The sequence below is a fragment of the Candidatus Glassbacteria bacterium genome, assembly GCA_019456185.1.
GTDB lineage: Bacteria > Gemmatimonadota > Glassbacteria > GWA2-58-10 > GWA2-58-10 > JAJRTS01.
Map to the genome: position 1 here is coordinate 49,531 of VRUH01000008.1, position 57,671 is coordinate 107,201.

The window sequence follows — 57,671 nt, forward strand, 5'->3', positions numbered from 1 at the left end:
ACGCCCCGGACCCGGGCGCGGCAGTCCGAACTCTGGCGGCCGAATTCAACACACCGACTCTCTGAAACGGGGATAGAGATATGATTACGGTTACTGTCAACGGAGAACAGCGGCAGGTGCAGGACGGAGCCCTGGTGGCCGACCTTCTGCGGGAACTCGGTATCGGCGAGCGCAGGGTGGCGGTGGAGTGCAACAAGCAGATCGTTAAACAGGAACAGTACGAGGAGACGAAACTGGGCGAGGGCGACGTGCTGGAGATAATCGAGTTTGTCGGCGGGGGCTGCTGAGGGGGGGGGGCGTGTTTTTGCGGATTTATTATCCACAGGAAGGACTTCACGATGGAGCAGGACAAGGGACTTCAAATCGCCGGACGCACGTTCCGCAGCCGGCTGCTGGTCGGTACCGGCAAGTACAAGGACAACCAGACGATGGTGGCCGCCCACGAGGCCAGCGGGGCGGAGGTGATCACGGTCGCCGTGCGCAGGGTAGATCTGAAGCGCAGCACGGAGGACGCCCTGCTGAATTTTATCGACCCGGACAAGTATTTCATCCTGCCCAACACCGCCGGCTGTTATTCGGTGGATGACGCGGTCCGCACGGCCCGCCTGGGCCGCGAGGCCGGGATGAGCGAGTGGGTCAAGCTGGAGGTTATCGGCGATGAGAAAACCCTGCTGCCGGACGTGGAGGGCCTGCTGGAGGCCACTCGAATTCTGGTCAAGGAGGGGTTCAAGGTGCTACCCTACACCAGCGACGATCTGATTATCGCCCGCCGTCTGGAGCAAGCCGGGGCGGTGGCGGTCATGCCGCTGGCCAGCCCGATCGGCAGCGGCATGGGGATTCTCAACCCGATCAATATCCGCTTTATCAAGGATGCGGTGAGCGTGCCGGTGATAGTGGACGCGGGCGTGGGCACGGCCAGTGACGCCGCTGTGGCGATGGAGCTGGGAGTCGATGGGATCCTGATGAACACCGGGATCGCGGCGGCCCGGGACCCGGTGGCGATGGCCCGGGCGATGAGGCTGGCCCTGGAAAGCGGCCGTCTGGCCTACCTGGCCGGCCGGATGGAGCGCAAGCAGTACGCAGACCCCAGCAGCCCCACCGGCGGCATGATCGAGTAGTTTCTCCGCACTTCCGACCGGGAACCTGGTCGGGGTTCCAGATTTTTTATCGACAATATGATTAATTCTTATATATTCGGTTTGGAATAAAACTTACCCTTAAGTCCTATCATGCCGGAGGAGCAATGCGAAAAGTTCTGACCGCCGCTGTGCTGTTTCTGCTGGTTTCTTCCGGCAGTGTGCTCGCCGAAAAATCAGTGCTGTGGGAGAATGGTATCGCGCTGATCCCGCATCCGCAGAGCGTGGAAGTGACCGGCGACAGTCTGGCGCTGGGCCGCAGGATCACGGTCGCGCTGGAGGGTAACGTCACCGCGGCCGACAGGTTCGCCGCCGATGACCTCGTGCAGCGGCTGGTTGCAGAGTATGGAGCGCGGGCTCAGGTGGGCGAGCGGGGGCGGGGGCCGGCGATCGTGCTGGAACGCGTGAAAGACGCTGCTCTGGGAGAGCAGGCGTACAGGCTGACAGTGGACAGCGATGGGATTACCGTGCAGGCCGCCGGCGAGGCCGGGCTGTTCTACGGTACCCGCACCCTGCTGCAACTGCTCAAACGCCACGGCAGCAGCCTGTATGTCAACCACCTCAAAATATCAGACAAGCCGGATATCCGCAAGCGCGCCGCCCATTACGACACCAAGCACCATCAGGACAAGTATGAGTATGTCCAGAGCTTTATCCGCGACCTGGCCGATTACAAGATCAACATGCTGCTCTGGGAGTGGGAAGACAAGTTCGAGTACCCGAGCCACCCCGTGATCGGCGCGCCCGGAGCGTTTACGAAAGAAGAGATGCAGGCCCTGACAGCTTACGCCCGCAAGTATCATGTGCAGATCGTCCCGCTGGTGCAGGGCCTGGGCCATGTCAGTTTCACGCTCAAATGGCCCGAGTTCGCCCACCTTCGCGAAATCCCGGCCTCCAACTGGGAATATTGTCCGCTCAAGGAGGGCAGCTACGAGCTGCTGTTCGAGCTGTGGAAAGACGCGGCGGAGGCCACTCCCGGCTCGAAATATCTCCATATCGGCTGTGATGAAACCTACGAGCTGGGCCTGGGTGTGGAGTGCGGCTGCCAGGCCGAGATGGAGAAGCTGGGGAAGGACGGGCTGTTCCAGAAATTTATCAACCGCTGCAGCGAATACGTGCTGAAAATGGGGCGTACCCCCTTAAGCTGGGGCGGCGGGTTCAACCCTGAATCAGGGCTGAAGCCTCCCAGGGGACATGTTGTCGGCGGTCGGAACCCCGGGCATGCCGCCGCCGCCAGGGCGGCCGGTTACGAAACCTACGTTTACGACCCCAACCCCGGGATAGAACACCTGTTCCTGCCCTATTTTCACAGCGAGAGTCCGTACTACGAGGGCAGCTGCCTGGAGCGCTCACGCGAACCGGTGGCGGCGGCCGCCCGGTCGGGCGGCTACGACGTGATGATCAATACTTCGTGGGACGACAGCGGGCTGCATAACCAGGTCTGGATGATGAGCTGGATCAACAGCGCGGAATGGTCGTGGAACGGCGGTGGGCCGGGCCTGGAAGAGTTTATCGACAAGTTTTTTGTCAGCTATTACGGCAAGGGTTCCCTGGAAATGCGCGAGCTGTGGACACTGCTTAACTACGGCGCCTTTTTCTACATGGATGCGTTCGAGCGTAAGGTGTGGCACTGGGGCGACGTGGGCAAGACCCACTTGCCCGATCTGCCACGCTGGGACGCTATCGAGTACGACCCGTTCTGGACACGGGAATACGCCCAGATGATCGGTCGCTCCCGTCACCAGTACGGACAGATGCAGAAGGCGGTCGCAATCTGCAAGGCGAACATGGTGCAGGAAAACGTACGCCACCTCTACGATTTCGAGGTGTTCCTCTCGATCGCCGAACTGATCGCCCACACGGCCAAAGTCTATATCGATCTGGCGGCGCTGGAGGATGCGGTCACCGAGGCCCACCGGGCCCGCTTTGTCAGCCACGAGGCGGCGCTGGACGGGCTGGAGAAAGCCGGTGGGATCGTGAAGGGCATTCTGGCCGAACGCGGGGAAGTTTATGGAAACCTGGTGGCTGTCTGGGAGAAAACCCGGCTGCCCAAAGGGATGGATACGCCGGAGAAGAAATTTTTCTTCCAACAGGACCGCGCCCGTCATTTCGGCTTCCGCCGGCCGGACATGAGCTACCTGATCTGCGACGAGCAGATGCTGGGCCTGGAGGACTACCTGGCGAAGCTCACGGAATACACGGCCTGGTACCGGGAGACGTATCTGTAAAAGGTGGGAATTCAGGAATCAGAATAAAGCAGAGAATTCAGGAGTCAGGAGACAGGAGATAGAATAATGGCAGTAATAAAGGAGCCGGGAGACAAAGGGGCTATGTCCTTCAGCAGTCTTAAAGCATCCTGCTATTTGCCCAATCCATTAATTTTTAACAATGCCCAGTCAATAAACGCATATAAGACATATCCAATGGCTAAAGTACAAGAATGGTGAGTAGCCGTTGTGTCAAAGCCGCAAAAGGCTATACTGGCTTCTATCTCCTGACTTCTGCCTCCTGCCTTTTGTCTTTTTGCTGTTCGTCTGACTTCTGACTCCTGTCTCCTGTCTCCTGCCTTGCTAGTACTCCAGCGCCGGCAGCTCGATATCGGCCCGTCGCTCGCGGATAAACCGGTGGCGCATGTCGCCGAGCCAGGGATCGGGGAACGTTTCGTTGAGGTCCAGGTCGGTCCAGACCACGCCGGGTTTCTCTGTTACCTCGGCCAGCAGTTCACCCCAGTGGCCGTAGATCGCTGTCGGCAGGTCGCTGTAGGCCGAGGTGACCAGGAAAGTCTGGTTTTCGATCGCACGGGCCTTGGCCAGCGTGGCGTTGCCGCCCCAGATCGGGCAGAAGATAATCTCCGCGCCCTGCACGGCCAGCGCACGGGCGGGGTCCGAGTACTGCACGTCCCAGCAGATCATCATCCCGATCCTGCCGAAATCCGTGTCGAACACCGGGAATGCGTCGCCGGGCGTGCAGCCGGCCTCGATCTCCTCGCGCGGCAGGTAGACCTTACGGTACTTGCCGGCCACCCGCCCCTCGCGGTCGATCAGCACGGCCGTGTTGTAGATCGCGTGGCCCTCCCGCTCACCCATCGCCCCCACGATATACATGCCGTACTTTTTCGCCACCTCGCCGAGCAGCCTGGTGGCCGCGCCGGGTATCGGCTCTGCCGTTTCGGCGTACGTCCTGCCCTCGGTCACTCCGGCCAGGTTGATCCCCTCGCCGATACAGACGATATCGCAGCCGTTGCGGCCGGCTTCTTCGAGCCAGGGGATATACGCTGCCACGCTGGCCTTGCTGTCGCCCACCCTGTGCGGCTGGAAATTAACTGTCGCCACCCGTACCTTGCGCTCGCCGGGGGCTGGCGCCTCGACCAGGGATATTCTGTCCCACCAGACCGTACCCTGGGGGCAGTAGCTCAGATAAAGTTCGAGCTCCACGCTGGTCGCTCTGTCCGGGGCCCTGAACACACCGGAGTTGCGGGTCCATTCGCCCTCTGAGCCGCTTTCCAGCACGTACTCCGGCTGGCCCGCCCGTCCGCCGTCGGCCCGCCGCCAGTCCAGCCGGCTTAACACCTGCTGACGCGGGTAGGGGACCGCCCTGGCCGTGAACCAGGCCTCGAACCGGTAGTATTTGCCCGGTTCGATGCCATCCACGGTGGACACCCAGCAGCCGTGGGCGGAGGTGTTGCTGGCCCCGCCGATCCCCAGGCTGCCCGAGCCGCCGAGATTGGGCAGTTCAGCAGTGAAAAAATCCGGACTGGTCTGCTCGCGCTGGCTCCAGGAGTCCCAGTTCTCGAGCGTGGCCGGCGTTTGCCCTGGAGAGAAAGTATCCGCAGAGAACTCCACTCCGGCGGTGGTCTCGCTCCCGGCCTGTCCGAAAGAGGCGGCTGTCAGCAGCAAAACAAGAAGCGCCGTTGTCCTGAAAAGGGCGGAGCAGCATTTATCTCTGATCATTGCAGTCTCCCGTTGTCTGTGATTATCACGGCTCGATCCCATCTTTCCGGCTCATGAGTATAAACCCCTCCGGCCTCGGCGGTCAAGCAGCGGGAATCCGCCCTGATTCCGGTTGTGATTTTAGAAATAAACCAAGCGAAGGTAAGGGAAATGTCTCCGGCTGCATTCCCAACCCGGAGCACTCACTGGAGGCCATCTGCCCGACTCTCAACAAGTCCGGTTATTTTTTCTTTGTTAATTGCACTCTGACTCGTTATAATGACTAAACGATCCAGGGAGGCACACACAGAGTCAACGGGGGCATAAGTGGCTGAGGAGTATTTCCCGGTACCATTGAAAAAGATCGTGGTGGATTCTGTCCCCAATTTCGATCTGTATATCCGCCAGAAAGACCGTTACGTACTGTACCGCAAGGCCAAAATCCGATTCGAGAACAAGGCGCTGAGCAACCTGATGGACAACCGGGTCGATTCTTTGTACGTCTCCAAGCAGGACCTGGAACTCTACGAAAAATACCGCGACGAGATCCGCCAGAAGCAGGAAGAAATTTACGGCAAACAGGGTTTCTCCGGCTGTTTTGTCGATCCCGCCGAAGTGGAACGCTACCACGATATTCTCGAAAACTACCACGTGGTCAACAGCTCGATTTTCGATACCGGACAGGAAGTGGACTTTACGCTGTACTACCACGAGGAAAACGAGGTTGTCCCGGCGGAAGATTTCGAGGGAAAGATAAGGGGACCCTGGGAGCTGACACGTCCGCTGGCCGCGGATAAGGAAATCATGATCCGCAACGAAGACAGGACCGCCTACAGGGACTTTGTCAAGCGGGTGCTGGACGAGGCGATGGACGGCCCCCCGGAACGTCAGGCCACGGCCCTGCGCGAGATGAGCAAGATGGTGGTCAAGGATGTGCTCGCAGACCCCCGCAGCGGAGATGGAATCAAGCAGGCCGACGAGTCCGTAACCTCGCTGGTGGATTTCATCCTCGACAACGAAGCGTCGTTTTACTCGCTGATGAAAGTGCAGGGCCACGATTACTACACTTATGTCCATTCGATGAATGTCTGTACGTTCAGCGTGGCGCTGGGCACCGTGATCGGCCTGCCCAAGAAACCGGACCTGGAGTGGCTCGGCCTGGGGGGCATGCTTCACGACGTTGGTAAAAGCATGGTCGATTCCCGGCTGATCAACAAGCCCGGCAGGCTGACAGAGGAAGAATTCAAGTCGATGAAAGATCACGTGATCATGGGTTACAACACGCTCAAGGAAAGCCACGACCTGCCGGAGCAGGTCCTTGAGCCGGTAATCCAGCACCACGAAAAGCTGACTGGTATCGGCTACCCGCACGGAATCAAGGACGGAGAGATCGGCACTTTCGGCCGGATCAGCTCGATCGTGGACATTTACGACGCGCTGACCACGGAGCGCTCGTACAAAAAAGCGCTGAGCCCGTTCGAGGCGCTGAGTTTCCTGTCCAAAACCCGGCACGACTACGACAACGACATCCTCAACAGTTTCATCATGATGCTGGGCAAACAGATCGAGCGCGGGGCGGCGGAGAAGTGATAACAGGCTTTGAGCGGCTTGATTTTACAAGGGCGGCCGCAACGGCCGCCCTTTTTGCGTGCTTTTCAGTTTACTGTCATTGCGGTCGAACAAAGAACGGCTCCGTCAAGCGTACAAACCGCTGGATTATAAGTCCCGGAGTCAAGTCCCACGATCTCGCCGTCAACTTCACACTTCACACGTGCAGAAACGGGGCAGGCACTGAGGAGCTTCTGTCAAGCTGATAAGAAAACAAAAGCCGACGCTCCAAAAAAGAACATCGGCTTTAGGTGATAAGATCAATTTCAGATCGTCTCACGTGATCGCTCCCAGAGCAATAAAAGTTGCAATAATCCCAAAGTAAGCGAAGCAAGCTAGAGCCACCTTACAATAAAGAGCCGCAGAGCAACCATACTTATTATAAGAGTCCTTATGGGTCTTCATTTTTTCTCACCTCCTTTCCAATTTCCAGTTAAGTGAATGATATCGAGTCTGGAACGTTCTCTTTCTATTTCATAAGACACAATCAGAAGCTTACTGGTTTCAATAAATTGCGAGAATTTGCCATTGGATATCTGACCCCGGCACATGAACCACTTGAAATAAAGGCATTTAGCATGCCATGTCCTGATTAACGGAGCGCAGGCTGCAGCTTAATCCCTATTTGTTTAATTGAGATTAAGTTGGCCGTTAGGACGGGGTGGGCAGAATTTTCTAAAAGGCAGTTGAAAAAACAGTTGGAGAGAGAAAAGTATCAAATATCTGATAGCCTTTTCGATATTTCGAGAACTGCTTAAGACTCATTGCTGATTCATTGTCCTGTTTCCACCGGGTTTTCCTCCACACCCTGCCACTGACTGAACGACCCGTCGTATAACCGCGCATCATAGCCCAGATATTTCAGCACAAAATAACTCAGCGATGCGCTTCGGCCGGTACGGCAGTAGCTGACCACCGGCATATCCCCGCTGAAGCCCGCCTGGCTGTACAGTGCCCTGAGTTCATCGATTTCCAGCAATTTCGGGTTGTCCGGTCCGGCCAGGCTGCGGATCACCGGCAGGTTGAACGCTCCGGGGATATGACCACCGCGGCCGATATCCCCGCCGGGAGCTTCGCCGCTGAACTGGTCAGGCGGACGGCAATCCAGCAGGGGAGTGTCCCCGCCGCCGACTATCTGCTGAACCTCATCCATGCCCGCCACGATATTGCTGTTAACCTCGGGCTGGAAAGCGGAAAGCTGAACCTCCGGGGTGATGTCGCTCAAGGGCCGTCCCTCCGCTTTCCAGACCACCAATTGGCCGTCCAGCAAAGCCGAGTTTTCTCCCAGTCCCAGGTAGTCCAGTGTTAAGTAAGCGCGGGCGGCCATGATTCCGTTCCCCTCATCGTAAATCACCACCCTGCTGTTCCGGTCGATCCCCAGGCCGCGGACCAGCAGGGTAAGCTTTTCCACCGGAGGAAGCTCGTTGGCGATCCCGCCGTCGGATTCGGTAATCTGGTCCCAGCCGACATACCGGGCTGCGGGAATATGCTCCCTGTCGTAGCCATCGCGCCTGGCGGATACATGCAGGATAACGAGCTCATCCGCGCCGAGTCTTTCGCTCAGCCATTCAGTCGAAACAAGCATCGAATACCGCACCGCCGGTTCGTTTGCCACCACCAGCGGCCGGCTGCTGTTCTCATGCTGCTCGGATGCGCCGCAGGCGATCACGAGCAGCGCCGCAAATAGTAATTTAGTCCAGCCTGAACCGGTCACGCCTCTGGCCTCCGATTGCAGAGAGAATTGAACTGCGGGAAAAAATGAAACCGGACGGGCAGCTTCGCTGTCATAAGATACAGAAGGAGCGATTGGAAAGCAAAACAACGATAAACCAACTGGAGAAAACAATGAGCGCGATAGAGAAGATCAAGGTTGCCGGCAACACGATCCTGGGCCTGGCGATCTATTTCACGCTGCTGGCCCTGCCGCTGGTCTGAATCGAAAAGCAGCAGCAAACAACTAAAGGCCGTCCATCAGGACGGCCTTTAGTTGTTTAGTGCCGTAACTTATCAGTTGATCCCGATAACCACGATCTCGAAAGTCAGGTCCTGGCCGGCCAGGGGATGGTTCAGGTCGAGGGTCACACTGTCCCCGGCAACCGCGCTTACCACTGCGGGAAACGGGCGCCCCTGGTCGTTCTGAAGCTGAATGCGTATCCCCACCTCGGGATTCATGCCTTCCGGAAATTGCGACTTGGGGAGTTTGCGGAACCTCGCCTCGCTGCGCTGCCCGTAGGCCATCGAATCGGGGATGGTGAAAGTTTTGGATTCGTTCAGCGCCATGCCTATCACGGCCTCGTCGAAGCCGGCGATCACATCTCCCGCACCCGCGACAAACTGAAACGACTGGCCGGTCAGCGTGGAGTCGAACACCGAGCCGTCCGCGAGAGACCCCATGTAGGTCAGGCTGACGGTATCGCCCGCAGCCACAACCTTTCCGCCCCCTCCGTCCTGCCCGTCGGATGAACCTCCGCAGCCGATTACGAATACAAGCGCGATAATCGCTGTGCTGCCACGCAATAACCTGCTGTCGAACCACATTACTGTTCTCACTTTCCAGGCACGTGAGACCCGTTATCATGTTTAGCGGCTATCTCCGATGGTCCGACGGCGGCAGACACGGCGCGAAACAACTGGTCATAACAAGTTTGGTTCAAGGTACAGTTAACTAGCCAATAACTGATTAATTGTCAAGGATTTTAGCGGCTGCGGCATGTTTTCGCCGCGGGGATTGCCCCGGCGGGGTGGGATCGATTATTATTCTTGCACTGCATCTTCGAGCCGGGATCATTCATGTATCGGGAGGGATTATGGCGCAGGATAAAGTTACCGTGGTAGCGGTGATCAAAGCGAAAAGCGGCAGGGAAGACCAGGTGCGGCGGGAACTCGAAGCGCTGATCGCGCCGACCCGTGAAGAGGAGGGCTGTATCAACTACGACATGCACCGCGGCAGCGAGGACCCGTCGTTATTCATGTTCCACGAAAACTGGCGCAGCAAGGGGGACCTGGATATCCACCTGCAGCAACCCTACCTGGCGCGGTTCATGGAACTGGCCGATGATCTGCTGGCCGAACCTGTCCGGATAACTCTCTGGGAGGAGATCAGCTCCAGGTGAGCGGCAGCGCAAAAGGTGCGATCAAGATAATCAACAGCGCCGCGCCGATCCGTATCTGTGACAACGGCGGCTGGACCGACACCTGGTTCGCCGGCCACGGACGGATTTTCAATATCGGCGTCTATCCGATTGTCGAGGTGCAGCTTGAGATTTATCCTCGCACAGCGACGGCGGAGCGGATAGTAATCAACGCGGAAAATTTCGGCGAGCGTTACGCTCTCGGCAGCAGCAAAGGCGGCGACTGGGACCGTCACCCCCTGCTCGAGGCCACTATCCGGCGGATGAACGTGCCGGATGACTACGCGTTTGAAATCACGATTTACAGCGAGGCCCCCAGCGGAGCGGGTACCGGCACCAGCGCCGCGGTGACCGTGGCGCTGGTGGGAGCGCTTGACTGCCTGACTCCCGGCAGGCTGGCGCCTCACGAGATTGCTTATACCGCTCACTCGGTGGAAACAGAAATGCTGGATCTGCAGAGCGGAATCCAGGACCAGCTCTGTTCCACCTACGGCGGAGTCAATTATATCGAGATGCACGAATATCCGCACGCCACGCTGAGCCGGATCCAGGTGTCCAATTCGATCTGGTGGGAACTGGAACGTCGGCTGGCGCTGATTTACCTGGGCAGGTCGCACCACTCCTCTCAGCTGCACGATCAGGTTATCGCCGGGCTGGAAAACGAGGGGCCCGGCAGCCCGAAACTGGAGCCGCTGCGGGAGACAGCCCCGGCCAGCCGCGATGCGCTCTACCGGGGAGATTTCTCGTCGCTGGGCCGCGCGATGGCGGATAATACGGAGGCCCAGCGCAACCTGCATCCCGACCTGGTCAGCCCCGAGGCCGACCGGGTAATCGAAATCGCCAGGGATTATGGAGCGGTGGGCTGGAAAGTTAACGGCGCGGGCGGCGACGGAGGTTCGCTGACCCTGCTGTGTTCACAGCAGTCGTTTGCGCAACGGGCGATGATCCGCGAGATCGAACAGGAGAGCGCTGCTTTCGCCAATATCCCGATCTACCTCAGCCGCCACGGCTTGAGAATCTGGGAACAGTGATCGTTGAAATTGAAGAATTGTCAGACGGCGGGGAAAGGGATAAAAAAAGACCCAGCGTAGCTGGCAAGCGAAGACCATTACAGGGTTGAGGAAGCGGCCCGGATTTCGAAGTCCCCGATGAACTGCCAGGGCGTGACGTCCACTCGGATCTCGCTTTCCCTAATGAGATTTTGTCTTCGTCCAGTGCGTTGGGTCTGAAAATCGCGTTGTCGATTTTGTTCCGTCCACCTCTCCGGCGGACGTGTTTATGTAATAGCAATCGCCGTGCCAGATTGTTTGCAGGCTCCATGTGTTTTGACTGTCCTTTTGTAAGTATCACAATATAAGCTTTTAATCGGCTTCTGATTTCTCCCGCACTTTTGCTCAACAGAAAACGGCCCGGCAAATTGTGCGCAATAAAGCAACATTACCGGACACAAATATGTGCGAATCCGCTCAATTGCTTTTACTAATAGGTCTGTTTCACCCATCCGCCCCGCAGGATTAAGCGGCTGCGCCCGAAAGGATCATTTCTTCAGCTTCCCGCGCGTGTTCAGGGCACCAGTTCCGTACTGAAAATCAGCGTGCCGAAATAGTCCGGGTCATGGAACGTACGTCCGCTGACCGGACTCCACGACTGCCCCTCGCCGGGCTTGCCCGCGCCGCCGGGCAGATCGATCCGGTAGAAATTGATCCGCCATTTATCCCCGTCGTGGGGGGGATTGTTCGGCGCGGTGACAATATCGGCCAGCGGGACAGCCATCTCGACGCTCCAGCCCTGGTCGGTGTCGCTCGGATCGTTGAGAGTACCCCGCGGCCAGGCCGCCCAGCGGATATCCAGGCTGTTCCAGGCCAGGATCCCGGTCAGCTTCACCCGCTCGCCCTCGAACCCGTGGTTGAGAATGAACCCGTCCCACAGCGTGCCCAGCGGATTGACCTCGAGTTCCACGTAGTCGAACCCGTCGCTGTCGGCGTCGATAAACACCTCGACCACTTCCTCGTTGTAGAGCGGAAGGTCGCGGACAGTCATTGTCGACCAGATATGGCTGTCCACGCAGTCCCAGCTGAAATAGAGGTAGAAATCATCCCAGAGCATCCGCACAGTTGTTGCCTGGGACGGTTCGCCGCCGTTTTTCACCGACAGGCTTACCGCCTGGGCGTCGTCCCACACGCGCTCGTCCAGCTTACCGTCCACATGGATCGCCTCGGTGGTTTTCCGCGCGGTGTAGAGGTGGCTGTCCGGCCCGGCGTTCAGAACAGGGGCGGAACTGATCAGCAGGAAGACAGCAGCGCTCAAAGTGCCGATTATCGCAGACTTGTTCATCGATTATCCTCCACTTGTAGCTGTTGGTGACGGGCCGTTGACCGGCCGCCGGCTGGTTTTACTGTCTAATGTGCATCCTGCGGCCGAAAAACTCAAGTGCCTCAATAGATCGCGATTAACGTCCGCTACGGCCGGGCCTGCTGCAACTGATAATCAACTGACTGCTGCAAATCCCCTTGATTTGCAGTTTAATTATCAATGACGCGGGAATTGTTCAGCACGCAGCTTTTACCTCCAGGAATCTTTTCTTAAATTTATCCTTGAGGTCGGTCGGATAATAGTTTAAAATGAGATAACTTAATCAACTATTCTTTTCGCAAGGAAACTGCCGGAAAAGAATCTGATCGGAAACGCGCGGCCGGAACCCGCCCGCGTATACATGCTCCCAGGAGGCCGCCCATGGCAGAGATGGTACAGCAGGAAAAGGGTGACGCAAAGTATTCGACTCTCCAGACTGTCGGCTTGATGCTGCTGCGGATGGCTGTTGGCTGGCATTTTCTCTACGAGGGTCTGGTCAAGCTGCTGGACCCTGGATGGTCATCGGCCGGATACCTTGCCGGATCGCAGTGGATCCTGGGCGGCCTGTTCGACTGGATCCTGGCCCATCCGGCCGCGCTGGCGGCAGTGGACCTGCTCAATATCTGGGGACTGCTGCTGATCGGCCTGGGACTGTTCCTGGGCATGTTCACCCGCGCCGCGGCGATCAGCGGTATCACTCTGCTGTCGCTCTACTGGATAGCCAATCCGCCGCTGGTGGGCCTGGACTACGAGCTGTTCACCGAGGGCAACTACCTCGTGGTGGACAAGAACCTGGTGGAAATGCTGGCTCTGCTGGTGATGGCCGCCTTTCCGACCGGCTCGTTTTTCGGCCTCGACAGGCTGCTCGATTCGATGCGGAAAAAGATCGCCGAGAACCGCGCGGTGCCGCCGGGACCGGTGGCGCAGACAGTGGAGGAACAGCCGTCCGGCTCATTGCTCGAACGCCGCGAACTGATCAAGTCCCTGATCTCCCTGCCGGTGCTGGGCGGGTTCGCGTTCGCGTTCATGAAAAAGCGGGGCTGGGAAAGCTGGGAGGAAAAGCACCTGCTGGCCGCCGGCGGCGAGACCGAGGCGATTACCAGCGCTACCGCCAGGACCTTTCATTTCTCCGGCCTCAAGGACCTCAAGGGTACGCTGCCCAGGGCCAGGATCGGCAACCTCGAACTCAGCCGGTTGATCCTGGGCGGCAACCTGATCGGCGGCTGGGCGCACGCCCGCGACCTGATCTACGCCAGCAAGCTGGTCAAGGCCTACCACCACGACCGTAAAGTGTTCGAGACTTTCAGCCTGGCCGAACAATGCGGGGTGAACACGATCCTGACCAACCCGGCGCTCTGCCGCGTGATCAGCGAGTACTGGCGCAAGACCGGCGGCAAGATCCAGTTCATCAGCGACTGTGCCTGGAACGGCGACGTGCTCGAGGGGATCAGGGTGTCGGTCGACGGCGGCGCGCACGCCTGCTACGTCCAGGGCGGAATCACCGACCGGCTGGTGCCCGAGGGCAAGCTGGACGTGATCGGCGAGGCGCTGGAGCTGATCCGCGGCTACGGGATCCCGGCGGGTATCGGCGCCCACGACCTCAACTCGGTGATCGCCTGCGTGGAGGCCGGGCTGGTGCCCGATTACTGGGTCAAGACCCTGCACCACACCAATTACTGGTCGGCCATTCCCGAGGAAGACCACGACAATATCTGGTGCAAGAAACCAGAGGCCACGATGGAGTACATGAACAACCTGGAGCAGCCCTGGATCGCGTACAAAGTGCTGGCCGCCGGGGCGATCAAGCCCGAGGTGGGATTCCCCTATGCGTTTAACGGCGGCGCGGACTTTATCTGCGTGGGCATGTACGACTTCCAGGTGGTCGATGACGTCAACGTGGCGATCGACGTGCTGAACGGCGACCTCCAGCGCACCCGCCCCTGGCGCTCGCTGACGATTGCCTGAGCGCAAAAGTTGATTGAGATGCATGCTGAAAGCCCGGGTTGATTGTTCAGCCCGGGCTTTATTATATCCCGGCCACTTTTTGATTGACTGCGAGAGTAGGAAAACGATAGGTTATTATCCGGCGGCCCGTGTCAGAGCGGCCGCGGCAAAACTCAGCAACTCAGGTGGCCTGGATGGACAATCCTCTGCAGAAGAGCAGGCGTTGGAAACTCTGATAACGAGGCTCGATTTCTGCGCGGCCGAGGAAATCCCGTGGGTGGTTAACCTCCATCCGATCCACGTAATCCGTGGAGAGCTGGACCTGTTCGGCTTGAAGGAAAAACTGGCGGACGAGGCCAGGGCCAGGGGAATCCCTGTAATGACCCTGGGGGAACCGGCCGGCAGAATAACACGGAAGCGAGACTGACGGGCAACGTGCAGCAGTGTGCAGTTTAACCTTCAGCGACGATGGGAGCAGCAGATGAGTAAAAATGTCGTAACGTTCTTGTGCGCGGCGGTGGCCGTACTGGTTTGCGGAGCTGAAATCCGGGCCCAGGATTTCGACCCGCTGCAGATGAGCCTGGGCAACCTGTACATGCTCTCCCATGCCAAGACCCGTTCAATCAGCCCGGAGAATTTCAGCGGTGAGAAAGGTAAAGGCGGGATGGCCAAGGTGGGCGAGGGCTCGGCCAGCCGCGCCGCCCGCGATCTGGGCCAGGGCTGGAAGGTTAACCCATATGTGCGCGTGGCTCCCGGCGAGACATTCACCCTGGGCGAGATCCAGGGGTCCGGCGCGATCCAGCATATCTGGATCACCCTGGCCGGAGTTTACCGCTACACGATCCTGCGCATGTACTGGGACGGCGAGAAAGAGCCGTCGGTGGAAAGCCCGCTGGGAGACTTTTTCTGCGCCGGCTGGCGCGGGCCGTGGAACCATTTCGCCCAGGTATCGTCGCTGCCGATTCAGGTCAATCCGGGCAGCGGGATGAACTCCTACTGGGTGATGCCGTTTCGGAAAGGCGCCAAGCTGACTATCGAAAATCTCAATACGGACACCATGACGGTCTACTACCAGATCGACTATACGCTCACCGACGTTCCCGAGGACGCGGCCTATTTCCACGCCCAGTACCGCCGCACCAACCCGCTGCCCTACAAGGATGTTTATACCATAGTCGACGGGATCAAGGGCTGGGGGCACTATGTGGGCACCTACATGGCCTGGCAAGTGAACAACAACGGCTGGTGGGGCGAGGGCGAGATCAAGTTCTACCTGGACGGCGACAGCAAATTCCCGACAATCAACAGCACCGGCACCGAGGACTATTTCCTCGGCTCCTATAATTTCGGCAATTCCAGGGACGGGGACTACCAGGAGTTCACCAATATTTTCGCCGGCATGCCCCAGGTGATCCGTCCCTCGAGTCCGGATAACTCCAACCAGCGTTTCGGGCTGTACCGCTGGCACGTGATGGACCCGATCCGCTTTGAAAAAGACCTCAAAGTGACCATCCAGGCCCTGGGCTGGCGCAGCGGAGGCCGTTACCTGCCGCTGCAGGACGATATCGCCTCGGTGGCCTACTGGTACCAGCGCGAGCCGCACGCCGGATTTCCGAAGCTGCCGGACAAGGATTATCTGGAAGTACGCTGAGAGTACAGCATTGCACAGGGATAATAAACGCAGGGGCTGGTTTCAAACCAGCCCCTGCGTTGTTTTGCGCGATGAAATGAAACCGGCTGCCAGTGGAGAGATTCCCCCGTTCATCTCCTTCCCGAGGCTCGGGAGCGGATTCAAAGAGCCATTCGTTCCTCTTCTGACCAAGATTGATTTCTTCTGCCAGTTTTTTGACAGCTATCCGCGTAAATCCTCTGTCTTGGTGTGAAATTCCTTTTTGAATTCTCCGAGAATCCTTGATTTATCCACACTTTGCAAAGAATCAACCTGCTGAAAAGTTTTTGTAACGTTATCTCTTCTCATCAGACCAATTGACGGACAAGATAAAACTAACTTGAACTCAGCCTCCAGAGACAGGTCAGAAAAGAGGCGATAACGATGAAGCATTGTAAAATACAATAAATCTAAAACCGAATAATCGCTGTGGCAGTTGTACTCGAAACTGAACTTGACGGGGAGGTGCTATGTGTAGGACAAGGCACTCTGTTTCTTTAACACTGCTTGCTTTACTTATGTTGCTCGCCTGCGGCTCCGATAAAGCTGATCTCCTGGCGCCGGACGGCGGTGGTTCGCCTCAACCCGGCTCGAACGAATGGCTGATACCGCAGGACCAGATCAAGGACGGCGGCCCCGGCAAGGATGGAATTCCGTCTATCGACGCGCCCAGGTTTCAAAGCGGCTGGTCGAACATGAGCGCGGTGGGCGACAACGACCTTGTTGTCATCTACATTCCCAGCGACGGTTCGCAGGCTCGAGCTTATCCACACCCTATCCTGGATTGGCACGAGGTGGTAAACGACCGGGTGGGAGATAAGGGGGCATCAGTCACATATTGTCCGCTCACCGGTTCCACGGTCATTGTGGATCGCGCGATAGTCAGCGGCTCAGGTTTTGGAGTCAGCGGCCTTCTCTACAACAACAACTTGATCATGTACGACCGCGCAACCGACAGCAGATGGCCGCAGATGTCGCTTCTCTGCGCCAACGGACCTCTTGTCGGCACGCCTGTCGTTCCACTGCCGATGATCGAGACCACGGTGGCTACCGCTCGCCGGATGTTCCCGAACGCCGAAGTGTTGACCACACAGACCGGGCACAACCAGCCATACGGGCGGTATCCTTACGGCACCTACAAGACCAACAGCGGCACACTGTTTTCCATCTCGATAACCGACAACTCCATGCACCCGAAAGAGCGCATTCACGGGATAATTGCCGGGGGAGCGTCAAAGGCATATACGATTAAGAGTCTGAACGGCCGCGTTGCGATTAACGACCAGGTGGGTGCGGCTCCAGTGCTGATTGCGGGTTCCGGTCCGGATAACTTTGTGGTCAGCTTCGCTAGATTCAGCCACAATGGAGAACCCCTCACTTTTTCCGTGGACACTAGTGCAGTGCAAATCTATCCGTTCAATCTTCGCGATGACCAGACCGGAAGCACCTGGAATATCCTCGGCCAGGCAATCTCCGGAGAGTTGAGCGGACAGAGGCTTACGCCTACTGTAAATATGAACTCATACTGGTTCGCCTGGATCAACTTTTACCCGGACACGGAGGTGTACGTTGATTGACACAGCCAGACACCGGAGTTCGCGGCTAGTCGCTCTTGGAGGATCATTCGCTGGAATTCCACCGCTGCTGATACTTTCTCTGGCCTTTCTGCTCTGGACGACGCAACTGAGCGGCCAAACTTGCAGTTGCGCTTCCGGGTCGGCGCTGGGACCGTTCGAGACCGGGACACTGAACCGGGGAACCTGGAATATGGGGCTGAGTTACAACCGGCAGGTGATTGACGATCTCTACCAGGGAAACAGGCAACTGGTGGATGGCACCGAGCGCAGCCGGTCGGCGCAATCGCTTCAGCTCCTGATGGATTACGGAATAAGCCGCCGCCTGACCCTCAGTTCGACTTTCTCACTAGTTCGGCAGGAACGTGAGGTAAGAAACTCATCAGGAGCAGACAATTCGCTGCAGGTGGATGGGCCAGGAGACGCCCTGGTGATATTGAAGTACTCACTTGCTAAGCCCGGTATTTTTTCTGGCCGGGAGGTCGCTGTTGGGATTGGAAGCAAGATACCGCTAGGTGAATCGAACGATCGTCGGAGCGGAATTCTGACAGCCGAGGACATGCAGCCCGGCAGCGGAGCCTGGGACTGGATATTCTGGGCTTACGCCTCGCAGCAGCTTGATCCCGCTGGACAGTATTCGCTGATGTTATCGGTCTTCTACCGCTTGAACGGCGAGAATGATCGAAACTATCATTTCGGCGACGACCTGTCCGCGTCTTTCGGCGTAAACCGCTTTACGCTGCCATTTTACACTCCTGCCAGCCTGGGGCTGCTGATGTCATACCGTCATGCCGCCGCGGGATCCCGTGGAGTCACGGAAATACCGAATACCGGCGGCGACTGGCTGTATATTACACCTGGCGCAAACTTGGACTTGCCGTGGGACCTGAGCCTTGGTTTATCCTGGGAATTACCGCTTTACCGTAATGTGAAAGGAGTGCAATTCAGCACGAGCTACTCTACGCGTATCTCCCTGTTCAGGCTGATGTAACACCACTTTAAGAATAGCTGCAGTCAACCTCCCGGATGAAATCTGTAATATTCCGCGGCTCTCCCCGACTAATCCGCGGGTTCTGCAAAAGCGAGGAAGATTATCACCTCCGGCCCTAATAAATTGTGCAACTGGCTCTAAAAGTCTAGACTCTTTTTTAAATCAGAAGTTTTGAAATGGCCTCTAACTGGGTGGCGATGATTTTAATTATGTAATGTCATGGAAATCCCTTTACTTGCATATCACGCCAGTATCCGGAGGCCATTTTCAACCATGAAAAATTGTCTTGGCATTTCTAAGTTTGAAAACATATGATTCAAAGCGCTCTATGGAGGAGGAAATGATCTTGTTTTTTCAAAACCGCCATGTCGCCTGCGGCATGGGAGGATCAGTCAACGAATCGAGCCATGAAAACGGAAAGTGGTTCTGGTGTAAGAAATTCTGTCTGACCTTGGCGAACGGAATATTAATTCTAATTCTATTCTTTTTAACTGTCACTCCAGCATTGGCCCAGGAGTTTAACCATCGTCATCTGCAATATGATCGTTTGTCCGGAAATTATGTGCAGAGCGGAATGGTGGACTACTCAGGACTGAAAACCGACTCCAGGGCGCTTGATCAATATCTTGATGGTTTAGCCCAGGTCGCTGAAACCCGGTTCAATTCCTGGAGCGAATCACAACAGCTTGCCTTTCTGATCAACTTGTACAATGCCGCTACATTGGGTTTGATCTTGGAAAATTACCCGGTGAAAAGTATCAAAGACATCGGTGGCTTCTTCAAGGGGCCATGGGGTCAGCCGGTGGTCAGCCTGTTTGGCGGTACGATTACGTTGAACACGCTGGAGCATGAAATTGTACGGAAAAAATACGATGAACCAAGAATCCACTTGGCGCTGGTTTGTGCGGCCAAGGGTTGCCCTCCATTGCGTAGTGAAGCCTACACGGATCAGAAACTCAACATGCAACTGGATGACCAGGCGAAGCAGTTCTTTGGGAATCCCCTGAAGTTCAGGATCGACAGGCGGAAGAACGTGGTCTACCTCTCGCCGATTTTCAAATGGTATGGTGAGGACTTTATCGGCAAATACACACCCGAGGTCGGCTTCGGGGGGTTGGACGCGGATGATCGTGCGGTAGTCAATTTCTCAAGCCGTTATCTGGGCAAGGAAGATCGGAAATATCTTATTGGGGGTGGATATAAAGTAAAATACCTGGACTATGACTGGTCGATCAATGAGCGTGAGGGGGTGAGATGAGCGTCGAAAAAACCGCAAAACCGACATCGAACCGAGCGGGTGCTTTAATCAAGATCGTTCTGGCACTGATCGCGCTCGCTGTCTTTATTCTCGCCGCGCAGCGCTTCGATCTCCAGCAGGTTTTCCGCGCTGCGCTTGCGTGGATTTCCGGTTTAGGTCCCCTCGGCCTTTTGATTTTCATTATCCTCTATATCCTGGCTTGTGTTTTGTTGCTTCCAGGTTCCATTCTCACCCTCGGCGCTGGCGTTGTGTTCGGGGTCGTGAAGGGATCAATCGTCGTATCGATCGGGTCGACGCTTGGCGCCGCTTGCGCCTTTCTCGTTGGTCGTTACCTGGCGCGGGATTGGGTGGCGGGAAGGATTGCCGGTAATCAACGCTTCAATGCCGTTGACGAGGCGGTGGCGCGCGAGGGCTGGAAAATCGTCCTGCTGACCCGTTTATCCCCTGTTTTCCCCTTCAACATCCTCAACTACGCTTTCGGTTTAACAAAAGTCTCGCTAAAACACTACTTTTTCGCCTCGTGGCTCGGCATGATCCCGGGGACGGTGATGTACGTGTACCTCGGCTCACTGGCAGGGGACCTCGCCAGCCTGGGAGCTGACGGGCGCACGCGCACCGCGGGCGAATGGGTTCTTTACTCAGTCGGTCTGCTGGCGACAGTGGCCGTAACGGTTTTCGTCACTCGAATAGCACGAAAATCCTTGGACAATCGCATCCCATCTTGAGATGAGGGCTTTTTTATGTCTGAAAACAACATTGGCGGTATTATCAGCCCTTGGGATAGTCACAACCAGGAGTTGGTGGCGCAGGTGCACCCGCAGGACTGGGTCAATCCGGAACCCGCACCACGATACAACCTCGTCGTAATCGGGGCCGGAACCGCCGGGCTCGTGACCGCGGCAGGCGCGGCTGGGCTTGGTGCAAAGGTAGCGCTGATTGAGAAACACTTTCTCGGTGGGGATTGCCTCAATGTCGGTTGTGTGCCGTCCAAGGCTGTCATCCGCTCCGCTCGGGCGCTGGCTGACGTTCGGGAGGCTGGACGTTTTGGTGTACGCGTGCCGGATGGAGTAACCGTGGATTTTGGCGCCGTGATGGAGCGTATGCGGGGCATCCGGGCCCGGATCAGCCACCACGATTCGGTAAAGAGATTTACGGAGTTGGGTGTGGACGTATTCCTTGGCGAGGGGCAGTTCAGCGGACCGGATACCGTCACCGTTGCCGGAAAAACCCTCAGGTTTAAAAGAGCGGTCATTACGACGGGTGCTCGCGCCGTCTCGCCCGGCGTCGAGGGACTGGAATCGGCGGGTTATCTGACCAATGAGACGGTATTTTCCCTGACCGAGCGGCCCTCTCGGATGGCTGTGATCGGTGGAGGGCCAATCGGTTGTGAGTTGGCCCAGGCATTTCAGCGGCTCGGTACGCAGGTATTGCTCTTCGACATGAACGAGCACCTGCTTGAACGTGAAGACGAGGATGCCGCGGCCATCGTTCAGGAGCAGTTCAAGCGGGAGGGTATCGAACTCGTGCTAGGCTGCTCTCCAAGCCGGGTGGAAATCCGGGGTAAAGAGAAATTGATCCACTATACGTGCGCGGGGAAAGAGCATACCGTGGCTGTGGACGAAATACTGGTGGGAGCCGGCCGCGCCCCCAACGTCGACGGGCTGAACCTTGAGGTGGTCGGAATCAAATACGATAAGCGGGCGGGTGTTGTCGTAAACGATCGTCTCCAGACCACCAACCCGCGTATCTATGCGGCCGGCGACATCTGCATGAAATGGAAGTTCACGCATGCGGCGGATGCGGCGGCCCGCATCGTGATTCAGAACGCTCTGTTTTTCGGCAAGAAAAAGCTCAGCACACTGACCATGCCGTGGTGCACATTCACGGACCCCGAGATCGCCCATGTCGGTCTGTACGAAAAAGACGCAGCGACCCAGGGAATTGAACTGACTACATTTAAGCGGAGTCTCAGCGAAGTGGATCGCGCTCTGGCGGACGGCGAGGAAGACGGCTTCGTCAAGGTCCACGTCAGAAAGGGAACGGATAAGATAGTTGGAGCCACAATTGTGGCGCGGCATGCCGGTGAGATGATCAGCGAACTGACGTTGGCTATCGTGGGAGGCATCGGCTTAGGAACTGTGGCAGGAGTTATTCACCCTTACCCGTCCCAGGCCGAAGCGATCAAGCAGACAGCCGATGCCTACAGTCGCACGCGGCTCACACCGTTCGTCAAATCACTCTTCACACGCTTGATGGCCTGGCGAAGAGGCGGATGATAAAAGAGCGAGAGGCGTTCTGCCAGAGGTGACATTGTCCAACTGCGAAACCGCTTCGCTGATCAGCTCGATACCTTGGGATTGCTCCTGGGCGGCGGCGCTGATCTCGGTTGATATGGCCAATATCGGATGTAAATCACGCCGAATCAAGGAGACAGGCAAATGAAACTGAAGTCTGTTGTGACTTGTCCCGGATGCGGATTTCAGAAAGAGGAAACAATGCCGACCGATGCCTGCCAATGGTTTTACGAGTGCACCAAGTGCCATACACTCTTGAAACCGAAACAGGGCGACTGCTGTGTCTTTTGTTCATATGGAAACGTGCCCTGTCCTCCTGTTCAGGCAGGGGGAAAGTGTTGTGAGGAAGATTAACATGCTCCAGCAAGACAAAGGCGGCGTACACGGAATACCGCGCCGCCGGCCATCATGAACGATCCGGACAACTCTGGAGAAGCCGCTGTTTCCTGCGTGGATTTCAGCGAAGTATCCTGCACCTCCGGTTCAACCTTCCAGACCCCCCTCAACAATAAAATGCCGCCAGGCATAAAAATATTTGAGATAACAGTTCCTGAAGGAATTTGTTGACGCAATTAAATACGCCCCGAATCTATGGATTTTTTTCTTCAACAATGTTAATTAAAACTTTGCCAATAGTCGACAAACCGCTGGGAGCATTGTACGAGTTGATAGCGGCAGGCTTTTGGTTGGTTGCAGACACTTCATAACACATATAACTATCAGATATTTTCCGGCGAAATGATAAATAGACAGAGACGATTCAATGCGACGCAATTATATCTGCAACTCACACGCCGATAAATCAGATTCAAATGAAGCCATGTCCACTTAATAAAAAAGTATCGTTCTGTTTTACAGGTCAAAATGATTAAGGGTGTAGTTATGGAGTCAAAAGCATATAAAGTAATACTGATAATCGCTGATATCAGCGGCTATACCCGATACATGCTGTCCAATAGGACAGCATTGGTGCATGGCCAGGTGATAATAACTGAACTGACAAAAACCATTATGGAACAGATCGAAATTCCACTTGAGATATCTAAATTGGAAGGAGATGCGGTATTTGCATATGCCGTCAAAGGGGATAGCGAATCGGCTTGGGAAGAAGTCAAAAGGAGTACGGGCGCAAAATTGATCAAATTTCTCAGCGTTTTCTCTGAAAAGGTTGAAGAATTGAGTGTATCTAACATATGTGATTGTAATGCCTGTAACAATGTGGAGATGTTAAAATTAAAAGTAATTGTTCATAGTGGCGAGGCCTTGTTCTACCGGATTGGGAAGTTTAATGAACTGTCGGGAGTGGACGTAATAACCGTCCATAAACTTTTAAAAAATTCAGTAAATGCCGACCAATATGTTCTTTTGACTGAGCCGGCGTTTGCAGAATTGGAGTTTCCAGAAAAAGAACAATTGGTTATGGGGGAGGAAAGGTATGAAGATCTAGGTTCTATCAAAACATTCACTTATTTATTGCCAGGTGAAGAAAATGATCCTGACAAATGCAAGCAAAACCCCCGGCATGCATCGACTTTAATTAAAGCAAAAAATGCAGCAATAAAAATGATGAATACCTGGCAAATTAAATTTGGTCTCAAAAAGTTGCCTGAATTTAAAAATTTACCCGGGACGCAATAGTCAATATTTCATCCGGCATTCCAGGCGCCTCGGAAAAAATAGCATACCGTGGTAAATCGTATTGCCGTAAGGTCCAGCGGCGGCATGGCGAGCCGTTTCTATTGTGACTTTATAAAAAATCGACCTGGACGGCTCAATGATCCTTTGTTGCTTTGAGCTTTTTGCCCGTGAGCGGTCCTTGAGAGCTATAATGCCTGGAAGCCTGAATTCATCAAGTTGCTTCTGATTGGAAAAATATCCTCCAGCCCGACCAGACAAGAGCGATGACCGACAATACCCGAGACGCTGCACCGAATATGCTCTCTGACCCGGACGCCTGGGTGGACCGGCACGGCGATGTGCTCTACCGCTACGCACTGCTCAGGTTGCACGACGCGCAGGTGGCCGAGGACCTGGTCCAGGAGACATTCTTGGCCGCATTGCGCCAACGCGACCGCTTCGCCGGCCGCTCAGACGAGCGTACCTGGATGGTGGGCATCCTCAAGCACAAGATCATCGATCATTTCAGGCGCGTCGCTCGAGAACTCCCGCTGAACGGGATGGATCCTCCCGGAGGCGGAAACCCGACTGAGTTTCACCAGTATGGCCTGCTGGCAGGTACGTGGAAATCAGCAGCCAGGCCGGCTGAGTGGTCGATGGATTTATCCGACGGCGTGGAGCGCAGCGAGTTCCGTAAAATCCTGGACCGCTGCCTCGAGGCGCTGAAGCCTTTCCTGCGTCAGGCCTTCGTGCTCCGGGAAATGGAAGAGTTGAAGACAGAAGAAATTTGTAACATTCTGGAGGTTTCCCCGACCAATTTGCGGGTAATGCTCCACAGGGGAAGATTGCGACTCCGCTCCTGTTTGGAGCACAACTGGTTAAGCGGCTGAATAAGGATAGTGATGAAGATGAAACCCGCACTTTTCGCCAGCTTCAAAGTCCGCATGATGGCCTTCATGATGGGTAGTATCCTGCCGGACTGCGAGGAGGCCTCACGACGGGTATCGGCGGCCATGGATGCCCGGCTTTCCCTGAGTCAGCGTGCCGGAGTGCGCCTGCACTTGATGGTCTGTAAATTCTGCAGTCGCTACGAGAAGCAATTGCACCTTATCCGCAATGCCGTCCGCTCCGACTCCGCGGAGTTGGAAGACTCCTCCGTTCATCTCCTTCCCGAGACTCGGCAGCGGATTCAAAGCGCCATTCGTTCATCTTCTGATCAGGATTGATTCCCCCGGCCTGGAATCGTTCATGTTCACGCATGGACACACTTCCTTGAGATAAGAACCCCTTCTCAATATCTCAAAAATCCTTGATCTGCCTACTCCTCGCAAAGAACCCAACTTGCTGAAATTCTTTTTGTAACGTTATCACTTCCCCTCCGACCAATTGACGATCACCTTAGAGCCGGCTTTAACTCAATTTCTACTAGATTAGCCGGGAATTGGACGATGACGGTCAGGTGCAAGGTCTGGAAAAGACGCACTTCCCGCAACAGAATAGTACGCGCTGCGTCAGGCTGTAGCTGACGGCGGCTTGATTGCTTCGTTATTTTTTTCGCGCATTCCGGAGCCGGTCAGGATGCACAAATCCGACCCATGCGACTGCAAATCCGATCAACAGTAAACAGCGACAGGGAAAAATCATGATAGTCCGGACCTTTGATCAAAAAACCCTAAGAGATTACTATGGGACGATTCTGAAAGCCGGTTCCGACCTCAAAACCAGCGCCTGCTGTAGTTCCGACGAAAACCTGTCGCCCCGGATCAAGGCGGCGCTGGCCGAACTCAACGACGAAGTGCTCAGCCGGTTCTATGGCTGCGGTTCGCCGTTGCCGCCTCTGTTGGAGGATTGCACGGTGCTCGACCTGGGCTGTGGTGCGGGGCGCGACGCCTACCTGGCTGCACGGCTGGCCGGACCGTCCGGGCGGGTAATCGGCGTGGATATGACCGGGCAGCAACTCGACGTGGCACGGCGAAACCTGGATTCGCAGATGAAGCGGTTCGGTTACGCGAAAGCGAATGTAGAATTCCATCAGGGTTTCATCGAGGATCTGCGGGCAATCGGGATCGAGGATGGCTCAATTGATGTAGTGATATCAAACTGCGTACTCAACCTGTCGCCCGACAAGCGCGCCGTATTCTCCGAAATCTTCCGCGTACTGAAACCGGGAGGAGAGTTGTTTTTTGCCGATATTTTTGCGGGAAGGCGCGTTCCCGAACGATTTCATTCCGATCCCGTATTGCACGGAGAATGCCTCGCCGGCGCGATGTACCGGGAAGATTTTCGCAGGCTGGTCCGCGATCTCGGCTGCCTGGATCACCGAGTTGTCACGTCGCGGCGGATTGAGCTTAACGCTCCTGAGATTGAAGCAAAGATAGGCATGATCGACTTCCACTCAGTGACCGTTCGAGCTTTCAAACTGAACCTGGAAGACATCTGCGAGGACTACGGGCAGGTGGCGATCTACAAAGGCACGATCCCCGACTGGCCGCACTGCTTTGATCTTGACGATCATCATCGTTTCTTTACCGGCAAACCCAAGCTGGTGTGCGGGAATACGGCCGCCATGTTGCAGGAGACGCGGTTTGCGGACCATTTTACCGTGACAGGCGACAGGTCGGTCCATTATGGAGCGTTCGATTGCAACTCCGGCGCCGGGCAAGCCGCCGCCGACAGTTCTACCGGTGGAGCTTGTTGCTGAGCGAGATGCAAGTCGAGAAAAAACACGGGCACATTTCCGCCATCTGGCAACTCGAAGCTAGCGAGATGGTGAATCGGATAAAGTTCATCGACCAATGGAGGAGAGATGGAAGTCAAAACAAGGACATTTGATTTTAAGGCCAAGCTTCGCGAGCATAAACTAAAGCTCAATCCGGTTTCAATAGAAACGTTACAGGTAAACATCGGCAAGCTTTGTAACCAGTTCTGCCGTCACTGCCATGTCGACGCCTCGCCGCTGAGGACTGAGCTGATGGACCTTCGCACAGTTGATGCCTGTCTGGAGGTGCTCGGCAGGTACGGCCATATCGGAAAACTCGATATTACCGGGGGTGCTCCCGAGCTGAATCCCCATTTCGATTACCTGGTCCGCGAGGCCCGCAAGCTGGATAAACACGTCATGGTGCGGCACAATCTGACCGTGACACTGGACGGGAACCCGCAAACAGGCGAGAAGAAAGAGTACCTTCCCGACTTTTTCCACGAACAGCAGGTGGAAGTGATCAGCTCCCTGCCCTATTACAGCGAATATTTTACTGACAATCAGCGCGGCAAAGGCGTTTTTAAAAAAAGTATCGAGTCCATGCGGCGGCTGAATGCAAGGGGTTTCGGCGTGGAGGGCAGCGGCCTGCAGCTAAGCCTGGTCTACAATCCGGTAGGCACGTACCTTCCGGCCAGCCAGAAAAGCCTGGAAGCCGACTTCAAGCGGGAGCTGAAAAACAAATTTGGTCTCTCCTTCAATCGGTTGTTCACGATTACCAACATGCCGATCAACCGTTTTCGGAAGATCCTTGAAACGACTGGCAGCTACGAAGAGTACATGGAGAAGCTTTGGAGCGCCTTCAATCCGTCGGCCGCGGAGGGAGTGATGTGCCGCAGCCTGGTCAGTGTGAGCTACGATGGTAAAATTTATGACTGTGATTTTAACCAGATGCTGGAAATGCAAATGACCAACGGCGTCCCAGCCACTATTTATGATTTCGATCTGGAAAAGCTCCTCGAGCGTCAGATCCGCTTTGCGTCGCACTGTTTCGGTTGTACCGCCGGTGCGGGGAGCAGTTGCACAGGGGAAACGACCTGATCAGCTTCCGCTGCAATGACAGTTGAAGTCTGCGAATAGTATCGTTGCGGCGGATAAATTTCAGACGTGATGTCTTGCCTGGCTTGTCGTGAGGGCCCTCTGTATTTGCACCGATCTTGTGGATAGGAAAAAGGCGGAAGCGATCATGTTTGCAATCGGGTTTCTTGTCCTGGCGGTATTTTTTCTGGCTTGGAGTAATGGGGCTAATGATAACTTCAAGGGAGTAGCGACACTTTACGGGAGCGGAACCTGCAGTTTTCGCAGAGCCTTGATTCTGGCCACGGTGGCCACGGTTTTGGGAAGCTTGGTCTCGGTAATGTTCGCTCAGTATTTGATCAAGACTTTCAGCGGCCATGGATTGATTCCAAACCGGCTGATCGATTCGAGGCTGATGCTGGCGGTTGGCTTTTCCGGGGTGGTGACAATCCTCTCGGCCACCCTGCTGGGGATGCCTACCTCGACTACCCATGCCCTGACCGGCGCCCTGGTCGGCGCGGCGCTGGTCGCGGATTCCGGCAGTATCAACTGGCGAGTGCTGGCCGGGAAATTCGGCCAGCCTTTGTTGTTAAGTCCGCTGCTGGCAATCGGAATTACCGTACTGCTCTATCCTTTTCTCCGGATGATGCGAGAGACTTTGGGTGTTGAGCGTGAGCAATGTGTCTGCATTGGGAGTGCCGCCTCGCAGCCGGTTGAAGTTTGTCATAACGGGAGCGTTGCTCTCAAAGGCTCCAGTGCTGACATTCTGACCATGGAGATGGGTAGCAAAGTCAAATGCATGGAGCGTTACCGCGGCCGTATGGTTGGACTCGATGCTCAGACATTAGTAAATGCCCTGCATTACCTCAGCGGCTCAGCGGTCTGCTTTGCCCGGGCAGTAAACGATACGCCCAAAATTGCAGCGCTGCTTCTGGCTGGCGGCGCAATAACTGCAACTCGTGGTGGTGAGATCGGTTCTCTGGCGCTGATCGCCCTGGCCATGGCGGCCGGAGGCCTGATCCACGCTCGAAAAGTTGCGGAGACGATGAGCAAGAGGATTACAGAATTAAACAGCGGCCAGGGTCTCACCGCCAACCTCGTTGCCTCCGCATTAATCCTTGGTGCTTCACGTCTCGGCCTGCCTGTATCAACAACGCATGTTTCCTGCGGTTCGATATTCGCTATCGGCCTGGTGAACCGTCACCGACAATGGAGCACGATAACTCAGATCGCGGTCACCTGGATTACCACCCTTCCCCTGGGCCTCGGACTGGGGGCCGCATTTTACTGGGTGTTAGTCTGAATAAGATACTCAAGAACTAAGGCTATCGAAGTGTTTTGCTTATTGTCTAAATCAGGGAATAGGATTGGCAAAGAAAAAAAGCTTCCGAAAGCGATGCTTCGGAGGCTCAGGAACGAAGAGTTCGCCTAGGCAAGTTGTGACATTCTGCTGCGAGGTCATCTGACTTCCGGCCCCTTATATGGTACGCCCGAGAGGAATCGAACCCCCGGCCTTCTGATCCAGAGTCAGGGGGTTTTTCTCATTCTTAAACGCGTAAGTCTTTACCGGGCACTCTAACTCCAAGTTTTTTTGCATTCGGAGTTACGTTGAAAACTTATTCGTTTCCGGGGAGAATACTGCTGAGATTAACCTCAACTGCTACATGCGCCGGGCCGTCAATCCGTTTAAAAGTCCTTGCTAAGATATCGGCAGGGGAGAGCTGTGAAATATCGTTCTACACCCCTGGTGTTTCCCGGTTGATTTATGCCCTGAGGCGGGGGTCAATGGCAGCCGGAAGAGGAGGCCTTTTTCAGCCGGGGCCTGATTTTTTCCTTGTAGATCCCGTAGGCCAGCAGCAGGCAGAGGATGACCGCCGAGATGTTGGCCACCGTACCCGGCACCATCTCCACCGCCGCCCCGACACTTACCGTGGGATCGATCTCCAGCGCCGCGTACAGCCAGTCCAGGCCGAAGCAGAACGCCAGGCCGGAGAAAGTGATGCCGGCCAGGTAGATCACCAGGCCGCGGGGTCCCAGGATGCGCCAGATAACACTCAGAGCCGACAGGTTGGTGGCCGGCCCCACCAGCAGCAGCAGCAGGGCGGCCCCCGGGCTTAAGCCCTTGGCAATCAGGGCCGCGGCTAAAGGAGTGCTCGAGGTGGCGCAAATGTAAAGAGGAACCCCTATGCCGAGTATCAAAAGGATAGTGCTCCATTGTCCGCCGGGCAGGTTGTCGAAAGAACCCACCGGGATGAAATAGGCGGTCGCCCCGGCCAGGACCAGCCCGGCGGCCATGTAGACCGACAGGTCGGCCAGCAGGGTGAAAAAACTGTAGCGCAGGCCCCCGGCCAGCCGCACCGGCAATGGCTGGCTTGCGCTCTGGCTGTCCGGGGCGGCAGTATCACAGCCGCGCCCGCCGCAAGCAGCGGCCTGAGACAGAGCCGGAGTCGCATCGGAGGGCTGCTCACGGTTGAACAGCAACTCCGCGGCACCGGTAAAAAAAGCCGTAAAGAGTGCTGCAACCGGTCGCACGATTGTCATGACCGGATCGAGCAGGGCATAGGAGACCACCAATGAATCGATGCCGGTCTCCGGGGTGGAGATAAGAAAGGAGGTGGTCGCGGCCCGCGAGGCTCCCTGCCTCCGCAACCCGGCTGCGGCGGGCAATACACTGCAGGAACAAAGGGGGAGGGGAGCTCCGATCAGCGAGGCCCACAGCACCGGCTTAAACCCTCTCCCCCCCAGGTGCCCGGCCACAGTCTGCTCGGTGATAAATACCCGGATCAGCCCGGCCAGCGCAAAACCTCCCAGCAGGTAGAAAGCCGCATCACGGGTAAAATTCCAGATTTCCGCGATCAGTTCAAGCAGCATCGAATTCTCCCGGTATTGTTAAAAATTTGAATCACCAAGGTTCAAAGACACCAGATTTTTACTGAGGATCGGCGTACTTTGTCCGCCCTGGTATGTAGCATTGTCCAAACTGGCCAACTCCGGCTTTAGCACGAGATTCGTTCACCCTTTATGGTTTACTCTCCAGACAAAAATATTTTGGACTATTTCTTTGTCCAGGGCAAGCTCGGTGTTCTCGAATTTAATGCAAAAAGCGGGGTTGGTTCGATGGACCCTTACGAGGACCCCCGGGTTCAGGCCCAGAGAGATAAGCTGATGGAGGTTGGAATGGCTGCCCGGTTTGATATAGGTGACCTTTCCGCTTTCGCCCGGCTCCAGTTCGTCAAGGCTGACCACCGTATTATCGATCACCTTGCGGCCATGGTCGCAGCAACTGCCCCTGGGGATCGGTTTCCCGTCCGGACAAACTTCCGGGTGGCCGAGCAGGGTACAGATCGATTCCTCGACCTCCGGAAGCAGGGAGTGCTCCAACTGGCAGGCGACCTCTTCCATGGCGGAATTTTTAAGTTTGAGAATACTGTTGACCAGTACCTCGGCGAGACGGTGGCACCTGACAATGCGCTCGGCCAACTCTTTACCGCCGTTCTGAAAATGGACCTTGTCCGCATCCTTGGTAATCAGGTTCAGGCGCTCGAGTTCATTGACGTCAGCTTCTTCAAAATCAACGGTGCACCTTTCCCGGACCGCCTCGATCGAATCATTCCCGGTTTCAGCACTGGTCCAGATAGCTTCCAGAATCTCTTCCTGTTTCACACTGGTTGTCATCGCTGTTCCCCTTTAAGAAAATGTAATATTCAACAGACGGCAAAAGTGGTTGATAAGACTGCCTGTGGTTAGGGCAAAAACGAAGACTATGCCCATGATGGTGATTCCCGCCTTGAGGCCGCGTTCCTTGAAAACTACGATAGCGGCATTGACACACGGCGAAAGAAAGGTCATTACCAGCAGGTTGACGATAATCTGAAGGTTGGTATACGCACCACTGAGGCGCACTATTTCGGTGGCGCCGCTCTCCCGGCGGATAATGGTCTTGATAAAGACCTGCACGCTGCTGTCGGGCAAACCCATAAAACCGTTTATCACCGGCCTGGAGATCTGCTCCAGCACCCTCAGCCCTCCGAGCCTGTCGATAAAAAATACAATAAGACAGGCCAGGATGAAGATCGGTAGCGCCTCTTTCATGAAAAAGTAGGTTTTCAGCACCGACAGCTTAAAAATACGCACGAAACCAGGCAACCTCATGGCCGGGATTTCTATCAGCAGGGGAGTGCCGGAGCCGGGCAGGATTTTGTTCGCCAGAAAACCGGCGATCATTATCTTGGCCAAAATCAGGCCGAAAACCATCACTGTCGCCGAGGTGGGCATTTTTTCCAGGATGATCAGCATGACCGCGAGCAGCGGGGCGCAGGGCATGCCTTGTAACAGCAGAAAAGTCGCGATGTTTTTTTCCTTTTTCGTGTCCAGTATCCGGGTGGTCAGGATGGCCATGGTAATGCAGGAGAAACCCATCACGAGGGGGATAACGCCCTTACCGTTGAGCCCTATTTTATGGAAGAGCTTGTCGAGCAGGATCGAAAGGCGCGGAAGGTATCCGGATTCTTCGAGGACTCCAAAAGCCAGGTAAAAGCAAAACAGTACCGGCAGGACCAGGCCCAGGGCCAGGAAAACACCGGTCGGCAGGACCCCGAATTCAGGGTCGACGATCATGTCCCTGATAAAGGCGCTGGGTATGGGGTCCACCAGCTTGGTGACCCAGGGGATCAGCAGGCCCTCGAAGAGCTTGCCGTTGATAGAGTCCACCAGATAGGTGGCCCCGAAGGTTCCCAGGAACATGTATACCACGGCCAAAATACCGATAGCTATGGGAATACCCGTTTTCAGGTCGGTGCACCAGTCGCCCAATCTCGCCAGGAACGGGTGCCTTTTGACCGGCTCGACCTTCTGGGCATCTTCGAGGACCTGTGCCGCCTTCTTGTTGTACAGGTTACCTGCCTGAAACTCCCATACCGCGGGGTCTTCCCGGTGGAATTGTTCGGCAAGGCGCTTGAGCCGCTCCAGGACCCCATTGCCGAAATTCCTCTCCAGGTAGTCTTCCAGTCCCCGGTCCCTGGCCAGCAGCAGCAGGCCGATAACACGGGGGGAGAGAGTCGATGATTTAAACTCGCTTGCCACTTTTTCCAGAAACCGCTCGACCCTGGGCGGATATTTCATAATCCTTTTGGGGACCCGCATGCTCCCGAGCCTGGAGACAATCTCTCCCACCCCGATCCCTTCCCTGGCAATGGATGAGCATACATCAATGCCGAGAGCTGACGAGAGCTTCTCGTTATCGATCACGATCCCGCGCGATTCCCCCTCGTCGATCATGTTGACAACCAGGAGCATCGGCAGACCGTATTCGACGTACTGCAGGGCGATGGCCAGGGAGCGTTTCATATTCTTGGCATCGGCGACCAGGATGATTCCGCCCATGTCGGCGGCGGTCTCCTCGAGCAGGAAAATATCCCGGGAAGCCCTCTCGTCCTCGTTGTGCGAGAATATCGAACAGATGCCCGGCGTGTCGTAGAGATGGCTCTCCATTCCCTCGACCCGTCCGTTCTCCACGGTAACCGAGGTGCCGGGGATATTGACGCCCATCGCTCTGGTCTTGCACATCCGTGAGAACAGGGTGGTTTTGCCCACGTTCATATTACCGATGATTGCATAACCGGATCTGTGGTTTCCACAACCGGTCCCGGCTTTATTGCAGCATGAAGAGTTTATCCGCATTATGCCGCCATCTGAGAATGAGATTGTTTTCCTCCTCTGGCCGGCCATGCCCAGGGTCTGGCTCAGAGACGGTATTTTTTCCCTAGAGTGCCAATTCGAAGCTCAGAATACCGAATACCGTGTTGTCTCCCGAGGCCGCGGGATTAACGAAATACTGCACTACCTGATGCAGGCTGAAGTTACTCGAGACTTGCAGCGTGTACCCGAGTTCCAGCACTGTCTCGTGGGAGTGGGGCAGGTTCTTTTCCAAGCCTTTGCCCACGCGGGTGTGGGCCAGGCCCAGAGAGAATATGTCCGCGTCCCGGCCGCCGAAAGGTCCAAAATAGTTTAGCCCCACGCCGATGTAGCTGAAAAGCTCGTTGTGATCCGATGGTGTCCATCCCAGGGTGGCGAATGCGCCCAGACCCTGGAACTCTTCGTTGCCGGTGACTGGCTCCGCATACAAGTACTTATCGATGGCAACGTATACCCCGTAGTTGGACTCGAAACTCTCCGTAGAAAGAGGATTGCCGTCGCCGGGCCCCAGGTCCGCGCTGTGGCTCCAGAGCCCCAGCCGGAAGTTGTCGCGCAGTTCATCGCTGCCCGCCCAGGCCGGTTCCAGGCCGATCTCCAGGATCGAAAACGTGCCGCCAGTTCCGTCAAAAGCAGTGCTGAAACCCCACTGGCCTCCCCGGCCCGCACCGTCAAAAACGCCGCCAGCCAGCTTGAAGCCATCCACCGGCCGCAAAAACACCGAAAGGCCAAGACCGTAGACAGGGAATGTGGCCATGGGGATCACCGGAGTGGGACCGAAAGCATCCAGCAGCAGAACTTCGCCAAACTCCATGGCGCAGAACTCTTCATTGGCCTCCTGTTTACCTAGGCGGATGGTCAGTTTCTCCTGTGCGAAGGTCTGCTCAAGCCAGTATTCGCTTAACTGGGTATAGTCGTGGGCCTCCAGGTTGCTGGGGATATGGAAGGTAGCCGCGTAATGTTCGGTTACCCAGTTGCCGTGGCTTTGTTCTCCCCGCACATAAAACATCCCGCCGTTCCAGAGGCCCATTTTTTCCAGGTCGAACTCCAAAGACAGGTTCATCTGGCCGAGATAACCACCGCCGCCGCCCTGCTTGGCAAGAAAGTCTCCGCGGTAGACCACCTCCGAAGAGACCCATTTATTCCAGGACGAAACCACTTGGTTTGCCGATGAATAGGATGATTCGATTATTTCGTTACCGGCTGAACCGTTATTCCGAAGGCTGTCCGGTTTCTCCACACCCGCTCCCGCCGCCTGCGCCGAAACCGCGAATACCCAGGCGAAAAAAGGCGCCTGGCTAATATGCATGCTCCTCTTCAACAAAACCGTCACTTTATCAAAACTCATAGTGATACTGGCTCTTGCTGTACGTTACAGTCAGGTGAACAGAATTACGGTTGAAACCTCGCGGTAGTTTTCTGCAGGGGCGCAAAGAAAACCCGCGCCCCTGCATACTAACCGGTACATCCCAGCCAAGCGGGTTCCTAGAACCTCACCGCGAACTGCAAGCCCAATTGGTCGGGGGTTTTTGTCGAGGCCCTGCTGCCTTTGCCGAATATCTGGTATTCTATTTTTAAGACCACCCGCGGGTTCGGGTAAATACCCAGACAAAGGACCAACTCGTTCAGGTCCGTGTCCCTGGCGCTTCTGCCCAGGGCGCTGCCAGGGTCGAGGTAATCGAGTTTTCCATACCTGACAGTCGGCCTGACCACTTTATTGATCAGCTTGGAAGCCTGGATGAAATAGCCGGACATATCTCCATCTTCCACGCCGGTGGGGTTCTCGGACGAGGCCGAAGCAAACTCTCCGTAAAGGTCAACCAGCGAGGTGTGGAGCATCACGTGGCCGCCGACCATGGTGAGGTCGTAATCGCCGGCATCGTCCCAGGCGCCGTTGTATACCGAGAAGCCCACTTCCAGGGCATCCTGGAGGGTAAGGTTCACCCTTGCTCCGATAGCCTTGTCTTCGTTGTTGTCGCGGTATTGGCGGCTGTTGCGCATTCGCGAACCGTCGCCCAGGCCGTTAATGGTATAGAGGTCGAAGGAGAGCGAGTTGTGCGCATCGAAGTTGAGATACCCGTGCAGGTCAACTCCTACGTCCTTCCAGGCGCTGACCCCGATCTCACGCGATATCTGCGGCCGGGTGACAGTGTAGTTCATGAGGGGTGCGTGAAACTCGTCGAAGCGGTTGAAAGGCGTGAGCATGGCCCCCACCTTGATACCCAGGTTGGGTACGAACCAGTAGTCAATGTAGGCCTCCTCGACGAAAGTGTTGCTGCCGCCGGTCCCTCCATGCTCCAGTTCGAATTCCCCGATGAAATTAATCTTCTCGCTCGCCCAGCCGGAAAGCGTAAAGTTCAGGTAATGCAGGTCGAAATTCTTTGCCTTGTCTTCGGTATGGAAATACTCTGTGTACAGATAGCCGCCCCAATTCACCTTGCCGATATACGAGCTTTCTTCCTCGCGGGCCGCATTGACAAGATAGTTCACGATCTCCTCATACTGGTCCGGAATCAGCGCTGACTGTACCCTCATGGCCCGCACCTGGCCGGGCCATTCCTCGGCGGAGTATTCATTTGCTTCGAACAGGTCGTGGCAGCGGCCGCATTTTTGCTCGTACAACCCTCCGGAACCCTGGCCATATATGTTGCCGGTCTGAATCAGCAAAACAACCAGGCCTAACAGCACTACATTGATTCTATCTGTCAATACTCTCATTCTTAATTCTCCTGTTGCAGCGGCCCTTCGAGCCGTCACAAATCAAATACCTAAGGCCTGTATTTTATCCTTAACACGCAATTTCCTCTCTAATACACCCCCTTTCGAATTGACGGTTAGAATGAATTTTCCAGCTTGGTTTCGGCGCTTTCGGCTTGCCGGGCATGACGATGAATCTTCCGAGCCGAAGAATCTATGCTCGGGCAGCCAGCTAAAGCCCGAGGAATTTTGCCGCCCCTTGTAAACTTCGGTACGCCGAAGTTTACCGCTAAAAAAACGCTCCCTCCGGTTTTGTTGTTCCAGCACACTTTACTTGCCGTTCCTTAAAAGTTTTGTCTTGCCGAAAATATTTGCTAAAAAAAATCTTCACGACTTCGCTCCCATCCGGCAATTTGTGCACTTACAAGTAATGTGCCAATACCTATCTGTTTGCCTAACAGGTTGTATTTCTTAAAGCTAAAAAGAATGTGAAGAATCTAATTAAAAACAGCCGGTATTTTACGGGGAATATTCCCACAAGCGTGAGGAACTATTCCCCGCTCAGGTGAATAAATTCTGAAGTAAAAATGCTTCTTCGGATTGACAGCAACTATTTTTCCTTTTCCGGTCATTCTTGAGATACTTTCATTCTTGTTTCGGCCAGGGTCAGGGAAATGCACATTTCGCATTCATCCCGCTTGACTCCGTTATTGCAATGGTACCCGAATTTTTCCACCCATTTCAGCTCAAGTCGAGGACAGGTCTCCACGAACTTGGCGAACAGGACCAGCCTCTCGAGCAGCGGCGGCTGGAGCGAATGCTCCATCCGGCAGGCGGCCTCATCGGCCTCGGCCTCGCCGACCGACAAAACCTTGATGAAGAACTCGCGCAACGCCTCGTGCCGGCGGACCACGTCCTCAGCTATCGCCAAACCTTTTTCGGTCAGGGTGATCACATCGTAGGGGGCGTAGTTGATCAGCCGCCGGTCAGCCAGCGAATGCAGCGCGCCGGTCACCGACGAGCTGCTGACGCCGAGATCTTTCGCGATGTCCTTGGCCCTGACCGCCTGTTTGCGCCGGATTATCTGGAAGATTGCCTCCAGGTAGTCTTCCAGGCTGGCGCTGAGTGACTCGGCTGCTGCCATAGTATCCTCACACAATTTGCAGTCTCGACAAAATTAACCTGTTCTAACAATTTACGCCACGCCTAACATTTTGTCAAGCTTTTACCGTTATCCAATATTTTGTGGGAAGCTGCAGTCTCGATCCCTGAGGTTGAATCGTGGTTTTCTCTCTAAGGATCGCAATTTTTCAAAAGGGGGTTAATCCGGGTAAATAAATTTACGACGAATAAAGAAATTCCTGAAAATTGACTCTCTCCGCGGTAGAGCCGCGAGGTATCAGGCCAATCTTCCGGCACTGCGGGACACCGGAATTTCTAACTGCAAAAAGCAAAAGCGGTAACCCCGGAGCAAACTCCGAGGAATTCTTTTCGATTAAAAAAAGGGTCTCAATTCGGCATTTTGGGTGGGGGAGGGGGGCAAAATGCCCGAAATGTCTTGTATTCAGTCGAATTAATAATAATTTCTTGACAAAAAATGGATGAAGAAGTAGCATTTCAATGGATATTCGATCGGGCGCTTTGGAAAATCCGAAACTCCGAACGAAGAAAAACAGTAAACCACAGTTACACGGAGGTACGATGTCGAACGCTCCAAATAACCCCGAGGGCAACACCGGCCAAGTAACTCAGTCCGCAACGGACCATTCGGGAATAATTTACCTGGGCCTGGATCTGGGCACATCGCAAAGCGCCCTGGCAACCAGCTCGGGACTCAAGCTCAATGTTGCGAGCATGGTCGGCTGGCCGAAGGATTTCATTGCCTTTAACGTCGTTAAGAAACCGATAGTTTACGGCGACGAGTGCATCAAGTACCGCACTTCGCTGGATGTCTGCTACCCGTTGGAAAAAGGAGTGATCAAGTACCGGGGCAAGGATCCCAAGGGTAAAGACGACAAGGAAGCCAAGGCGGCGGTGGAACTGCTCAAACATCTGCTCGCACTGGTTGAAAGGCAAGGCGACCAGAAAATTTACGCGGTAGTCGGTTCGCCGGCGCGCTCGACCAGGGAAGACAAGCAGGCGATTATCGATGCCGCCGAGGGCCTGGTCGACTCTGTCATGGTCGTTTCCGAGCCGTTCCTGGTCGCCTATGGGTTGGGCATGCTCGGCAACACGATTGTGGTCGACTTGGGGGCGGGTACGCTGGATATCTGCCGGATGCCGGGCACCATTCCTGAGGAGGCGGACCAGAAAACTCTCTTCGTGGCCGGCAATGAGATCGATAAGAAATTTGACGAGCTGTTGAAAGAGAATAACCCGGGTATCCACACCAACCTTTCGCTGGTGCGCAAGATCAAGGAAGAGTATGGCTTTGTTGCGGACGGCCCGGAGAAAATCGAGCTGGGTTTCTATGTCAACGGCAAGCTGGCCACGATCGATGTGGCCAAGGAACTGCGGGAAGCCTGCTCGATAGTTGTCCCGGAGATACTGGACAACGTCAGGGAGCTGATCGTTTCCTTCGACCCCGAGTTCATGGGCGCCATCTCCAAGAACATCATCCTGGGCGGTGGCGGCAGCGGCATCAGAGGATTGGCCTCGGTGATCGAATCGAGCCTGGCCGAAGACCTGGGCACGGTTGTGGTCACGATCGTGGATGATCCCCTGTTCAGCGGCGCGCTGGGCGGGCTCAAACTGGCCCAGGAACTGCCGGTGCAAGAGTGGGAAGACTTATAAAAAGGTGCATCTGCTTAATAAAGCCTTCAGGCCTGGAATCCCCATCAGCGGCCATGATAGCCGGTTAAGGAGTCGTACCCGCCTGGCGGGTCAGGTCCGGGTTTCGGCCGTGGATTTGGCGGGGTAGGGAACCGTTTGAATTTGATTCTACAGGTGCGGGCGATTTATCAAACTGGTGCTCATATTGAACACACGGAGGCAGAGATGACCCCCAAAAGCAAATCCGGCAAAGCTTATGCTGCCAGGAGGAAGACCGAGGCCGCCAGGAAAAAAGCAAAGTCTGCCGCGACAGCGGAGAAGAAGAGATTAGGCGACTCTTCGCTGGACTGGATTGCCGATACGACCGAGCGTGAAGCGGTCCTGCAGGAGGCCGAAAGCCCTCAGGCCGCTAAAGATATAGAGCCAAAAGAGACGAAAATCGAGATGGGCAAGCACTTCGAAGCTGAACAAGCCGGCGGGAAGCCGGAGTCCGATACGACCGAGCGTGAAGCGGTCCTGCAGGAGGACGAAAGCCCTCAGGCCGCTAAGGATATAGAGCCAAAAGAGGCGAAAATCGGGATGGGCAAGCACTTCGATGCTGAACAAGCCGGCGGGAAGCCGGAGTCCGCGCCCGCGACGCGCCTGGGCATTTCGGCCAACTCCTCGACCATCACCAAGGGCAGGACAATGGCCGGGGCAGCCAAAAAGGAGATATCGGTCGAAGAAGTGAAGAGGAACCTGGGTGAAGAAAAAGTTGCGCCCTTACCCGCGGAACCCGCCAGAACCGCACGGGCGAAAAAGACTCCCTCCGCGAAAGTTCCTGTTAAAGCTGCCGGGAAAATAAAGGCGCCGGCGGCGGCAAGCCCCGCCAAAGCCGCATGGGCGGAAAAGACTCCCACCGCTAAAGCTCCGAAAGCTCCTGTGGAAAAAGTCGAGGCCGAAGCTCCCCATATCCCTGACGATTCATCGACGATAGTAACGAAGAAGTCGAAGGCCGCCCGCAAGGAAGCTAAGGCCGGGGAAGCGAAAAAAGCTCCCGCACGGGTAAAAGCCCCCGCGCCGGTTGCGGCTTTCAAGGAAAAGGTGGCCGTCCCGGCCAGGAAAAGCTGGAGCAAAATCGCGGAGTTGGGCGCCCCCCTGGTAAAGGGCGGTCGGAAGGTTTCCGAGACAGCGGCGAAGCCGTTCAAGTCAGGTAAATTAAAGGAATCGGTCGGCTCGGCGCTGAAAGCCGCCAAACAGCCGGTCAAGGCCGTTGCCGCCTTGGACCGCGGTATCGCCCGCTCGCTGAAAAAAGCGGCCCTGTTCGACGCACCCGGGAAAACGGGGAAGTCGTTGATCGATAATCTCAGGGAGACCGACGCGCGAATCACGAAATCCGTCAAGGATCTGATTGATTCGATTTTTTAAATAATCCGGGTTTGCAAGCTAACCGAATAATACGAAAACCCGGATGCGGGATCGGAATTTTCAATTACTGGGGGGCGTTGAGCCCCCCCGTTGTTTCCCCAGGCCTTTTATGCGGGGATTGAAACCGGGAGATGTAATTAAATGCCGACCAAGGTTATTGCCATAGTCAACCAGAAGGGCGGAGTCGGGAAAACGACCACCGCCGCGAACCTGGGCAGCTATCTGGCACATCTGCAAAAAAAGGTGCTGCTGGTCGATCTCGATCCCCAGGCAAACCTGACCCTGCATTTCGGGATCGATGCCCGGAGCCTGGAGCGCTCCTGTTACAACCTGCTGATGGACGATGAGTCGGGAACCGATGGGATCGTAATTAACAGCGGGATCGACAACCTGAAGCTGATCCCGGCCTCGATGAGGATGGCCGACGCGGAGCTGGAGCTGGTCAACGTGGTCGGCAGGGAGAGAGCGCTGGCCGAGGGGCTGGAGGAGGTGATCGAGAGTGGCGAATATGATTTCGTGCTGATCGATTGCTCCCCTTCGCTGGGGCTGCTGACCCTGAATGCCCTGACCGCGGCGAACGAGGTGTTCATCACCGTCCAGCCCGACTATTTCTCCCTGCAGGGAATCGGCAGGCTGCTCCGCACCCTGGACCTGGTCCGCAAGAGGCTGAACCCGAAGCTGGAAGTGACGGGGGTCGTGCTGTGCATGTTCAATCCCAGCCGTAACCTGTCTTGGGAGGTTACCGAAAAGATCAGGGAGATTTTCAAGGACAAGGTTTTTAACACATACATCAGGGTCAATGTAAACCTGGCCGAGGCCCCCAGCTACGGCCAGCCTATTTTGACTTACGCCCCCAATTCTAATGGAGCGAAGGATTATTTGCGGCTGGCCAAGGAAATCCTTTATGGCAAAAGTATTATTTTTAAGCCCACAGACGACTCCGCCTCCACCGGTACTGCCGGGGAATATACTCCGAAGAATCTGAGTAAGCGAACCAGGATTCATTTTGCCTGCGATGACAAGGAACTATGCAACACGGTCAAGGCCGCCTTTTCACCGTTAACCAGGCAATTTAGTTTTTCAACCAGTTTCGAACGGGCGAAAAGCCGCCTGGAAAAGAAACCGGTCGATATCCTGATTACAGACTTGAAACTATCGGGACAGGATGGGCTGGAGCTTGTTAAATGGGTACAAGACAGAAACGACCTGGTAGATATCCCGGTCGTAATGGTGGCCGGTGAGGCGTCGAGAAATTCCGTTTACGAATGCAAAAAAATGGGAGTCGCCAAATATCTGGTAAAACCTTTCGATTTTAGACGGTTGATCAAATATGTCGACGCCGCGCTCGAGACGCGCCGAAAAAAACGGTAGCTCGCGGCGGGATCGATAATTTCCGACACGAGGCACTTCGCCAATCTTAGCCGGACAATCGAACAGTGATTCAGAAAAAACAGTTGATTGCTGCGTTTGACGGTATCACTGATTTGATCCTGATAATAGACCCTGACTACAACATCGTTTTCGCCAATAGTGCCTTCTGCGATTTTTACGAGGTAAACGACCTCCGGAAGATAATCGGCCGGAAGTGTTATTCCACCTGCCGGGGGCTGATGGAGCGTTGCGATATTTGCCCGGCCATGGGGACCCTGGAATCGGGGGAGACAGTAACCGTAGAAAAGGAGCTTCGCGGCGAGATCCTTAAATACTGGACGTACCCTGTCTATGATGAGAATAATACCGTCGTAAGTATCGTTTCCTGCGCACGCATCATAACGGGCCAGAAAAGAATGGAACAGGAGCTTGTCCGTTCGGAAAAGCTAAAGGGGATCGGCCAGCTCGCCGCCGGGGTGGCCCATGAAATAAACAACCCCTTATGTTCTATCATCGGCTACACCCAGTTGATCCAGGAGTCGCTGCCCAAAAGCGACCCGAATCACGCATTCTTAATCGACGTCTTAGAAAGTGCCGTTCAGGCGAAGAGAATTGTAGACGGCCTGTTGGAGTATTCACGCCAGTCAGTTTACAGCACCAGGCTTTGTGGCATAGGGAATGTCATAAAAAAAACCCTTGAACTGGTTAAATATCAACTGAGTGCCAAAAAGATATCGGTTTCCTGCGAAATTGCGGACGGCCTGCCGCGGGTGAAAATCGACATCCAGAAAACAATACAGGCGTTTCTCAATATTCTGTTGAACGCCCTGGAAGCATCGCCCGAGGGAGGGACTGTTTTTATCGATGCCCGCCGGAACGGCGATGACTGTCTGATAGTGAGGCTGCGTGACGAGGGGTGCGGGATCTCAAGCGACGATATTTCCAATATCTTCAATCCTTTCTTCACCACCAAGGATGTCGGCAAGGGCACCGGCCTGGGCCTGTCGATAGCCCAGGGCATTTTCGAGCATCAGAACGCTAAAATAAAAGTCGAGAGCGAATTGGGAAAAGGTACGTGTTTTGAAGTTCAACTGCCGGTGGAAAAGCAGAGTGCAGGTGATCAGAAATGACCGATAGAATTTTGGCGGTAGACGACGATCCGCAAATCAGGAAAATGTTATCCACCGCTCTGAGCAAGGTGGGATACAAGGTTTCCGTTGCGAGCGGCTCCAACGAAGCCCTGCGTCTCGTGGAGCAGAAACCTTTCGATCTGGTCCTGCTCGATATCGTCATGCCGGAGATGGACGGCCTGAAGCTGTTGAAATTGCTCAAGAAGAAACACCCCGATCTTATCTTCATCATGATAACCGGTTATCCAAGCATCGAAAGCTCGGTCAAGGCGATCAAGAGTGGGGCGTATGATTATTTAACCAAACCGTTTTCTCTGGATGAAGTTCGTTTTACGGTAACAAAGGCTTTGGAGCATTACAAAACTTTAAGTGAGAATTTAAGGCTTAAACAGGTGTTAAGAGAAAAGGACAACCATGTCGAGTTAGTCGGCAACAGTCCGAAAATGCAGCAGATTTTCAACACCATCAAGAGCGTTAGTGATATTGACTGCACTATCCTGTTGGAAGGTGAAAGCGGTACCGGCAAGGAGGTTGTCGCGCGAACGATCCACCGGGACAGCAAGCGCTCGGACAAGCCGTTTATTACGGTCAACTGCGGAGCCCTGCCGGAAACCCTCCTGGAAAGCGAGTTATTCGGATATGAAAAAGGCGCGTTCACCGGCGCCGTGGGCCAGAAAAGGGGCCTGATTGAAATCGCCAACGGCGGTGTGCTGTTCCTCGATGAAATCGGCGAGACCAGCAAGGCCATGCAGGTCAAGCTCCTTCGAGTACTCGAGGACAAAGCAGTCAGGAGGCTTGGTTCCACAAAAACCATTGAGATAGATTTCAAATTGATAGCCGCCACCAACAAGAATTTGCTCGATGAAGTGGAAAAAGGTAATTTTCGCGAGGACCTCTATTACAGGCTCAATGTAATGTCCTTGAAAATGCCTCCCCTCAGAGATAGAAAAGAAGATATTCCCTTGTTGCTTAATCATTTTGTAAGTCGGTTCAGCCTCCAATATTCCAAACAGGTGAGCGGGTTTTCGGACAAGGCCAGGGACCTGTTGCTGATGTATGATTTCCCGGGGAACGTCAGAGAATTGTCCAATATTGTCGAGAGGGCTGTTATCCTGACCTCCAACAACAAAATACGCAAGGAACTGATTTCCGGAATAATCGATAATAAAAGCCCGAAACTGAAAGAGGATACTTTCAGAATAGATACCGTGGAGAAAAATCATATCAGAAAAATCATGGAAGTGACAAACGGGCAAAAATCAAAAGCAGCGGAACTTTTGGGAATAGACAGAAAGACGCTTTATCTGAAGCTTAAGAAGTACATGATTTCACCCGATTAACCGGGGCATTTTAACGCTTCGGCGGGGCATCATTCCCCATTTTTACATCTTCAGCTTTTTTTGTCCTCCATGGCACCTTCCGCCTCCCCCTGCTGTAACTTTTCAAGGAGCCTATCCCCTTTAATTACAACACCTTAATTTCAACACCTTAGCACTAAAGGAGTAATTTTCTCTCCGCTGAAACGGCAGGTCTTCGTTTGTTGAGCATGTTCGATATACCGAATTTGCTTAATCCGATCTAAATTCACCGCTTTTGTACAATTCTCCCGTGGCACAATTCCCCATTCAAGCCTTCTCTCCTTGATTTCTATATTGCTACATATCAATTAGTTATCGGAGCGCTTGGAGCTGGCACGCTATTTGTTGAGAATACTTTCTCAACCGCGTGGGCTTGGAATACTTTAACAGGGAAAGACCGCCATGTTACAAGCCATGATAATCGGACGGAATAAGGAATCCATCGACTTGATAAAGGCGGTCTGCTGTTATAAAAACTGCAAGGTGATTGTCATCGATAATCTACTCGATTTCAATTTTCTGGATAAGGAAAAAATAGATATTGTTTTCATGGAGTTCGACAGCCTGCAGTCCATGGCCACGGACCTGATCTTCTCCTTAATAAGCGCCTACGCCGCCAACAGGCCGGTAATTATCTTCTCGGAAAAAACAGATCTTTCAGAAGATATCGAATTACAGAAAAGAAAAATATTCTACAGACTGGCTAAACCGTTAAATACCGAGGAGATTGAACATGTAATAGCTGCTGTAATTGATACAGTCAGCAAGACTGAGAGCCATGCGGACAAAATTTATCGCACTGATGCGGCCCGAGATGAAGAAAGGCATCGAGACTACAAGCCGAAAGCTTTCGGCGGTGCGATTAAAAAAGTCTTTAAACTATTAAATAAGGTTGATAAAAAAGCCAGTTCAATTGCTCAAGGCATGAGTTCAAAAAAATTGGAAAAAGCTGTTACTTTGGTATATATACCGATAGATAGTGTCGATGACTTTATGAAAAAAATAGTGACGAATCTGCATATTTAACCTGGAGGATGAAAACAATGCATAACATAATCGGCGGCTTGGTAATGATTGTCCTGGGCTTGCTCGGCCTGGCGGTCTGGTGGCCTGAATTCGGCCTGGTGCTGCGCGGGCTGGTACCTTTCGGCCTGATCATTGTCGGGCTGCTGTGGATATCCTCGAAATATTACCGGAAAAACGGCCACGACTGACCGCCGTGCCATGCACTCCCCGCTGGCGGCGGGTCAATCGCGGAGTTGGCGGTGGCCGTACAATCCAGCCCCGGCAAGATAAAGCGGCTTTCTTTCTTGCCGCGAGGGAAAACTCGACCAGGAGATCCACTTGGGGTCGCGGAGTGCTTTTTGTGTTTAGGCAACAGTAACTCGCATTAGACGACTGGCGCGATGAAAACAGCGAACGACAGGGTAGCGAAAAAATGTTTCAATCCGTGGTTTAATTTCCTGCTGATATTCAGTGTGGCGGCCCTTACCCTGGCGGCAATATTGGTCTTGGACGGGAACCATGTAAAGTTCAGTTTCGCCAGGCTCAATTTCGTCAGAAGTTTCTTCGATGATGACAGCCCGGGGGACAACATTTTGGTCGCCGCCACCGGCTCGGATCCGGCAAGCTCGGTGGCGGTGCAGTTCGAAACCTGCCCTTATTTCCTGGTTGTCCGGGAATCGGGCGGGCAATACGATTATTTTTCCAATTCCCGCTCACGCTTCAATGAAAACGCCATGCGCGAATTTGTCCACCAGCAAAACATTGAGGCTGTCATCACCGGGACCATCGAGATCGGAACTTTCCAGGCGTTGAATGCCAGCCGGGTGGAAATTTTCACCGGAGTGACGGGCCGGGTTGAAGATGCGCTGAAAAAATACCGGAAAAACGAGCTGGTTACCTACAGCCGGCACTATCATAACAGGCGGCCGAATAATGTTTCCAGCGGTTCCGGCTACCCGGCGCCGGCAAGGAAGGCCGCTTTTTAATCGAAAGAATTCACCGGCGCTTGCCGTGGGGCAGATCACTGCCGACGAAAGATTACCGTATGTTCAAGCTGTTTCAAAAAGACGTTGATTTTTGCGATGTATCGCTAACACCCTGGCTGATAATTCTGGTCTGCTGCAGTGTTGTGGTGCTGGGCTGGGGGATCTACCGGCAAGATGAACTGGACCCTGACCTGCTGGCGGAAAAACTGAACCAGACGGTGCAGGACAGGGCCATGCTGCTGGCGAATCTTCCGGCTGACGGGCGGCAAGCCCCTCTCCAGTGGCAGCAACCGGTCCGTCAGCCCGCCCGCTATTCGACATCTCCTCCTTCGCCCCCGGCCGGCGGAATGAGCGCCGGGACCAGTTCCCTGCACTTCCTGCAGAACGCGTTTAAGCGGGCTATCGAGTCAGTGCGGCCGGTGGTGGTCCATATCAAATCCACCAAGGTTAACGCCGGAACCGGCCGGGGCCAGCCGCTCGAAAGTGTGGGCTCGGGAATTATTGTAAGCCCCCGCGGGCATATCCTGACCAACTATCATGTGATTGCAAACGCCCATACTATCTATGTTTCGGTCTATGGGACCGTACATCGAACCTATCGCGCCTGGGTGATCGACCACCACGAGGAAACCGACCTGACACTTCTGCAAATGGACACCGATGGCATTTTCACCCCCGCGGAGCTGGGCAACTCCGACCTGGTGGAAGCCGGCGACATGGTCCTGGCCATCGGCAGCCCGTTCGGCATGGACCAGACAGTTACCTCGGGCATTGTCAGCAGCGTGGGCAAGACCCTCGTGATTGACGGCGTCAGGTACGAGAACATGATCCAGACTGATGCGCCGATCAACCGTGGCAGCAGTGGCGGACCGTTGGTCAACATCGAGGGCGAGGTGATCGGGATCAACACGGCGATCTACTCTCCCACCGGCGTGTTCAGCGGAACCGCTTTCGCGATGCCGGTCAACCGGGTCAGAAGGTTTCTGGCTGCTCACAATATTCTGCTCACCGGAAATGCCGGCCCGTTTGCCGCCAATTTCCAGCGCATGGGCGCGGAGCCTGCTCCCGCCGCCGGCCCCAGGGGCTGGCTGGGTGTGGAAATTCAGCCTGTCGACCAGACCACCGCCCTGCACATGGGCCTGCCCTACATCGGCGGGGTGCTGATTAACCGGGTAAGTGAAAATTCCCCTGCCTCGGACAATGGGGTCAAGCGGGGAGACGTGATCCTGGAAATAAACGATATAGAAATCCTGGACCACGAGCACTTCGGCCGCCTGATGGCGGGCAGGCAGATCGCTGAACCTTTGAAATTGCTCGTTTTCAGCGGAAAAGAACTCAAGGAGCTGTTTGTCACTCTCTCGCAGCTTCCCGGCTGACACTTCGCCGGGGCTATTAGATTAGTTGGATAAATAAACAACCTCTGTCGCGGGGACTTACCGACCCCCGGCCGGAAAGCTTCACGGCTGATTAAAAAATCTTTTCTTAACTTGCGAATCACCGAAAAAGGAGAAATCTAAAATGAACAAGCCGAAGTACCTCACCGGGCCAACAGTGACAGCCGCTCTTTTCTTGCTTGTACTGGTGATCGTTATATTCGCCTTGTTCTCCGGCAACAGCGGCCGTTCTTATGAAACCGACTTCAGTGTAAGCGGCAGCATGCGCAACGGCGTGTTTGTCCACAACGAATGGTTTTCGGCCGAGGTCTGGCAGGTGAACAGGGAAATCGCCCGGCGCTACGGCCTCCCCAAAGGAACCAAGGGCCTGATCATCACCGAGCTCGAGGGGAACCCGGAAGTCAAGCTGAAATTGCGCAACGGTGATGTGATAACGGCGATCAACAACCATGAAATAAAAAACATTCGCGACTTCCGCAAAGCCTCGCGCGGCATCAACCCCATCCAGGGCATGTTTCTGGACATCCAGCGTGGCGGCCACCCGATGTACGTTTCGGTCTCCGGCGGCGGAAGGGGCTATGACAGCCGGCCTTATCCATACAACGGGGGAACCCACCCGTTCACGATGGCCGAGGTCGCTCCCTTTATGGGCCGGGATTTCAATGTCGGCGGGATGGACCTTAGGGCCGGCGTGCTGGGCCGGCCGATCGAAAGGTGGATCGAAAGCAAATTCGGCAGCGGCTGTTTCGCCTGTCCCAAGTGCGGCACCCTGGTGCCCGGAGATACTCCCGCCAGCAAGGGGCGCATCTCCTGTCCGAACTGCAATACCAGGATGGTACGTAAAAAATAACGTGTAACGCGTTTTCAACATTTATCCGGGAGATCGAACATGCCTGAACAGGGAAAAAACCTCTTCAAGGACCGCACCATCCCGATTGCCGCCTCGGTGGTTATTTTGCTGATCGTGATCGCCGGAATCTGCGCAATGGCGTCATCATCCGATCTAAGCTACGACCTGCGGGAAGAGGCGTGGGATTTCTACAACTACCAGCAGGAGGAGTTGACGGATTATTACCATTGCCATCACTGCGGCACAATTGTCCCCTGCCCGCTGAACCCCGACCGGGCAGGCAAGCCCTGCCCGAGCTGCGGGGTGATGATGGGTTTTGTCTCCCGCGGCATGGCCGCCGCCCGGGGGGCCGTCGGGCCGTACATGGACGCTCCCGGCAGGCTCGGCCTTGGTGGGTTCGGGCCGGGCGGCTACCTGGTCTGCCCCGGCTGCGGGACCGTGGCCCCGCACAGGGTGGGAGTGCCGGCTTACAAGGTCGACTGCCCGAGATGCGGAAGTAAAATGTACCGGCAGCTTCCGGCCGGTATCCCGACGGCGTTTTTTAACAATAATACCTCCGGAAGCCAGTCCTACCAGCAAAATTATTACCAGAACCCCCCGCCGATCAACTCGAACTCGGTTATGACGCACGAGTACCGGGGAGTGTGCAGCAAGTGCCATCAAATCACGGACCTGCCACCCGGCGGCCAGAACTCTTACGTGCCGGCCGGCGGCGGCGGTTTTTATAACCAGGGACAAAACAACCCCTATCCTGTCACTCCCGGAGGAAACTATACTCCCGGAGGGAATTATTTGTACTGACGCACCTGATGTTACGTAACATTTCCCAAACCATTCAACTCAATTAGGGAGGCTCGACATGTTTGAGGGAAGCGTAATTATCTGGCTGGTGCTGGCGATTGTCACCGCGTTTCTGGCGGCCAAAAAGAACCGCTCGTTCCTGGGCTGGCTGATTATCGGCCTGATCATACCCCTGATCGGTTTTATCCTGATCCTGGTTATGCCCAAGGGGAAGGCCCTGGAAAACGCCGCCCAGTCCGCCTGACCCCGGCCGCGGGCAAGGTCCGAACCAGGCACCCGGCGGCTTCGGTGCAAACCGCACTGGAGCGGCGCCCCGGTGAAGATGATATTCGTAGCTCGTTACCACCCGGTTTTACAAGCTGTTAACTCGAATTAGGGAGGCTCGCCGTGTTTGAGGGAAGCATAATTATCTGGCTGGTGCTGGCAATTGTCACCGCCTTTCTGGCGGCCAGGAAGAACCGCTCTTTCATCGGTTGGCTGATTATCGGCCTGATCATGCCCCTGATCGGCTTCATCCTGATCCTGGTGATGCCCGAGGGGAAGGCCCTGGAAAACGCCGCCTGATCCGCCTTTACCCCCTCTCGGGCAGGGATCGGGAGGCACAGGCACACGCCTGTTCAGCCCTCTTGTTGCCTCCTCCGGCGGCATTCGCCGCCGGAGAGCGGTTAACCGGTTAAGGGGTAAGCGCATTGAGATGGCTTGCCGTACCAGGAAAAAACTTAGGAAGCTGTCAAAGCGTATAAATAGAATTTAAGTTTTCTTCCGCATAACTCCGGCATCGGCCGGCGGAAAAACAGGGATATGCTGGTAAAAAAAATAGACAACGCCACCTTGGTGGTAGTCCTGATAATTATGGGACTGATGCTTTTCGGGATCATTACCGCCGAGTCCGAAGACGTGATCCTGAGGGGCCGTTCCGCCACGGAGCGCTCCTCTCCAGCCGTGCCGCTGGACAGGTATGCGTTTACTCCTTCTGCGCCAGCGGCCGATGGGATCGGCGGCTCTCTGCCTTATATAATGGCCGGTGGCGGCGCTCCGGTGCAGTATGCGGACGTGCTGGTGGGCACCATGGCCCCGCCCGCTCCCCAGGCCCGGGTGCCCGGCGAGGGCGTCTGGCTGGGCATGGAAATCGAGGGGTTGTCCCCGGGCACGATCCGGGAGCTGAGACTGCCGCAAAATATAACCGGCGTGATAGTGGATTCGGCGCCCCCGGGCAGTATCGCTGAAAAAGCCGGCCTGCGAAACGGTGACATTATCAAGGCGATCAACGGCCGGCCGGTGGTGAACATGGCCGACTATATCAAGGCAACCGGGAACCAGAAGCTGAAATCCGCCACCCTGAGGGTGGAGCGCAACGGCCAGGTGATGGATCTCCAGGTTCCCCAGGGCACGGTTGCAGGCGCGGGACTGGCCGGGCGACAATCCTGGACTCAAAGATATCCCACCGGCCCTGGCATAGATACGTATACCTATGCGAGTCCCACGCTGACCCACCCGTTTACACATAAGCCTATTCCACCGATAAGTGTGAACTCACCCATGCCGCATGCTTTCCGGGGCGTTTGCGCGAAGTGCCATCGGATCGTTCCCGGCAGCTCCCTGCCCTATCCGCCGGTCTATTCCCGGGTCGGCCAGGCGGGCCGGGGCAATAGTGCGCTGCCCACGCCCGCCCAGCAGCGTGCTTCCCGGAAAGTGCTGGTGGAGGGCCACTGGCTGGGGATGGAATTAATCCCGATCACTCCCGAGTTGGCCCGGATGTATAACTTGCCCGCCGGTGTCAGCGGCCTGCTGGTGGATGAGGTGACCCTGGAGGCCGCAGAATCCGGCCTGCTGGCCGGGGACGTGCTGCAGAGTATCAATAATATACCGGTCGCAAATCTGCGGGATTTCGAGTTGGCCACCAGAAAGGTCGAATTATTGCCTACGGCCACTCTCGGGGTGCTGCGCAACCGGCGGCGCGCAACAATTACTCTGCGTTCCCGCTGGGGGAGGCTCGGAGCTTCGCAGAACGAGGCAGCGCAACCGATACAACCCGGCGCTATCAGCCCCCATCAGAACATGGGCCGGGCCTGCACCGACTGTCACATTATTATGAAAAACGGTGGCCAGCTTCAGAAAGATGCCGGCGATATCCTGCCCACTCCGCCGCCGGTCACCCTTAACTCTCAGGCGCCCCACTCCTACAGGGGGCAGTGTAACAACTGCCATCCCATTGTCAGGTAAAGTTTGAGACAGGAAAGCAGCCATGCTTAAGTTCATTTTTGCGGTCTTGCTGACTACGATAGTAGTCCTGTTCGCGCTGCAGAATTCAATCCAGGTGCCCATCAGGCTCCTGACTTTCGAACCGGTGGAGGTTCGGCTGATATTCGTGATTCTTTCCTCAATGTTTGTCGGGGCCTTGATCCCGATATTCTATCGGCTGGTAAAGCGGATAAAATCCTCCAAGTCCGGGAAGGAAATAGTGGTGCGGGAAGAAATTTTCGAGGAAGAGGATTGAAGCTTGCGGAAACGGAAGGTTTGAATGAGATGTACCGATTGCCAGGGATGTCATTCCCGCGTGGGCTGGATCGGACTGGTCGCAAGTGTGCTGATCGGCGCTTTCACGATAGTTGTCGGCCTCCTGACCAACAGTAAAGCGCTTATCGCGGCATCACTCTGCTCCGGGATAGATGTCGCAACAGCGCTTACGGTGCTGCTCGGCTTGAAGTTGTCCGGCAAACCGATCGACCTGGAACACCCCTATGGACACGGGAAAGTCGAGTTCATCGCGGTGGGTGGTATCAGCGTGTTGCTGGTAGTCAGCGCACTGGTCCTGTTCTTTCATTCGGCCAGGAGTATCTACAACGGCGAACCAGGCCCCCAGCATTTGCTGACCCTGGCGGCCGCCCTGGTTGCCGCGGCGGCGAATGAAATCAAGTTCAGGTACGCGCGTTGTGTGGGCAGGCAGCTCCAGAGTCCGGCGATAATGTCCCATGCCGAGCATGCCAGGGTCGATGCGGTCTCCTCGGCTGCCGTCGGAGTTGGCGTGGTCTGTGCGCGGGTTGGGCTGCATTTTGTCGATCCCCTTATCGCCATCTTCGAGATCGGCCATATCCTGAATGCAAGTGTAAAGATGCTCGTAAAGAGCATCCGGAGCCTGATGGACATCTCCCTGCCGCAGGACAGGGTCGGCCCGATTCGCGAGATGACCGGCGCGGTCGAGGGCGTGGAAGGGATCAACTACCTGTTCGCCAGGCAGTTGGGCCAGCACATCTGGATCGAGCTGTCGATTTTTGTTGACCCTGAGATTACTGTGTATGATGGTAAGCTTATCGCGGAAAAAGTGCGGACAGGCATCCTGGAAAATACTCAGAATATCGGCAACGTCCAGGTCCAGTTCATGGCCGGAGCTGCTTGAACAGCCGGGGGTTAACCATTTAATGTGCGCCCAGAATAATACACTATCAAAGACACCTGAAAAATGTGTCAACTGCGCCAAAAGGGTGCCGGTGGTCTGTTTTTTCTCGAACCTGACCTTGGCAATATTCAAGATGTCGGTCGGCCACCTGACCAACAGCAAGGGGCTGTTTGCCGATGGTATTCATTCGCTTAGCGACGTAGTAGCCACCACCGGTGTGATTGTAAGCCTGAAAATTGCCCAAAAAGGCGATGACCCGCGCTACCCGTACGGACGAGGCAAGATCGAGTTCGTCAGTTGCGTTTTCGTCTACTCGATCCTGTTTACCGTCTCGATCCTGATTTTTGCCGAAGCGATCAATAGCATCATTGAAGGAAACCTGAAGCCGCCTGGCCTAATCTCCCTGTTCTCGGCCTTTGTCTCGGTCATCGCCAACGTGCTCCTGTTCAAGCTCGGGCTATGTGCGGGAAGGGCGGTTAACAGCCCCGCGATCATCGCCAATGCCAACGAGAACAAAGCGGACATGCTCTCATCTATCGCCGTGATAATCGGCATTGCCGGATCGAACCTGGGCTATCTTTACTTCGATCCCCTGGCCGCGGTTGCCGTGAGCCTGATAATTTTCCGGGCTTCCACCACCTTGGGATGGAAGGCGATTGAAGCTCTGATGGATACCTCGCTGCCCCCCGGTAAGCTCAGGGCGATTAACGAAATAATATTGGAAATGGGGGTGGTTGAGAGGGTCAATTATATCAAGACCAGACGATTGGGTTCCCATTACTGGCTGGATGTGGGGGTTCAGGTGTCCCCCAGCCTGACGATGCGCGAGGGTGACGTGCTGTTGAAGGTGGTTAAAAAGACGATACTGGGGATTTCCGAAAAGATCAGGGACGCCACCGTGGTGCTTGCCTGCACCAAGCCTGAAGAGAAAACCGAAAACGACAAGGGTGTCAATGGGATACTCGGTAAGCTGAAAACCCTGATTGCTTTGCCTGTCAGGGCCGGTTAGTTGTGTACGGAAGTGATAATTTAACCTCGGGCCCGCATTGGCCCCGGGGTCACTGCAGCCTTTAAAACTTGCTAAAGCGGAGGACAAGAAAATGGACGCCTGTATCATAAAAAACTGCAACGAGGAAGCTTACGAGCAGGGCATGTGCGCCAAGCATTATGTCGACTTTATCAAGAAAGTCATACCCGAGCAAATACAGCCTGGCAAAAAGAGTGCCGGTGCCGGCGGAGCCGAGGATATGCCCGCCAGAACAGAATTCTTCCTTCATTCCACGCTGGCGCACGTGGAAAAAATTACGGACTCGATGGTTGCCTCGTTCAACAATATTTTCAATCTGACCAAAAGAGAAGCGGCCGAAGTATACTTTCAGATGGGCAAGCGGTTCCTGGCCAAGAGCGACAGCCGGAAAGCCATCTCGTATTTGAAAAAGGTCGTGGAGCTTAATCCCGACAAGGCGGATTCGAAATATCAGCTCGGTACGGCCTATTATGCGGAAGGCCTCTATGACGAGGCGATCGTCGCTCTGGAGCAGGCCATCGAGCTGGGCTCCGACAACGCCGGCTGCCATTTTGCCCTGGGGCTGGCCTATGAGCAGAAGGAGCTCCACGACAAGGCGGTCGCCTCCTTGAAAAAAGCCGCCGAACTCGATCCGGACAACCCGGATGCCCATTACTGGCTCGGAGTTATCTCCGATGCCGGGGAAAAATACAAGGAAGCGGTCAAATCCTTCCAGAAGGCTATCGAGCTGGACCCGACGCGGGCGGACTATCATCAGAGCCTGGGTTACACGTTCGAGAGCCTGGACAAGCATGCCGAGGCGGTCAAGTGCTACAAGAAGGTCATGTTCCTTAACAGGCCCTCGCTCTGACCGGCGCCGTCTCCCGCGCGGTAATTAATCCGGAGAAACTCTCCGACTGGAGCCAAGTATGATCGGCGCTAAAAAACCGGTCTCGATTGAAGACCAGGTGTACAGAAAAATCCTCAGTTCGAGGAAAAAGAAAGCACGCCGGAAATCTCCGAACATGACGGAGAAAATCATTACCATCGTAATTTCCCTGATCATCCTGTTGTTCGCTTTCGGGTGCGCCTACTACTACAACGTATTTATCAACCTGCAGTATAACATCGAGGCAGACCTGGCCCAGATCGACACCCAGCTGCAGAAAAGGAAAAACCTGATTATCAATCTGGGGATAACGGTGGTCGAATACTCGAAACATGAGCGGCAGATTTTCACCCACCTGGGAGAGCTGAGGGCGGCGGTCAACGGCGGCGGTGATTCGCAAGCGCTGCTCGATGAGTTGCGCAGCGAGCTCGAGGGCGATGAGGTCCTGAGCGCGATCCTGAGCGAGAATATGGACAAATGGGAGAATGCCCTGTCCGGCCTGCTGGCGATTGCCGAACAGTACCCGGACCTGAAGCTCAGCGAGAACTTCCGCACCTTCATGGCGGCAATCCTCGATTTCGAGGAAATGATCGCCGACTTGCGGATGACCTACAACAATTCGGTCAATGAATACTCGACCATCACCGACCAGTTCCCCGGCTTTATCTTCGCGTCCATCTTCAGGTGCCAGGAATTCTCTTTCTTCCAGGTGGATGACAGCAGCCGGAAATTCATTCGGATTGATAACGATCCCGGTGGTCAGCGTGTTCCAGCAGCCACAGGCGGGGAAATTGAATGAATAACTTCTGGACCGAAAGACCATGAGGCAAAACAGCGGAACCAATAGTACGGCGATCAAGTTTGCCGTCCTGCTGCTTATCCTGGCAGTCATCCTGGCCGGATTGTTCAGCGCACCGTCCTCCGGCGCCGGCGGGCGGGGCGCAACGGGCTTTCTGCACTCGGTGGTGGTGGGCGATATAACCGGCCATGAAGTGGTGAACCTGTTTCTGCTCGGTTTCATTTCGGGCGTTGTCGGCGGAATGCTCGGCATGGGCGGCGGAGTGCTCAAGGTGGTAAACCTGCACCTGTTGCTGGGCTTCGGGATAATTTTCGCCCGAATAGTGTCGCTGCTGAGCTATGTAGTTATTTCGTTGTCCGCGTTTTTCCGTTACAGAAAGTACCGGCTGATCCTCTGGGACGTGGTCAAGCTACTGATTCCGGCTGCCATTCTCGGCGCCCTGGTGGGAGCTATCATCGGGAGTTGGATCAACAAGGAGGTCGTGGAAATTATCGTCGGGGTCTACGCTATGCTGGCAGGGATTATAGTGTTGAACCAGATCTGGGCAAACCCTGATGAGAAAGTGATGACAGAGTTTTCCTCTAACGATATAAACGAAGCCACGGCAGCCGGGATAGGGGCGGCAATGGGGGTCATCAGTAGTCTGATCGGCATCAGCGGTGGAATTATATCCACACCCCTGCAGAACTCGCTGCTGAAGGTGCCTTTGAAAAATTCGATCGCCAATACAATCACGGTTGCGGTGTTCTGCTCCATATTCGCATCGGGGTTTTTACTCTTCCAGGGGCTCAGGGCCGGGGATTTTGTGTTCGAGGAAGTCATGTTCGTAACCGTCTGTCTGATCCCCGGCAATATATTGGGCGCTCAGTTGGGAGGATACCTGACCAACAGGCTGCAGCTCAATTATATCAGGGCGGCTTTCGGGATTATCGCCTTTGTGATAGGTTTCAAAATCCTGCTGCGGCACTGACTTTCGCAAGACACATTTTTACTAAGTGAGGGAAAAAACGATGTTGATGACCCTGCTTGCCACAATCGGTCTCGTCTTTATAATCCTTGCCGCCTATAAAAGAGGCAAGCGGGAGGGGATTAAAGAGGCGGTTGACTTCTTTGTCGCTGAAATGGAAAGAAAGAGCATCGACATCCGGGTGATCGACGACATCGAACAGATCGAGGGGATTGAGGCCCCTCCCGAGTTGAGCATCCGCAAAAGGATCACCCGCCTGATCGGGAAATTAAAGACGGAACGATGCCCGGATGGCTCGAAAAAACCTGAGGCTGGATTTTCACCACCCTCAAAATTCAAGGAGTGAAAAATGAGCGACACACACCGGGAAAATGAGTCGAAAACAACTCAGCAGGCGGATAAGCAGTCCGCATCTTCCCAGCAGCAGAAAGCAGAGGCCTCCGCAAAAGCGCAGCAAGAGTATGCGGACAAGCTCAAGGACGCCGTTAATCAGGCGAAAGAGGTAGAGGGAGCGCTTTATACCGGGGTGGAGACGGTATACTGCGGCGTCAGGGAGATGGACGCCAAAATTACGGTGAAGGCGAACGAGTTGCTGTCGAAGCTGACCGGCTATTTAAGAGAATCAATCGAGTCCTATAAAAAAGCCGGCAAGGCGAAGTGAGCTGCTGACAGATTAACCGGGGAATACCTGTAATTTATTGAACACCGGCGGTGGAAGCCGGGTCTTCCGCCGCGGCCGGTGTTTTTTTCAGCCGGACCGGACGGAGCCTTTCGGTTGCCGCCCAGGGAGCGATGATGGATATTTGAACCGATATGCGGCAGTAATCGGAAAGCGATGGACTGCCTGGTAAAATTGTTCGCTTATTACACGCATGAGCGGGTCTGGAACCGCATTGATCAGGGCAGGGGAGAACCGGTCCACTGAAAAACAGTGGCGCGGTAGTGCTTTCTGAAATGTTTTCAAAAATCAACGGCTACTCTGATTGAGGACCGGAAGGAATCTGCCAAAATGCCTTTTACCAAAAAGGAGAAGCAGGACCTGGTAAGAGCAAAAAAATTGTTGGAATCCACAAGTTTTGCCGTAAAGCTGAGTGACGCGCTGGGCAGCACGATCGAAAAAGGGTTCGAATTCCTCCCGGACAAGTGGACGGAAGCAATGCAGAAGGTGATCAGGTCCTCACTGGAAAGGGCCTTTAAGCTAACCGTTCGCACCCTGAACAACCGGCCCAAAACCGTCTCCTCCGATAAACTGCACAAACTGGCCATTGTCTCCACCGGCGCGGCGGGAGGGTTTTTCGGCCTGGCGGCGCTTACCGTGGAACTGCCGGTTTCTACGATAATAATCATGCGTTCGATACTGGATATCGCCCGCAATGAGGGAGAGGCGATAAAAACTATCGAGACGAGATTGGCCTGCCTGGAGGTTTTTGCGCTGGGAGGCGGAACGGATGAGGATCACTCCACCCAGACCGGTTATTTCGCTATCAGGGCTATTCTGGCCAAGGAAATTTCGGGAATAATCGAGAACATTTCAGAAAGGCTGGTGGCCAAAGGGGTAACTCCACAGATCGGCAGGTTCCTGTCCCAGATCGGCACACGGTACGGCGTTATGGTTTCGAACAAAATCGCGGCGCAAACGATCCCCGTTGCCGGAGCGCTGGGAGGAGCGGCAATAAATACGATTTTTATCAACCATTTCCAGGCCATGGCACGAGGCCATTTTATCATCAGAAGGCTCGAGAGAAAACATGGTAAAGAAGAGATAGAAAGACTGTACCATGAAAGCTAGGCTGATTTTCCCCCAAGTCAGTGGAAGAGATCCTAAGAACTTGCAATCCGGGAAATCAAGGGTTCAAATTTATCGCTGGGCGCT

Annotated in this window: 53 protein-coding genes and 2 pseudogenes (1 of these 55 running past the window's edge); 44 read left to right on the forward strand and 11 right to left on the reverse strand. The window is 55.0% G+C overall.

The window, feature by feature from the left end; all coding sequences use genetic code 11:
* From FVQ81_04805 to FVQ81_04820, 4 genes and pseudogenes are all read left to right on the forward strand, one after another.
* A pseudogene (locus FVQ81_04805) lies at positions 1-65 on the forward strand (thiamine phosphate synthase); it begins 598 nt to the left of the window's first position.
* A gap of 15 nt (positions 66-80) precedes the next feature.
* Entirely contained in the window at positions 81-287 is a 207-nt protein-coding gene (gene thiS, locus FVQ81_04810) for a sulfur carrier protein ThiS (protein MBW7995889.1), read from the forward strand.
* A 51-nt stretch (positions 288-338) separates the two neighbouring features.
* The gene (locus FVQ81_04815) at positions 339-1,118 is read left to right on the forward strand and encodes a thiazole synthase (GenBank protein ID MBW7995890.1); all 780 of its coding nucleotides are present in this window, start codon (positions 339-341) and stop codon (positions 1,116-1,118) included.
* A gap of 125 nt (positions 1,119-1,243) precedes the next feature.
* Positions 1,244-3,364: a family 20 glycosylhydrolase gene (locus tag FVQ81_04820; GenBank protein MBW7995891.1), complete on the forward strand. Its 2,121-nt coding sequence runs from the start codon at positions 1,244-1,246 to the stop codon at positions 3,362-3,364.
* 342 nt (positions 3,365-3,706) lie between these two features.
* Here the strand turns inward: FVQ81_04820 and FVQ81_04825 are convergent, their stop codons facing one another.
* Complete coding sequence (locus FVQ81_04825; GenBank protein MBW7995892.1) at positions 3,707-5,128, reverse strand: carbon-nitrogen hydrolase family protein; 1,422 nt, start codon at positions 5,126-5,128, stop codon at positions 3,707-3,709.
* Positions 5,129-5,392: 264 nt separating this feature from the next.
* Between FVQ81_04825 and FVQ81_04830 the strand changes: the two genes are divergently transcribed.
* Positions 5,393-6,655 carry an HD-GYP domain-containing protein gene (locus tag FVQ81_04830; GenBank protein MBW7995893.1) on the forward strand — a complete coding sequence of 421 codons (1,263 nt, stop codon included), beginning with the start codon at positions 5,393-5,395 and terminating at the stop codon, positions 6,653-6,655.
* Between the two features lie 790 nt (positions 6,656-7,445).
* On the opposite strand, the gene FVQ81_04835 is transcribed toward FVQ81_04830, so the two are convergent.
* Entirely contained in the window at positions 7,446-8,387 is a 942-nt protein-coding gene (locus FVQ81_04835) for a sulfurtransferase (GenBank protein MBW7995894.1), read from the reverse strand.
* A gap of 293 nt (positions 8,388-8,680) precedes the next feature.
* Positions 8,681-9,223 carry a peptidylprolyl isomerase gene (locus FVQ81_04840; protein MBW7995895.1) on the reverse strand — a complete coding sequence of 181 codons (543 nt, stop codon included), beginning with the start codon at positions 9,221-9,223 and terminating at the stop codon, positions 8,681-8,683.
* A 257-nt stretch (positions 9,224-9,480) separates the two neighbouring features.
* Between FVQ81_04840 and FVQ81_04845 the strand changes: the two genes are divergently transcribed.
* Both FVQ81_04845 and FVQ81_04850 read left to right on the forward strand, forming a co-directional pair.
* On the forward strand, positions 9,481-9,786 hold the full coding sequence (locus FVQ81_04845) for an antibiotic biosynthesis monooxygenase (GenBank protein ID MBW7995896.1): 306 nt from the start codon (positions 9,481-9,483) through the stop codon (positions 9,784-9,786).
* A complete protein-coding gene (locus FVQ81_04850) occupies positions 9,783-10,835 on the forward strand; it encodes a GHMP kinase (GenBank protein ID MBW7995897.1) in 1,053 nt (350 codons plus the stop codon). The genes FVQ81_04845 and FVQ81_04850 overlap by 4 nt, the downstream gene beginning before the upstream one ends.
* A gap of 532 nt (positions 10,836-11,367) precedes the next feature.
* On the opposite strand, the gene FVQ81_04855 is transcribed toward FVQ81_04850, so the two are convergent.
* Positions 11,368-12,138, reverse strand: coding sequence for a hypothetical protein (locus FVQ81_04855; GenBank protein MBW7995898.1), 771 nt, complete (start codon positions 12,136-12,138; stop codon positions 11,368-11,370).
* A gap of 408 nt (positions 12,139-12,546) precedes the next feature.
* Here FVQ81_04855 and FVQ81_04860 point away from each other — a divergent pair, with 408 nt between their 5' ends.
* The 9 genes from FVQ81_04860 to FVQ81_04900 all read left to right on the forward strand — a co-directional run bounded on the left by FVQ81_04860 (position 12,547) and on the right by FVQ81_04900 (position 22,240).
* A complete protein-coding gene (locus FVQ81_04860; GenBank protein ID MBW7995899.1) occupies positions 12,547-14,121 on the forward strand; it encodes a DoxX family membrane protein in 1,575 nt (524 codons plus the stop codon).
* A 202-nt stretch (positions 14,122-14,323) separates the two neighbouring features.
* Positions 14,324-14,527: a hypothetical protein gene (locus FVQ81_04865; protein MBW7995900.1), complete on the forward strand. Its 204-nt coding sequence runs from the start codon at positions 14,324-14,326 to the stop codon at positions 14,525-14,527.
* A gap of 54 nt (positions 14,528-14,581) precedes the next feature.
* Positions 14,582-15,751: a DUF2961 domain-containing protein gene (locus tag FVQ81_04870; GenBank protein MBW7995901.1), complete on the forward strand. Its 1,170-nt coding sequence runs from the start codon at positions 14,582-14,584 to the stop codon at positions 15,749-15,751.
* A 488-nt stretch (positions 15,752-16,239) separates the two neighbouring features.
* Positions 16,240-17,346, forward strand: a complete 1,107-nt coding sequence (locus FVQ81_04875; protein MBW7995902.1) for a DUF3179 domain-containing protein — start codon at positions 16,240-16,242, stop codon at positions 17,344-17,346.
* Positions 17,347-17,536: 190 nt separating this feature from the next.
* Complete coding sequence (locus FVQ81_04880; protein ID MBW7995903.1) at positions 17,537-18,334, forward strand: hypothetical protein; 798 nt, start codon at positions 17,537-17,539, stop codon at positions 18,332-18,334.
* A gap of 379 nt (positions 18,335-18,713) precedes the next feature.
* The gene (locus FVQ81_04885) at positions 18,714-19,592 is read left to right on the forward strand and encodes a DUF547 domain-containing protein (GenBank protein MBW7995904.1); all 879 of its coding nucleotides are present in this window, start codon (positions 18,714-18,716) and stop codon (positions 19,590-19,592) included.
* Complete coding sequence (locus FVQ81_04890; protein MBW7995905.1) at positions 19,589-20,317, forward strand: TVP38/TMEM64 family protein; 729 nt, start codon at positions 19,589-19,591, stop codon at positions 20,315-20,317. Before FVQ81_04885 ends, FVQ81_04890 begins: the two co-directional genes overlap by 4 nt.
* Before the next feature lie 15 nt (positions 20,318-20,332).
* Positions 20,333-21,868: a mercuric reductase gene (locus tag FVQ81_04895; GenBank protein MBW7995906.1), complete on the forward strand. Its 1,536-nt coding sequence runs from the start codon at positions 20,333-20,335 to the stop codon at positions 21,866-21,868.
* Between the two features lie 162 nt (positions 21,869-22,030).
* Positions 22,031-22,240 (forward strand): hypothetical protein, encoded by a 210-nt coding sequence (locus FVQ81_04900; protein ID MBW7995907.1) that lies wholly within the window; start codon positions 22,031-22,033, stop codon positions 22,238-22,240.
* Here the strand turns inward: FVQ81_04900 and FVQ81_04905 are convergent.
* The gene (locus FVQ81_04905) at positions 22,237-22,458 is read right to left on the reverse strand and encodes a hypothetical protein (GenBank protein MBW7995908.1); all 222 of its coding nucleotides are present in this window, start codon (positions 22,456-22,458) and stop codon (positions 22,237-22,239) included. The two genes, FVQ81_04900 and FVQ81_04905, sit on opposite strands and share 4 nt — an antisense overlap.
* 292 nt (positions 22,459-22,750) lie before the next feature.
* Here FVQ81_04905 and FVQ81_04910 point away from each other — a divergent pair, with 292 nt between their 5' ends.
* The 6 genes from FVQ81_04910 to FVQ81_04935 all read left to right on the forward strand — a co-directional run bounded on the left by FVQ81_04910 (position 22,751) and on the right by FVQ81_04935 (position 28,581).
* On the forward strand, positions 22,751-23,524 hold the full coding sequence (locus FVQ81_04910; GenBank protein ID MBW7995909.1) for a DUF2652 domain-containing protein: 774 nt from the start codon (positions 22,751-22,753) through the stop codon (positions 23,522-23,524).
* A gap of 263 nt (positions 23,525-23,787) precedes the next feature.
* Complete coding sequence (locus tag FVQ81_04915) at positions 23,788-24,393, forward strand: sigma-70 family RNA polymerase sigma factor (GenBank protein MBW7995910.1); 606 nt, start codon at positions 23,788-23,790, stop codon at positions 24,391-24,393.
* Between the two features lie 18 nt (positions 24,394-24,411).
* On the forward strand, positions 24,412-24,729 hold the full coding sequence (locus FVQ81_04920; GenBank protein ID MBW7995911.1) for a zf-HC2 domain-containing protein: 318 nt from the start codon (positions 24,412-24,414) through the stop codon (positions 24,727-24,729).
* A 416-nt stretch (positions 24,730-25,145) separates the two neighbouring features.
* Positions 25,146-26,204, forward strand: coding sequence for a methyltransferase domain-containing protein (locus tag FVQ81_04925; GenBank protein ID MBW7995912.1), 1,059 nt, complete (start codon positions 25,146-25,148; stop codon positions 26,202-26,204).
* A 105-nt stretch (positions 26,205-26,309) separates the two neighbouring features.
* Entirely contained in the window at positions 26,310-27,302 is a 993-nt protein-coding gene (locus FVQ81_04930; protein MBW7995913.1) for a radical SAM/Cys-rich domain protein, read from the forward strand.
* Between the two features lie 145 nt (positions 27,303-27,447).
* The gene (locus FVQ81_04935; GenBank protein MBW7995914.1) at positions 27,448-28,581 is read left to right on the forward strand and encodes an inorganic phosphate transporter; all 1,134 of its coding nucleotides are present in this window, start codon (positions 27,448-27,450) and stop codon (positions 28,579-28,581) included.
* Between the two features lie 479 nt (positions 28,582-29,060).
* On the opposite strand, the gene FVQ81_04940 is transcribed toward FVQ81_04935, so the two are convergent.
* The 6 genes from FVQ81_04940 to FVQ81_04965 form a co-directional block, all read right to left on the reverse strand.
* Positions 29,061-30,149, reverse strand: a complete 1,089-nt coding sequence (locus FVQ81_04940) for a permease (protein MBW7995915.1) — start codon at positions 30,147-30,149, stop codon at positions 29,061-29,063.
* Between the two features lie 141 nt (positions 30,150-30,290).
* Positions 30,291-30,953, reverse strand: coding sequence for a metal-dependent transcriptional regulator (locus tag FVQ81_04945; protein ID MBW7995916.1), 663 nt, complete (start codon positions 30,951-30,953; stop codon positions 30,291-30,293).
* 12 nt (positions 30,954-30,965) lie between these two features.
* Complete coding sequence (locus tag FVQ81_04950; GenBank protein ID MBW7995917.1) at positions 30,966-33,005, reverse strand: ferrous iron transporter B; 2,040 nt, start codon at positions 33,003-33,005, stop codon at positions 30,966-30,968.
* 34 nt (positions 33,006-33,039) lie between these two features.
* Entirely contained in the window at positions 33,040-34,317 is a 1,278-nt protein-coding gene (locus FVQ81_04955; GenBank protein ID MBW7995918.1) for a carbohydrate porin, read from the reverse strand.
* Between the two features lie 137 nt (positions 34,318-34,454).
* The gene (locus FVQ81_04960; protein MBW7995919.1) at positions 34,455-35,687 is read right to left on the reverse strand and encodes a porin; all 1,233 of its coding nucleotides are present in this window, start codon (positions 35,685-35,687) and stop codon (positions 34,455-34,457) included.
* A gap of 607 nt (positions 35,688-36,294) precedes the next feature.
* The gene (locus tag FVQ81_04965) at positions 36,295-36,810 is read right to left on the reverse strand and encodes a metal-dependent transcriptional regulator (GenBank protein MBW7995920.1); all 516 of its coding nucleotides are present in this window, start codon (positions 36,808-36,810) and stop codon (positions 36,295-36,297) included.
* A gap of 476 nt (positions 36,811-37,286) precedes the next feature.
* Between FVQ81_04965 and FVQ81_04970 the strand changes: the two genes are divergently transcribed.
* The 22 genes and pseudogenes from FVQ81_04970 to FVQ81_05075 all read left to right on the forward strand — a co-directional run bounded on the left by FVQ81_04970 (position 37,287) and on the right by FVQ81_05075 (position 57,587).
* Positions 37,287-38,459: a hypothetical protein gene (locus FVQ81_04970; protein ID MBW7995921.1), complete on the forward strand. Its 1,173-nt coding sequence runs from the start codon at positions 37,287-37,289 to the stop codon at positions 38,457-38,459.
* Between the two features lie 204 nt (positions 38,460-38,663).
* Positions 38,664-39,845 carry a hypothetical protein gene (locus FVQ81_04975; GenBank protein ID MBW7995922.1) on the forward strand — a complete coding sequence of 394 codons (1,182 nt, stop codon included), beginning with the start codon at positions 38,664-38,666 and terminating at the stop codon, positions 39,843-39,845.
* A gap of 141 nt (positions 39,846-39,986) precedes the next feature.
* Positions 39,987-40,748: pseudogene (locus tag FVQ81_04980) on the forward strand (ParA family protein).
* A 533-nt stretch (positions 40,749-41,281) separates the two neighbouring features.
* Positions 41,282-42,346 (forward strand): PAS domain-containing protein, encoded by a 1,065-nt coding sequence (locus tag FVQ81_04985; GenBank protein MBW7995923.1) that lies wholly within the window; start codon positions 41,282-41,284, stop codon positions 42,344-42,346.
* A complete protein-coding gene (locus FVQ81_04990; GenBank protein MBW7995924.1) occupies positions 42,343-43,686 on the forward strand; it encodes a sigma-54-dependent Fis family transcriptional regulator in 1,344 nt (447 codons plus the stop codon). The genes FVQ81_04985 and FVQ81_04990 overlap by 4 nt, the downstream gene beginning before the upstream one ends.
* Before the next feature lie 420 nt (positions 43,687-44,106).
* Entirely contained in the window at positions 44,107-44,730 is a 624-nt protein-coding gene (locus FVQ81_04995) for a hypothetical protein (GenBank protein MBW7995925.1), read from the forward strand.
* Positions 44,731-45,110: 380 nt separating this feature from the next.
* A complete protein-coding gene (locus FVQ81_05000; GenBank protein MBW7995926.1) occupies positions 45,111-45,695 on the forward strand; it encodes a hypothetical protein in 585 nt (194 codons plus the stop codon).
* Positions 45,696-45,754: 59 nt separating this feature from the next.
* A complete protein-coding gene (locus tag FVQ81_05005; GenBank protein ID MBW7995927.1) occupies positions 45,755-47,071 on the forward strand; it encodes a trypsin-like serine protease in 1,317 nt (438 codons plus the stop codon).
* 142 nt (positions 47,072-47,213) lie between these two features.
* Positions 47,214-47,939 (forward strand): hypothetical protein, encoded by a 726-nt coding sequence (locus FVQ81_05010; GenBank protein MBW7995928.1) that lies wholly within the window; start codon positions 47,214-47,216, stop codon positions 47,937-47,939.
* A gap of 39 nt (positions 47,940-47,978) precedes the next feature.
* Positions 47,979-48,740, forward strand: coding sequence for a hypothetical protein (locus FVQ81_05015; GenBank protein MBW7995929.1), 762 nt, complete (start codon positions 47,979-47,981; stop codon positions 48,738-48,740).
* Between the two features lie 58 nt (positions 48,741-48,798).
* Complete coding sequence (locus tag FVQ81_05020) at positions 48,799-48,984, forward strand: hypothetical protein (GenBank protein ID MBW7995930.1); 186 nt, start codon at positions 48,799-48,801, stop codon at positions 48,982-48,984.
* A gap of 557 nt (positions 48,985-49,541) precedes the next feature.
* Complete coding sequence (locus FVQ81_05025; GenBank protein ID MBW7995931.1) at positions 49,542-50,963, forward strand: hypothetical protein; 1,422 nt, start codon at positions 49,542-49,544, stop codon at positions 50,961-50,963.
* 22 nt (positions 50,964-50,985) lie between these two features.
* Positions 50,986-51,237 carry a DUF1049 domain-containing protein gene (locus tag FVQ81_05030; GenBank protein MBW7995932.1) on the forward strand — a complete coding sequence of 84 codons (252 nt, stop codon included), beginning with the start codon at positions 50,986-50,988 and terminating at the stop codon, positions 51,235-51,237.
* Between the two features lie 24 nt (positions 51,238-51,261).
* A complete protein-coding gene (locus FVQ81_05035) occupies positions 51,262-52,137 on the forward strand; it encodes a cation transporter (protein ID MBW7995933.1) in 876 nt (291 codons plus the stop codon).
* Positions 52,037-53,146: a cation transporter gene (locus FVQ81_05040; protein ID MBW7995934.1), complete on the forward strand. Its 1,110-nt coding sequence runs from the start codon at positions 52,037-52,039 to the stop codon at positions 53,144-53,146. Before FVQ81_05035 ends, FVQ81_05040 begins: the two co-directional genes overlap by 101 nt.
* 91 nt (positions 53,147-53,237) lie before the next feature.
* Positions 53,238-54,014, forward strand: coding sequence for a tetratricopeptide repeat protein (locus FVQ81_05045; protein ID MBW7995935.1), 777 nt, complete (start codon positions 53,238-53,240; stop codon positions 54,012-54,014).
* Positions 54,015-54,072: 58 nt separating this feature from the next.
* Positions 54,073-54,831: a LemA family protein gene (locus FVQ81_05050; protein MBW7995936.1), complete on the forward strand. Its 759-nt coding sequence runs from the start codon at positions 54,073-54,075 to the stop codon at positions 54,829-54,831.
* Between the two features lie 22 nt (positions 54,832-54,853).
* Positions 54,854-55,801, forward strand: coding sequence for a sulfite exporter TauE/SafE family protein (locus FVQ81_05055; protein ID MBW7995937.1), 948 nt, complete (start codon positions 54,854-54,856; stop codon positions 55,799-55,801).
* 40 nt (positions 55,802-55,841) lie between these two features.
* Positions 55,842-56,144: a hypothetical protein gene (locus tag FVQ81_05060; protein ID MBW7995938.1), complete on the forward strand. Its 303-nt coding sequence runs from the start codon at positions 55,842-55,844 to the stop codon at positions 56,142-56,144.
* A gap of 3 nt (positions 56,145-56,147) precedes the next feature.
* Positions 56,148-56,459 carry a hypothetical protein gene (locus FVQ81_05065; protein MBW7995939.1) on the forward strand — a complete coding sequence of 104 codons (312 nt, stop codon included), beginning with the start codon at positions 56,148-56,150 and terminating at the stop codon, positions 56,457-56,459.
* Between the two features lie 174 nt (positions 56,460-56,633).
* Positions 56,634-56,723 (forward strand): DUF2061 domain-containing protein, encoded by a 90-nt coding sequence (locus FVQ81_05070; GenBank protein ID MBW7995940.1) that lies wholly within the window; start codon positions 56,634-56,636, stop codon positions 56,721-56,723.
* A gap of 84 nt (positions 56,724-56,807) precedes the next feature.
* Entirely contained in the window at positions 56,808-57,587 is a 780-nt protein-coding gene (locus FVQ81_05075) for an EcsC family protein (protein MBW7995941.1), read from the forward strand.
* Positions 57,588-57,671: the final 84 nt, after the last annotated feature.

What these genes read in the sequence shown, in the direction of transcription:
- thiS (MBW7995889.1), top strand. Translation starts at nt 81, where the DNA reads ATGATTACGGTTACTGTCAACGGAGAACAGCGGCAGGTGCAGGACGGA.
- FVQ81_04815 (MBW7995890.1), top strand. Translation starts at nt 339, where the DNA reads ATGGAGCAGGACAAGGGACTTCAAATCGCCGGACGCACGTTCCGCAGC.
- FVQ81_04820 (MBW7995891.1), top strand. Translation starts at nt 1,244, where the DNA reads ATGCGAAAAGTTCTGACCGCCGCTGTGCTGTTTCTGCTGGTTTCTTCC.
- FVQ81_04825 (MBW7995892.1), bottom strand. Translation starts at nt 5,128, where the DNA reads ATGGGATCGAGCCGTGATAATCACAGACAACGGGAGACTGCAATGATC.
- FVQ81_04845 (MBW7995896.1), top strand. Translation starts at nt 9,481, where the DNA reads ATGGCGCAGGATAAAGTTACCGTGGTAGCGGTGATCAAAGCGAAAAGC.
- FVQ81_04855 (MBW7995898.1), bottom strand. Translation starts at nt 12,138, where the DNA reads ATGAACAAGTCTGCGATAATCGGCACTTTGAGCGCTGCTGTCTTCCTG.
- FVQ81_04860 (MBW7995899.1), top strand. Translation starts at nt 12,547, where the DNA reads ATGGTACAGCAGGAAAAGGGTGACGCAAAGTATTCGACTCTCCAGACT.
- FVQ81_04870 (MBW7995901.1), top strand. Translation starts at nt 14,582, where the DNA reads ATGAGTAAAAATGTCGTAACGTTCTTGTGCGCGGCGGTGGCCGTACTG.
- FVQ81_04875 (MBW7995902.1), top strand. Translation starts at nt 16,240, where the DNA reads ATGTGTAGGACAAGGCACTCTGTTTCTTTAACACTGCTTGCTTTACTT.
- FVQ81_04880 (MBW7995903.1), top strand. Translation starts at nt 17,537, where the DNA reads ATGGGGCTGAGTTACAACCGGCAGGTGATTGACGATCTCTACCAGGGA.
- FVQ81_04885 (MBW7995904.1), top strand. Translation starts at nt 18,714, where the DNA reads ATGGGAGGATCAGTCAACGAATCGAGCCATGAAAACGGAAAGTGGTTC.
- FVQ81_04890 (MBW7995905.1), top strand. Translation starts at nt 19,589, where the DNA reads ATGAGCGTCGAAAAAACCGCAAAACCGACATCGAACCGAGCGGGTGCT.
- FVQ81_04895 (MBW7995906.1), top strand. Translation starts at nt 20,333, where the DNA reads ATGTCTGAAAACAACATTGGCGGTATTATCAGCCCTTGGGATAGTCAC.
- FVQ81_04900 (MBW7995907.1), top strand. Translation starts at nt 22,031, where the DNA reads ATGAAACTGAAGTCTGTTGTGACTTGTCCCGGATGCGGATTTCAGAAA.
- FVQ81_04910 (MBW7995909.1), top strand. Translation starts at nt 22,751, where the DNA reads ATGATTAAGGGTGTAGTTATGGAGTCAAAAGCATATAAAGTAATACTG.
- FVQ81_04915 (MBW7995910.1), top strand. Translation starts at nt 23,788, where the DNA reads ATGACCGACAATACCCGAGACGCTGCACCGAATATGCTCTCTGACCCG.
- FVQ81_04920 (MBW7995911.1), top strand. Translation starts at nt 24,412, where the DNA reads ATGAAACCCGCACTTTTCGCCAGCTTCAAAGTCCGCATGATGGCCTTC.
- FVQ81_04925 (MBW7995912.1), top strand. Translation starts at nt 25,146, where the DNA reads ATGATAGTCCGGACCTTTGATCAAAAAACCCTAAGAGATTACTATGGG.
- FVQ81_04930 (MBW7995913.1), top strand. Translation starts at nt 26,310, where the DNA reads ATGGAAGTCAAAACAAGGACATTTGATTTTAAGGCCAAGCTTCGCGAG.
- FVQ81_04935 (MBW7995914.1), top strand. Translation starts at nt 27,448, where the DNA reads ATGTTTGCAATCGGGTTTCTTGTCCTGGCGGTATTTTTTCTGGCTTGG.
- FVQ81_04940 (MBW7995915.1), bottom strand. Translation starts at nt 30,149, where the DNA reads ATGCTGCTTGAACTGATCGCGGAAATCTGGAATTTTACCCGTGATGCG.
- FVQ81_04945 (MBW7995916.1), bottom strand. Translation starts at nt 30,953, where the DNA reads ATGACAACCAGTGTGAAACAGGAAGAGATTCTGGAAGCTATCTGGACC.
- FVQ81_04950 (MBW7995917.1), bottom strand. Translation starts at nt 33,005, where the DNA reads ATGGCCGGCCAGAGGAGGAAAACAATCTCATTCTCAGATGGCGGCATA.
- FVQ81_04955 (MBW7995918.1), bottom strand. Translation starts at nt 34,317, where the DNA reads ATGAGTTTTGATAAAGTGACGGTTTTGTTGAAGAGGAGCATGCATATT.
- FVQ81_04960 (MBW7995919.1), bottom strand. Translation starts at nt 35,687, where the DNA reads ATGAGAGTATTGACAGATAGAATCAATGTAGTGCTGTTAGGCCTGGTT.
- FVQ81_04965 (MBW7995920.1), bottom strand. Translation starts at nt 36,810, where the DNA reads ATGGCAGCAGCCGAGTCACTCAGCGCCAGCCTGGAAGACTACCTGGAG.
- FVQ81_04970 (MBW7995921.1), top strand. Translation starts at nt 37,287, where the DNA reads ATGGATATTCGATCGGGCGCTTTGGAAAATCCGAAACTCCGAACGAAG.
- FVQ81_04975 (MBW7995922.1), top strand. Translation starts at nt 38,664, where the DNA reads ATGACCCCCAAAAGCAAATCCGGCAAAGCTTATGCTGCCAGGAGGAAG.
- FVQ81_04990 (MBW7995924.1), top strand. Translation starts at nt 42,343, where the DNA reads ATGACCGATAGAATTTTGGCGGTAGACGACGATCCGCAAATCAGGAAA.
- FVQ81_04995 (MBW7995925.1), top strand. Translation starts at nt 44,107, where the DNA reads ATGTTACAAGCCATGATAATCGGACGGAATAAGGAATCCATCGACTTG.
- FVQ81_05000 (MBW7995926.1), top strand. Translation starts at nt 45,111, where the DNA reads ATGAAAACAGCGAACGACAGGGTAGCGAAAAAATGTTTCAATCCGTGG.
- FVQ81_05005 (MBW7995927.1), top strand. Translation starts at nt 45,755, where the DNA reads ATGTTCAAGCTGTTTCAAAAAGACGTTGATTTTTGCGATGTATCGCTA.
- FVQ81_05010 (MBW7995928.1), top strand. Translation starts at nt 47,214, where the DNA reads ATGAACAAGCCGAAGTACCTCACCGGGCCAACAGTGACAGCCGCTCTT.
- FVQ81_05015 (MBW7995929.1), top strand. Translation starts at nt 47,979, where the DNA reads ATGCCTGAACAGGGAAAAAACCTCTTCAAGGACCGCACCATCCCGATT.
- FVQ81_05020 (MBW7995930.1), top strand. Translation starts at nt 48,799, where the DNA reads ATGTTTGAGGGAAGCGTAATTATCTGGCTGGTGCTGGCGATTGTCACC.
- FVQ81_05025 (MBW7995931.1), top strand. Translation starts at nt 49,542, where the DNA reads ATGCTGGTAAAAAAAATAGACAACGCCACCTTGGTGGTAGTCCTGATA.
- FVQ81_05030 (MBW7995932.1), top strand. Translation starts at nt 50,986, where the DNA reads ATGCTTAAGTTCATTTTTGCGGTCTTGCTGACTACGATAGTAGTCCTG.
- FVQ81_05035 (MBW7995933.1), top strand. Translation starts at nt 51,262, where the DNA reads ATGAGATGTACCGATTGCCAGGGATGTCATTCCCGCGTGGGCTGGATC.
- FVQ81_05040 (MBW7995934.1), top strand. Translation starts at nt 52,037, where the DNA reads ATGATGGTAAGCTTATCGCGGAAAAAGTGCGGACAGGCATCCTGGAAA.
- FVQ81_05045 (MBW7995935.1), top strand. Translation starts at nt 53,238, where the DNA reads ATGGACGCCTGTATCATAAAAAACTGCAACGAGGAAGCTTACGAGCAG.
- FVQ81_05050 (MBW7995936.1), top strand. Translation starts at nt 54,073, where the DNA reads ATGATCGGCGCTAAAAAACCGGTCTCGATTGAAGACCAGGTGTACAGA.
- FVQ81_05055 (MBW7995937.1), top strand. Translation starts at nt 54,854, where the DNA reads ATGAGGCAAAACAGCGGAACCAATAGTACGGCGATCAAGTTTGCCGTC.
- FVQ81_05060 (MBW7995938.1), top strand. Translation starts at nt 55,842, where the DNA reads ATGTTGATGACCCTGCTTGCCACAATCGGTCTCGTCTTTATAATCCTT.
- FVQ81_05065 (MBW7995939.1), top strand. Translation starts at nt 56,148, where the DNA reads ATGAGCGACACACACCGGGAAAATGAGTCGAAAACAACTCAGCAGGCG.
- FVQ81_05070 (MBW7995940.1), top strand. Translation starts at nt 56,634, where the DNA reads ATGGACTGCCTGGTAAAATTGTTCGCTTATTACACGCATGAGCGGGTC.
- FVQ81_05075 (MBW7995941.1), top strand. Translation starts at nt 56,808, where the DNA reads ATGCCTTTTACCAAAAAGGAGAAGCAGGACCTGGTAAGAGCAAAAAAA.